57 protein-coding genes, 1 riboswitch and 4 other annotated features are annotated in these 48,499 nt (G+C 42.3%); of the genes, 42 read left to right on the forward strand and 15 right to left on the reverse strand.

Annotated features, from left to right (window positions below):
• From CHH91_RS04910 to CHH91_RS04920, 3 genes are all read right to left on the reverse strand, one after another.
• On the reverse strand, window positions 1–185 hold a 185-nt coding region (locus CHH91_RS04910; protein ID WP_141234127.1), incomplete at its 3' end, for an ATP-binding cassette domain-containing protein.
• 13 nt (window positions 186–198) lie between these two features.
• Complete coding sequence (locus CHH91_RS04915) at window positions 199–750, reverse strand: ABC transporter permease (protein WP_437112192.1); 552 nt, start codon at window positions 748–750, stop codon at window positions 199–201.
• A gap of 423 nt (window positions 751–1,173) precedes the next feature.
• On the reverse strand, window positions 1,174–1,674 hold the full coding sequence (locus CHH91_RS04920; RefSeq protein WP_176465678.1) for a CarD family transcriptional regulator: 501 nt from the start codon (window positions 1,672–1,674) through the stop codon (window positions 1,174–1,176).
• Between the two features lie 263 nt (window positions 1,675–1,937).
• Window positions 1,938–2,163 (forward strand) — a binding site (T-box leader).
• 44 nt (window positions 2,164–2,207) lie between these two features.
• Window positions 2,208–2,433 (forward strand) — a binding site (T-box leader).
• 40 nt (window positions 2,434–2,473) lie between these two features.
• Window positions 2,474–2,698: a binding site (T-box leader), on the forward strand.
• Window positions 2,699–2,821: 123 nt separating this feature from the next.
• Between CHH91_RS04920 and CHH91_RS04925 the strand changes: the two genes are divergently transcribed.
• Entirely contained in the window at window positions 2,822–4,186 is a 1,365-nt protein-coding gene (locus tag CHH91_RS04925) for an amino acid permease (protein ID WP_095222368.1), read from the forward strand.
• Between the two features lie 177 nt (window positions 4,187–4,363).
• Here CHH91_RS04925 and CHH91_RS04930 read toward each other — a convergent pair whose 3' ends face one another.
• On the reverse strand, window positions 4,364–5,281 hold the full coding sequence (locus CHH91_RS04930) for an AraC family transcriptional regulator (RefSeq protein ID WP_095222369.1): 918 nt from the start codon (window positions 5,279–5,281) through the stop codon (window positions 4,364–4,366).
• 104 nt (window positions 5,282–5,385) lie between these two features.
• Between CHH91_RS04930 and CHH91_RS04935 the strand changes: the two genes are divergently transcribed.
• Together CHH91_RS04935 and CHH91_RS04940 are read left to right on the forward strand one after the other, a co-directional pair.
• On the forward strand, window positions 5,386–6,285 hold the full coding sequence (locus tag CHH91_RS04935; protein ID WP_286160697.1) for a DMT family transporter: 900 nt from the start codon (window positions 5,386–5,388) through the stop codon (window positions 6,283–6,285).
• A gap of 242 nt (window positions 6,286–6,527) precedes the next feature.
• A complete protein-coding gene (locus CHH91_RS04940; RefSeq protein ID WP_176465679.1) occupies window positions 6,528–7,376 on the forward strand; it encodes an STAS domain-containing protein in 849 nt (282 codons plus the stop codon).
• Window positions 7,377–7,420: 44 nt separating this feature from the next.
• Here the strand turns inward: CHH91_RS04940 and CHH91_RS20230 are convergent, their stop codons facing one another.
• Together CHH91_RS20230 and CHH91_RS04945 are read right to left on the reverse strand one after the other, a co-directional pair.
• Window positions 7,421–7,606, reverse strand: a complete 186-nt coding sequence (locus tag CHH91_RS20230) for a hypothetical protein (protein ID WP_141234130.1) — start codon at window positions 7,604–7,606, stop codon at window positions 7,421–7,423.
• Between the two features lie 129 nt (window positions 7,607–7,735).
• Window positions 7,736–8,716, reverse strand: a complete 981-nt coding sequence (locus CHH91_RS04945; protein WP_095222371.1) for an aldo/keto reductase — start codon at window positions 8,714–8,716, stop codon at window positions 7,736–7,738.
• A gap of 180 nt (window positions 8,717–8,896) precedes the next feature.
• Between CHH91_RS04945 and CHH91_RS04950 the strand changes: the two genes are divergently transcribed.
• Window positions 8,897–9,805, forward strand: a complete 909-nt coding sequence (locus CHH91_RS04950; protein WP_095222372.1) for an AraC family transcriptional regulator — start codon at window positions 8,897–8,899, stop codon at window positions 9,803–9,805.
• Window positions 9,806–9,997: 192 nt separating this feature from the next.
• Here CHH91_RS04950 and CHH91_RS04955 read toward each other — a convergent pair whose 3' ends face one another.
• Window positions 9,998–10,414, reverse strand: coding sequence for a MerR family transcriptional regulator (locus CHH91_RS04955; protein WP_095222373.1), 417 nt, complete (start codon window positions 10,412–10,414; stop codon window positions 9,998–10,000).
• 241 nt (window positions 10,415–10,655) lie between these two features.
• Between CHH91_RS04955 and CHH91_RS04960 the strand changes: the two genes are divergently transcribed.
• The 3 genes from CHH91_RS04960 (at window position 10,656) to CHH91_RS04970 (ending at window position 12,464) form a co-directional block, all read left to right on the forward strand.
• Window positions 10,656–11,696, forward strand: coding sequence for an NAD(P)-dependent alcohol dehydrogenase (locus CHH91_RS04960; RefSeq protein ID WP_095222374.1), 1,041 nt, complete (start codon window positions 10,656–10,658; stop codon window positions 11,694–11,696).
• 121 nt (window positions 11,697–11,817) lie between these two features.
• Complete coding sequence (locus tag CHH91_RS04965) at window positions 11,818–12,072, forward strand: HPr family phosphocarrier protein (protein WP_095222375.1); 255 nt, start codon at window positions 11,818–11,820, stop codon at window positions 12,070–12,072.
• A 194-nt stretch (window positions 12,073–12,266) separates the two neighbouring features.
• Window positions 12,267–12,464 (forward strand): hypothetical protein, encoded by a 198-nt coding sequence (locus CHH91_RS04970; protein ID WP_095222376.1) that lies wholly within the window; start codon window positions 12,267–12,269, stop codon window positions 12,462–12,464.
• On the opposite strand, the gene CHH91_RS04975 is transcribed toward CHH91_RS04970, so the two are convergent.
• The gene (locus CHH91_RS04975; RefSeq protein ID WP_095222377.1) at window positions 12,459–13,094 is read right to left on the reverse strand and encodes a DUF1349 domain-containing protein; all 636 of its coding nucleotides are present in this window, start codon (window positions 13,092–13,094) and stop codon (window positions 12,459–12,461) included. The two genes, CHH91_RS04970 and CHH91_RS04975, sit on opposite strands and share 6 nt — an antisense overlap.
• 168 nt (window positions 13,095–13,262) lie before the next feature.
• Window positions 13,263–13,358, forward strand: a riboswitch (guanidine-I (ykkC/yxkD leader).
• Window positions 13,359–13,426: 68 nt separating this feature from the next.
• On the opposite strand from CHH91_RS04975, the gene CHH91_RS04980 reads away from it, so the two are divergent.
• From CHH91_RS04980 to CHH91_RS05010, 7 genes are all read left to right on the forward strand, one after another.
• Complete coding sequence (locus CHH91_RS04980) at window positions 13,427–13,768, forward strand: DMT family transporter (protein ID WP_095222378.1); 342 nt, start codon at window positions 13,427–13,429, stop codon at window positions 13,766–13,768.
• The gene (locus tag CHH91_RS04985; protein WP_095222379.1) at window positions 13,768–14,082 is read left to right on the forward strand and encodes a DMT family transporter; all 315 of its coding nucleotides are present in this window, start codon (window positions 13,768–13,770) and stop codon (window positions 14,080–14,082) included. The genes CHH91_RS04980 and CHH91_RS04985 overlap by 1 nt, the downstream gene beginning before the upstream one ends.
• 228 nt (window positions 14,083–14,310) lie before the next feature.
• Window positions 14,311–15,162 carry a MurR/RpiR family transcriptional regulator gene (locus CHH91_RS04990; RefSeq protein ID WP_095222380.1) on the forward strand — a complete coding sequence of 284 codons (852 nt, stop codon included), beginning with the start codon at window positions 14,311–14,313 and terminating at the stop codon, window positions 15,160–15,162.
• 147 nt (window positions 15,163–15,309) lie between these two features.
• Window positions 15,310–15,981 carry an RraA family protein gene (locus tag CHH91_RS04995; protein ID WP_095222381.1) on the forward strand — a complete coding sequence of 224 codons (672 nt, stop codon included), beginning with the start codon at window positions 15,310–15,312 and terminating at the stop codon, window positions 15,979–15,981.
• A gap of 12 nt (window positions 15,982–15,993) precedes the next feature.
• Window positions 15,994–16,887: a DUF1932 domain-containing protein gene (locus CHH91_RS05000; RefSeq protein WP_095222382.1), complete on the forward strand. Its 894-nt coding sequence runs from the start codon at window positions 15,994–15,996 to the stop codon at window positions 16,885–16,887.
• A 45-nt stretch (window positions 16,888–16,932) separates the two neighbouring features.
• The gene (locus tag CHH91_RS05005) at window positions 16,933–18,276 is read left to right on the forward strand and encodes a TRAP transporter large permease subunit (RefSeq protein WP_095222383.1); all 1,344 of its coding nucleotides are present in this window, start codon (window positions 16,933–16,935) and stop codon (window positions 18,274–18,276) included.
• A 21-nt stretch (window positions 18,277–18,297) separates the two neighbouring features.
• Window positions 18,298–18,549: a hypothetical protein gene (locus tag CHH91_RS05010; protein WP_095222384.1), complete on the forward strand. Its 252-nt coding sequence runs from the start codon at window positions 18,298–18,300 to the stop codon at window positions 18,547–18,549.
• Between the two features lie 103 nt (window positions 18,550–18,652).
• On the opposite strand, the gene clpP is transcribed toward CHH91_RS05010, so the two are convergent.
• Together clpP and CHH91_RS05020 are read right to left on the reverse strand one after the other, a co-directional pair.
• Window positions 18,653–19,234 carry an ATP-dependent Clp endopeptidase proteolytic subunit ClpP gene (gene clpP / locus CHH91_RS05015; RefSeq protein ID WP_095222385.1) on the reverse strand — a complete coding sequence of 194 codons (582 nt, stop codon included), beginning with the start codon at window positions 19,232–19,234 and terminating at the stop codon, window positions 18,653–18,655.
• An 82-nt stretch (window positions 19,235–19,316) separates the two neighbouring features.
• Window positions 19,317–19,955, reverse strand: coding sequence for an RNA polymerase sigma factor (locus tag CHH91_RS05020; protein WP_095222386.1), 639 nt, complete (start codon window positions 19,953–19,955; stop codon window positions 19,317–19,319).
• Between the two features lie 228 nt (window positions 19,956–20,183).
• On the opposite strand from CHH91_RS05020, the gene CHH91_RS05025 reads away from it, so the two are divergent.
• The 4 genes from CHH91_RS05025 to CHH91_RS05040 are packed head-to-tail and all read left to right on the forward strand — an operon-like array spanning window position 20,184 to window position 23,931.
• Window positions 20,184–21,449, forward strand: a complete 1,266-nt coding sequence (locus CHH91_RS05025; protein WP_095222387.1) for an MFS transporter — start codon at window positions 20,184–20,186, stop codon at window positions 21,447–21,449.
• Between the two features lie 14 nt (window positions 21,450–21,463).
• Window positions 21,464–22,240 carry a cell wall-active antibiotics response protein LiaF gene (gene liaF, locus CHH91_RS05030; protein WP_095222388.1) on the forward strand — a complete coding sequence of 259 codons (777 nt, stop codon included), beginning with the start codon at window positions 21,464–21,466 and terminating at the stop codon, window positions 22,238–22,240.
• A 10-nt stretch (window positions 22,241–22,250) separates the two neighbouring features.
• Window positions 22,251–23,291 (forward strand): sensor histidine kinase, encoded by a 1,041-nt coding sequence (locus CHH91_RS05035; RefSeq protein WP_095222389.1) that lies wholly within the window; start codon window positions 22,251–22,253, stop codon window positions 23,289–23,291.
• Window positions 23,292–23,304: 13 nt separating this feature from the next.
• Window positions 23,305–23,931: a response regulator gene (locus CHH91_RS05040; RefSeq protein ID WP_095222390.1), complete on the forward strand. Its 627-nt coding sequence runs from the start codon at window positions 23,305–23,307 to the stop codon at window positions 23,929–23,931.
• Between the two features lie 118 nt (window positions 23,932–24,049).
• Here the strand turns inward: CHH91_RS05040 and CHH91_RS05045 are convergent, their stop codons facing one another.
• From CHH91_RS05045 to CHH91_RS05065, 5 genes are all read right to left on the reverse strand, one after another.
• On the reverse strand, window positions 24,050–24,319 hold the full coding sequence (locus tag CHH91_RS05045; RefSeq protein ID WP_095222391.1) for a phospholipase: 270 nt from the start codon (window positions 24,317–24,319) through the stop codon (window positions 24,050–24,052).
• A 331-nt stretch (window positions 24,320–24,650) separates the two neighbouring features.
• Window positions 24,651–25,442, reverse strand: a complete 792-nt coding sequence (locus tag CHH91_RS05050; protein WP_095222392.1) for an ABC transporter ATP-binding protein — start codon at window positions 25,440–25,442, stop codon at window positions 24,651–24,653.
• 118 nt (window positions 25,443–25,560) lie between these two features.
• Window positions 25,561–26,073 carry a 2'-5' RNA ligase family protein gene (locus CHH91_RS05055; protein WP_176465680.1) on the reverse strand — a complete coding sequence of 171 codons (513 nt, stop codon included), beginning with the start codon at window positions 26,071–26,073 and terminating at the stop codon, window positions 25,561–25,563.
• 2 nt (window positions 26,074–26,075) lie between these two features.
• Complete coding sequence (locus CHH91_RS05060; protein ID WP_095222394.1) at window positions 26,076–26,924, reverse strand: ATP-grasp domain-containing protein; 849 nt, start codon at window positions 26,922–26,924, stop codon at window positions 26,076–26,078.
• Window positions 26,921–27,814, reverse strand: coding sequence for an ATP-grasp domain-containing protein (locus CHH91_RS05065; protein ID WP_095222395.1), 894 nt, complete (start codon window positions 27,812–27,814; stop codon window positions 26,921–26,923). Before CHH91_RS05065 ends, CHH91_RS05060 begins: the two co-directional genes overlap by 4 nt.
• Window positions 27,815–27,926: 112 nt before the next feature.
• On the opposite strand from CHH91_RS05065, the gene CHH91_RS05070 reads away from it, so the two are divergent.
• The 24 genes from CHH91_RS05070 to CHH91_RS05185 form a co-directional block, all read left to right on the forward strand.
• A complete protein-coding gene (locus CHH91_RS05070; RefSeq protein ID WP_095222396.1) occupies window positions 27,927–29,162 on the forward strand; it encodes a bifunctional folylpolyglutamate synthase/dihydrofolate synthase in 1,236 nt (411 codons plus the stop codon).
• A gap of 50 nt (window positions 29,163–29,212) precedes the next feature.
• Window positions 29,213–30,952: a sensor domain-containing diguanylate cyclase gene (locus CHH91_RS05075; protein WP_095222397.1), complete on the forward strand. Its 1,740-nt coding sequence runs from the start codon at window positions 29,213–29,215 to the stop codon at window positions 30,950–30,952.
• 106 nt (window positions 30,953–31,058) lie between these two features.
• Window positions 31,059–31,586, forward strand: a complete 528-nt coding sequence (locus CHH91_RS05080; RefSeq protein WP_095222398.1) for a YceI family protein — start codon at window positions 31,059–31,061, stop codon at window positions 31,584–31,586.
• A 278-nt stretch (window positions 31,587–31,864) separates the two neighbouring features.
• Window positions 31,865–32,635, forward strand: coding sequence for a prepilin peptidase (locus CHH91_RS05085; RefSeq protein WP_095222399.1), 771 nt, complete (start codon window positions 31,865–31,867; stop codon window positions 32,633–32,635).
• A gap of 216 nt (window positions 32,636–32,851) precedes the next feature.
• Window positions 32,852–33,679 carry an SPOR domain-containing protein gene (locus CHH91_RS05090; RefSeq protein ID WP_095222400.1) on the forward strand — a complete coding sequence of 276 codons (828 nt, stop codon included), beginning with the start codon at window positions 32,852–32,854 and terminating at the stop codon, window positions 33,677–33,679.
• A 165-nt stretch (window positions 33,680–33,844) separates the two neighbouring features.
• A complete protein-coding gene (gene radC / locus CHH91_RS05095) occupies window positions 33,845–34,519 on the forward strand; it encodes a RadC family protein (protein WP_095218269.1) in 675 nt (224 codons plus the stop codon).
• A gap of 246 nt (window positions 34,520–34,765) precedes the next feature.
• Window positions 34,766–35,806, forward strand: coding sequence for a rod shape-determining protein (locus CHH91_RS05100; RefSeq protein ID WP_095222401.1), 1,041 nt, complete (start codon window positions 34,766–34,768; stop codon window positions 35,804–35,806).
• Between the two features lie 12 nt (window positions 35,807–35,818).
• Entirely contained in the window at window positions 35,819–36,715 is an 897-nt protein-coding gene (gene mreC / locus CHH91_RS05105) for a rod shape-determining protein MreC (protein ID WP_095222402.1), read from the forward strand.
• Window positions 36,715–37,254: a rod shape-determining protein MreD gene (mreD, locus tag CHH91_RS05110; RefSeq protein WP_095222403.1), complete on the forward strand. Its 540-nt coding sequence runs from the start codon at window positions 36,715–36,717 to the stop codon at window positions 37,252–37,254. Before mreC ends, mreD begins: the two co-directional genes overlap by 1 nt.
• Window positions 37,255–37,289: 35 nt before the next feature.
• Window positions 37,290–37,976 (forward strand): septum site-determining protein MinC, encoded by a 687-nt coding sequence (gene minC, locus CHH91_RS05115; RefSeq protein WP_095222404.1) that lies wholly within the window; start codon window positions 37,290–37,292, stop codon window positions 37,974–37,976.
• Window positions 37,969–38,766 (forward strand): septum site-determining protein MinD, encoded by a 798-nt coding sequence (gene minD / locus CHH91_RS05120; protein WP_095222405.1) that lies wholly within the window; start codon window positions 37,969–37,971, stop codon window positions 38,764–38,766. Before minC ends, minD begins: the two co-directional genes overlap by 8 nt.
• A gap of 77 nt (window positions 38,767–38,843) precedes the next feature.
• On the forward strand, window positions 38,844–39,449 hold the full coding sequence (locus CHH91_RS05125; RefSeq protein ID WP_095222406.1) for a trimeric intracellular cation channel family protein: 606 nt from the start codon (window positions 38,844–38,846) through the stop codon (window positions 39,447–39,449).
• Window positions 39,450–39,603: 154 nt separating this feature from the next.
• Window positions 39,604–40,353: a methyltransferase domain-containing protein gene (locus tag CHH91_RS05130; protein ID WP_095222407.1), complete on the forward strand. Its 750-nt coding sequence runs from the start codon at window positions 39,604–39,606 to the stop codon at window positions 40,351–40,353.
• A 99-nt stretch (window positions 40,354–40,452) separates the two neighbouring features.
• On the forward strand, window positions 40,453–41,217 hold the full coding sequence (locus CHH91_RS05135; protein WP_095222408.1) for a M23 family metallopeptidase: 765 nt from the start codon (window positions 40,453–40,455) through the stop codon (window positions 41,215–41,217).
• A complete protein-coding gene (locus tag CHH91_RS05140) occupies window positions 41,204–42,058 on the forward strand; it encodes a M50 family metallopeptidase (protein ID WP_095222409.1) in 855 nt (284 codons plus the stop codon). The genes CHH91_RS05135 and CHH91_RS05140 overlap by 14 nt, the downstream gene beginning before the upstream one ends.
• An 8-nt stretch (window positions 42,059–42,066) precedes the next feature.
• The gene (locus CHH91_RS05145) at window positions 42,067–43,479 is read left to right on the forward strand and encodes a ribonuclease E/G (protein ID WP_095222410.1); all 1,413 of its coding nucleotides are present in this window, start codon (window positions 42,067–42,069) and stop codon (window positions 43,477–43,479) included.
• Between the two features lie 36 nt (window positions 43,480–43,515).
• Window positions 43,516–43,585: a sequence feature (ribosomal protein L21 leader region), on the forward strand.
• A gap of 13 nt (window positions 43,586–43,598) precedes the next feature.
• On the forward strand, window positions 43,599–43,907 hold the full coding sequence (gene rplU, locus CHH91_RS05150; RefSeq protein WP_038561656.1) for a 50S ribosomal protein L21: 309 nt from the start codon (window positions 43,599–43,601) through the stop codon (window positions 43,905–43,907).
• A gap of 8 nt (window positions 43,908–43,915) precedes the next feature.
• Window positions 43,916–44,245, forward strand: a complete 330-nt coding sequence (locus CHH91_RS05155) for a ribosomal-processing cysteine protease Prp (RefSeq protein WP_095222411.1) — start codon at window positions 43,916–43,918, stop codon at window positions 44,243–44,245.
• Between the two features lie 14 nt (window positions 44,246–44,259).
• Window positions 44,260–44,550, forward strand: coding sequence for a 50S ribosomal protein L27 (gene rpmA, locus CHH91_RS05160; RefSeq protein ID WP_038561650.1), 291 nt, complete (start codon window positions 44,260–44,262; stop codon window positions 44,548–44,550).
• Between the two features lie 129 nt (window positions 44,551–44,679).
• A complete protein-coding gene (locus CHH91_RS05165) occupies window positions 44,680–45,213 on the forward strand; it encodes a Spo0B domain-containing protein (RefSeq protein WP_176465681.1) in 534 nt (177 codons plus the stop codon).
• A 9-nt stretch (window positions 45,214–45,222) separates the two neighbouring features.
• Complete coding sequence (obgE, locus tag CHH91_RS05170; RefSeq protein WP_095222413.1) at window positions 45,223–46,503, forward strand: GTPase ObgE; 1,281 nt, start codon at window positions 45,223–45,225, stop codon at window positions 46,501–46,503.
• A gap of 27 nt (window positions 46,504–46,530) precedes the next feature.
• A complete protein-coding gene (locus CHH91_RS05175) occupies window positions 46,531–46,980 on the forward strand; it encodes an ACT domain-containing protein (RefSeq protein ID WP_038561641.1) in 450 nt (149 codons plus the stop codon).
• Between the two features lie 18 nt (window positions 46,981–46,998).
• The gene (pheA, locus tag CHH91_RS05180) at window positions 46,999–47,862 is read left to right on the forward strand and encodes a prephenate dehydratase (RefSeq protein ID WP_095222414.1); all 864 of its coding nucleotides are present in this window, start codon (window positions 46,999–47,001) and stop codon (window positions 47,860–47,862) included.
• An 89-nt stretch (window positions 47,863–47,951) separates the two neighbouring features.
• Window positions 47,952–48,499, forward strand: a 548-nt coding sequence (locus CHH91_RS05185; protein WP_141234132.1) for a LysM peptidoglycan-binding domain-containing protein, incomplete at its 3' end; no start/stop codon positions are given.

Consider the following 48,499-nt stretch of genomic DNA (forward strand, 5'->3'; position numbering starts at 1 on the left):
TTTAGCATGATATCACCATCTGTAATACTCTCCAGCTGGTTCACCATACGAAGTAAAGTTGTTTTACCGCAGCCGGAAGGACCCAGCATGATGACCAGTTCGCCTTGCTCAACTGTAAAATTCATATTTTCGATTGCTTTGACGTTGCCGTTGTATATTTTTGTCACGTCGTTGAAATGTATCATATTTTCACCCTTATTATTTTTTTACACCCTTTGGCGTAAATAGATTTTCGATCAAGCGCAAGAACAAATCAGCAATCAATGCCAAAACCGCAACCGCGATTGCACCTGCAAGGATCATCGTGTTATTGGTACGCAGAATCCCTTGATAGATGATGCCGCCAAGGCCTCCTGCGCCGATTAGCGTAGCAATAGCACCGACACCGATATTCAGTACTGTTGCAGTACGGATACCAGCCATGATCAAAGGCATGGCATTTGGGAGCTCGACTTTATAAAGGCGTTGAAAGGTTGTCAGACCAATCCCTTTTGCTGCATCGCGTATATCGGGATCGACATTGCTGATCGCCGTGTACGTATTCCGGATGATCGGCAGCTGTGAGTACAGTACAAGAGCGATAATAGCTGGCAACGTACCGATTCCTTCGTTGATGAGTGAAAGGACTGGAATCATGATTCCAAATAAAGCGAGACTTGGAATAGTCATCATGATAGAAGCAATTTGGAGAATGGTGGAGGCTGCGTATTTATTGACGGAACAATAAATACCTAATGGTACACCGATCACGATAGCGATGATAATTGCTAAACCAACAAGCTTGATGTGATCCCATGTGTATCCAAGTATAAATGTGAAATTACTGATGAAATATTCGATTAAAGCTGTAATGGGAGGGCACCTCCTGTTTTTTTGTCATGCAAAAGTTCTTGTCAGACTTTTGCTATCAACTTATACCCAAATATATGAGCATCCTAACATGAAAAATTAACCAGTTAAAGCTGGGATCAACGCATGGCACAAAGTATGGTGTAAAAAGGGGTGACTTTTGAGGATGGCTAGGCATCAGTTAAGAAGGCTGAAATTAAAAAATGCGCTAATACAAGGGTATTCCGTATATTCGTTGATTAAAAAAGGACCTCCACGCATTATCCGTGGAGGTCCTTTTTAGTGATTTTAATGTAATTGAGGGAATTACATTGATACAAGATGTCACCTAAAATTAGGTGCATCAATATTAAAACGTTCTTCAACTAAAGATTTTACATCAGAAGAGGCTTGATCATATGAAATATTCTTTATTTCTTGAATCTCTCCAATAAGAAACTCTTCTGCATTTTTATATACTTTTTTGTCTGATTGAGATAAACGACCATCCGTTGTATGGAAGTGCATTAGATCTCTTATTATCTGACTGATTTCTAACGTAGTACCTAATTTCATCTTACTGTCCAAGACTTTAGATCGTTCACTTACTGAAGAAGGCAAAGGAACACCATTGTCATAGAAATCTAATTTTACTTGCTCTAATTGTTCTAAAGAAATGATTGGGCGTAGACCATTCTGGTTTTCGCTTTGACTCGGTACAAACACATGTAACTTTTTATAAGGAAAGAATATCTTGAAATACTCTCTTTCCCTCATAATTTCTGTTGATTCTATGGTCCCTGTTCCGTGAAAAGGATAGAATACACTATCTCCGCCTTTAAGCAAATTAACAATCTCCCTTCAAAGATACTTCTATTATAACACAAACTGGTCCGGTGCATTTTTTGCTTGTAGGATTATTGTTTAGTGGGGTCATCTTCTCTATTCAAAATGTATGGGCAAGCTCAATGATTAAGCGGTTAAAATCATACAAGGTAGTTACTGCTAATGAGCATTGTCTTTGGATTATATGTGAGCTGAATGAAATAAAATAACAAAAAAATGTTGATTTTTTGTAATGTTTCCTGTAGGATACTCATTATATTAATAATTGAGCGTTGAACGGATTACAGTAATGTGTGTTCTCCCTGTTAAAGAGAGCTGACGGTTGGTGCAAGTCAGTACAAAGAACAGCATGAATTACAGTCCAGGAGCATCTTCTTCGAACCGGTTGGTGAGGGGAAGACGGTGAAGAGCCGTTATGATGAAATGAGAGATTGACATAATAGCCGTGTCAATAATTAGGGTGGTACCGCGTAAAATCACGTCCCTGCTGATACATTTCAGCAGGGATTTTTTGTTTTGAAAGCTAAATATAATGATAAGTGATGAATGGATTGAAGTAGTGTATGTTCTCCCTGATACAGAGAGCTGACGGATGGTGCGAGTCAGTGCAAAGAACAGCATGAATTACGATCCAGGAGCTTTCTTCTTCGAACCGGCTGGTGAGGGGAAGACGGTTTATAGCCGTTATGAGGAATGAGATATTGACATAGCTTATATGTCGATAATTAGGGTGGTACCGCGTAAAATCACGTCCCTGCTGATACACTTCAGCAGGGATTTTTTGTTTTAAATAGCTAAATAACAAGCATTGAATGGATTGAAGTAGTGTATGTTCTCCCTGATACAGAGAGCTGACGGATGGTGCGAGTCAGAACAAAGAACAGCATGAATTACGATCCAGGAGCTTTCTTCTTCGAACCGGCTGGTGAGGGGAAGACGGTTTATAGCCGTTATCTTAAATGAGAGATTGATATAGTTTATATGTCGATAATTAGGGTGGTACCGCGTAAATCACGTCCCTGCTGATACATTTCAGCAGGGATTTTTTGCTTGGTTGGACAGTTAAGGAGGTGGTTAACCATGGATGATGACTATTATTATACAAAATTAATCAGAACAGGATTTGATATAGAAAGAGGAGAAGAAGATGAGTCAGAATGGTTTGCGGAAAGAGCTTTTACCTAGGCACGTACAGTTTTTAGCATTAGCGGGTATGATCGGTACCGGTATTTTCAAAGGAAGTGGTGAGACATTAGGGATTGCAGGGCCTGGTGTAGTCGTTTCTTACTTATTGGGCGGGGCCCTGCTGCTGATAGTAATGGTTGCTTTAGCTGAAATGGCCGTCGTATATCCGAATCATAATGTCCAGCACTTAGTTCATAAGGCATTTGGCTTTCATATATCCTTCATTGTTGGATGGCTGTACTGGATTAACTGGACACTTGTTACCGTTGTAGAAATACTAGCTGCAGGCTCATTCTTGCAGTTTTGGTTTTCCAATACGCCGCTTTGGCTGTTAAGTGCAATTTGTGCAGCACTTATCATTGGAATAAACAGCCTACAAGTTAAATTCTACGGAGAAATGGAATTTTGGTTTGCTAGTATTAAGATTATTGCTCTTGTACTATTTATCCTATTAGGCGGTGCGGTGCTGCTAGGTTTGACGGATTTTGCCCCAGATACACCAACACAGCATCTATTCGGCCATGGCGGCTTCTTCCCGAATGGTATGCAAGGAGTATTTGCAGCATGCTTGATAGTCATGTTTTCCTTCGGGGGATCTGAGTTAATCGGGGTAGCGATTTCTGAAACAAAAGATGTGAAGAAGGTTTTGCCTAAAGTAATCAAAGGCGTCGTTTGGCGAGTATTGCTGTTTTACATTCTCCCAATCACAATCATTGCGGGACTGATTCCTTGGAACCAGGTCGCTGGAACAGAAAGTCCATTCATTCAAGTAATGGATGCTATCGGCATACCAGGCGTTGCGCACGTAATGAATTTCATACTTTTGACCGCAGTTCTATCTGCTGCTAACTCTGGTATGTTTGCCACTTCCAGAACGATGTTTTCACTGGCTGAAAAAGGTGAAGCACCAAAACTATTAACGAAGACTTCTAAATCAGGTGCACCGATCAACGCTATATCTTTAAATGGTGTGCTATTGTTGGTAGGTGCAGGACTTGCTTATTTTGCGCCTGAAAGTATCATTGGAACGATGATGACAATTCCTGGCTTCACTATGCTGCTGCTATGGCTTAGTATTTGTGCAGCGCAGCTGAAATTGCGTCCGGAATATGCAGATATGCCGCATTTCAGAATGAAGCTGTTTCCTGCGACGACAATTGTCGGGATTGCAGGGCTGGGAATCATTCTGGTAGGTTCGACATTCAGTAAAGGGATTTCAGTAGGAACGGTTGTATGTTTTACAGCTTTAGCAGTCCTGACCGTATTGGCAGTAATTATGGGTCGGAAAAGAAGAGAAAAAGAAACCAAATTAAAAAATGCTCAATGAAATTAAATAGACAAGGCCGAAAGAGTCACTACAAGTGGCTCTTTTTTCAATGAATGAAAGCGGAAATTTATCAAGGTGAAACACAATACGTCAATTTTTCTCCAAATAGTCTAAACAAAAAGGAGCACGCTATTACGCTGCTCCTTTCTTTGTGTGTTTTATTAGATTAACGAAGTATCAGAAGCTCGAATCAACATCCATTTTCCAGAATTTATCTTTGGTGATTTTTTTATATGCCAGTGGTGTCATACCAACAGACTCGCGAAATTTAGCAATAAAATAGCTAGTACTATTAAAGCCTACTTGATAACCCACATCCGTGACACTTGTATTTGGATCCTGCAGCAGGAGCAGGCTTCTTTTAATACGATAATCCATTACATAATTCAAAGGGGATTGTTTCACTATTCGCTGGAAATACCGACAGGTTTCGGAACGGCTTAATTGACCGGCTTTTGCGATATCAGATAAAGTTATTCTCTCATTAAAATGAGCATGAATATAAATAAGCATTTGTTTCATGCGCTGATTCTTTACTATTTCTGTTTCTTTGTGTTCCAATGGTATTCCGTTCATGATTAAGTTTTGCCATATGAAATTAAGGTGATGGAGGACACTTATCTCAAAATAAGGTGATTTTTGCTCGATTAATTGGTGAATTTCCATCACGGCCCTTAAAATGTTTTTCTCCCAATCTCCATCTGTTCCTATCTTTACATAAGCCAGATTTGTCGCTTGGATATAGGGATAAACATATTTAGCGTGCAGATCCTCTGTTAGAAGTGTGAGGGGCGAAGCATTTAAGCATATATAAACACAGTTCGATGCAGCTTGATCATCTGCTCTGTGCAGACAGTTGCTGTTAATAAAAATTCCTTCCCCTTTTTGAACGACCACTTCCTCTTCATTTATCTGAAATAAAGCCTTGCCGCTCGTAACTAGCACAAATTGAATCTCATTATGCCAATGAAGTGGAATATGTCCATGTACATTTTGTTTAATGGTTGTCTCATAACATGCTACAGGCAATTGAACTGTTTTGTGTTGAGTTAATTCTTCTAGTTGCGGAGTGATCAAGAAATCTCTAATTTGCATGCTGTTACCTCAATATAGTTATAATTTTATATACAAATTTAGTATTAAATTGCTGTTCTTTTATTTATGATGACACTATTGTAACAGAATGAGGAGGTTATCAGGTGAAAGATAGTCGTGTGTTAGGTATAGTCTTAGTGCTCACCGGAGCTACTTTATGGGGTGTTTCTGGAACAGTAGCTCAATTTCTATTCCAGGTGAAAGGATTCAGTACGGAGTGGCTTACAGTGGCAAGACTTCTTGTTGCAGGAGTCATCTTATTGACGATTTCTTATATAAAAGAAGGGGAAAAAGTATGGGGGGTCTGGACAAGTAAAAGTGGCGCGCTACGTATTATTTTATTTGGGATACTAGGAATGCTTGCAGTACAGTATACATATTTTGCTGCAATTGAACACGGTAACGCAGCGACCGCAACCATTCTTCAGTATTTAGCGCCAGCACTCATCACATGTTATTTGGCTTTGCGATCAAGACGTCTGCCATCATTTACAATTATTATATCTGTCGTAATAGCAATTATAGGTACATTTCTTTTAGTTACAGGAGCTAACCTTCAATCTCTTTCCGTGTCAGGGCGGGCCGTATTTTGGGGCGTTGCTTCAGCATTCGCTTTGAGTTTTTATACTTTACAGCCCTTAAGACTACTTGCGGACTGGGGATCGAAGATTGTTGTTGGTTGGGGCATGCTGATTGGTGGTGTTAGTTTCAGCTTCATACATCCACTATGGAAGGTACAAGGGGATTGGACATTATCTTCTCTAGCAGCTGTGCTATTTGTCATCATTTTCGGCACGATAATTGCTTTTTATTTTTACCTGGAAAGCACAACACATATTGCAGCTTCCAAAGTGAGTCTGCTGGCTTCTGTGGAACCATTGTCTGCAACATTTCTTTCTATCTTGTGGTTTCATATTCCATTTGGTTTAGCAGAGTGGATAGGTACGATGTTAATTTTAAGTACTATTACGATTTTATCGATAGTGAAGGATGACAGGAAGTAGCAAGCTTAAATTGCGTAAGCTAAAATCCGGAAAAGTAAGGAAATCACGTTGGAATAGTTTGGGTTATTTGGTTCTACACCATGAGATTAATGGATAGTTCGGCGTAATTTTGTGACGAAATTAAGAGTGGAGAATGGCTTTTGGTTATCTAACAAGTGTTATTCATTAGAGTATAATAGGCAATTGCTGTGACAAATGATAGAATGAGGTGTCGTACATATAAAAATCAGGGAGACGTTTCTATGGCAAATGAGAAAAAACTGGAAGTAGCAGCAGATAAAGAATTATATAATTTTCTTTGCGATAATATAGATAAATTGAATGATGCTTGGTTTGCAGGACTTAAAAAGACAGAAGGGGTTTATGGTTCTGATGATCAAGCAGTTATTGATGTATTAAAAGAACAAAATAAAGGTTTCCATACCCGTTTCTGTGAGTTATTTGATCCGGAAAATCCTCTATCTTACGAGCTATTCGAGGAATGGATAGTGGAGATATCAAAAGATGAGCAGCATTTAATTACACCGATAGATGATATTATTGATGAATTCAATAGAACGGAATCATTATATTTGGAGCTATTGGAAGACTTTGTGGCTGAACATGATTTATGCGGTAAGGAAACACTTAGTTATACGAGAAAGATTACTAGCGCTTTTAATCAGATCATTGTCTGGTTTACTAGAGAGAATAAAAAACAAGCAGAATTCAAGCTGGCTGCACAGCAAGCAATGATCCTGGAGCTTAGTACCCCAGTTATTTCATTGACTCCAGAAGTTGCACTGCTTCCCCTTGTAGGTGATATTGATACAAACAGGGCTAAGTATATGATGGATAATGTTCTTTCACAGTGTGCGAAATTGGGAGTGGATTACTTATTCATTGACATGTCAGGTGTGGTAATTATCGATACAATGGTTGCTCACCGTATATTTAATATAGTCAACTCTTTGAAGCTGCTGGGAGTAGAAACTATTTTATCTGGTATAAGACCTGAAATAGCGCAGACTGCAACGCAATTAGGAATTGGTTTTGATGTTAAAACTACGCATTCTTTAAAAGCTGCCGTAGACAGATATATATTGAACTAAGACAGAAAGAAACTCTCCATTTTTCGTTTAATATAAATGGAGAGTTATTTTTTTGCTTTATATTGAATTGCTTCTTTTAAAAGTGCTATGTCTTGGTTTATATGTTTTTTTATAGATTCATCTGGACATCTATCGAAATCATGCATTAGATTGGCAAGCTCTCTGTAGATTAATTTCTTTTCATTTAAGCGCATTTCTTGCCTTCCCCCCAACCTTAATACTTTGCCCAATATTTGATTACCTCAAACCTTTATTTCTAATTGAGGGAAACTTTACATATTCCATTCCCCATCTTTTATTAAAAATAAAAGCAACCCAATTCCTATTTTATAAGATTGGATTGCTGCTTTGATAAATATTTAGTTAGGTCCAACTATGGAATGTGGTACATAAGGTTCTTCGAGAAAGGCAATATCTGCAGCTGTTAGCTTAAGTGATAAAGAACCTACAGCATCTTCAAGATGGGATATTTTCGTAGCACCGATAATCGGGGCTGTAATGTTTTCTTTTGAAAGCAGCCAAGCCAGCGCAATGTGGATACGAGGAACACTATGTTTCTCTGCCAGTGAGGCTACTCGTTCTGCCACCAATCTGTCTGCATCAGCAGTTGCATCATATTTGGATTTTTGGATTTGGTCCGTTTTGGAGCGATATGTTGTTTCTGCCCAATCACGTATCAATCTTCCGGAGGCAAGCGGGCTGTAAGGAGTCACTCCTATTTTTTCTTCTTTGCAGAGAGGAAGCATTTCCCGTTCTTCTTCACGGTATAAGAGGTTGTAGTGATTCTGCATCGATACAAAGCGTGTCCAATTATTTTTCTCTGCTACATGTAATGCTTTCTGGAATTGCCAAGCGTACATGGCAGAAGCACCGATATATCTTGCTTTTCCAGCTTTCACGACATCGTGCAATGCTTCCATTGTTTCTTCGATAGGGGTATTGTAGTCCCAGCGATGGATGATATAAAGGTCTATATAATCTGTGCCGAGTCTTTTAAGGCTTTTATCAATTTCACTCAAGATGGCTTTTCGGGAAAGCCCTGCACCGTTTGGACCTTTATGCATACATCCGTGAACCTTTGTTGCTAACACAACTTCGTCGCGATTGGCATAATCCTTTAAAGCACGACCTAGGAATTCTTCACTGGTTCCCATCGAATACACATTAGCTGTATCAAAAAAATTGATTCCAAGATCAAGAGCTTTTTTTATGATAGTGCGACTTTGCTCCTCGTTAAGAACCCACTGATGAATCCACTTTTCTGCTTCACCAAAGCTCATACACCCGAGACAGAATCTAGAGACATCCAAACCCGTATTTCCTAGTTTTATATATTCCATTGATATAATCCTCCTTTTATATTTTGTTCATTACTGTCTCTTAGATTGTCTCATATAGACTAATTAAACATGAAACCCATTCATATCAAGTTTTTGCCTGATCCTCTCAAAAGCCTTTCAAAGTAAAAAAATATCAATTAAAATGAACACATCTAAAATAGAAGGGATGGCAAATAAGACATGAGTAAGGATTCTGAAAAGCAGCAAGTACTGAGCAGACTTATCAGCAGACAAACCACTCAAGATGGCGTTCATGCTACTTCTATCGAATCGTTATTTCTCATCCGCGAATCCTTGATCAGCGAACCTATAGCTAGAGTTAACGAGACTTCTTTTTGCATTATTGTCCAAGGAGAAAAAGAGGTGTGGCTGGGAGAAGAATGCTTTAGATATGGACCAGGCAATCATATCGTGGCATCTGTAGAGCTGCCAGTAACAGGGCAAGTCATTCATGCCTCAAATGATTATCCCTATTTGGCCCTCAAACTTGAATTTACACCAAAAGAAATCTTAGAGATCCTTAATGAAACAGACACAAAATCCGGGAAGAAACGTGATACAAAACGAGCCATGTTTATCGGTAACTCAGACTCCTCTTTGTTAGATGCGGTAATTAGGCTAGCTAGTTTGTTAGACAGCCCAAAGCATATCCCGATACTCGCTCCATTATGTAAGAAGGAAATACTGTACTGGGTTATGCAGGGACCAAATGGGGACGCACTTGAACAAATGGTATTAGAAGGCAGCAATGCTGTCCGAATTAGAAATGTAATTGAATATATCATTTCTGACTTTGATAAACCTTTCCGAATAGAGGATTTAGCGGAGATAGCGAATATGAGTATCTCTTCTCTGCATCGGCATTTTAAAGAAGTAACTTCATTGAGTCCGATTCAGTTTCAAAAGCAGTTGAGGTTGCAGGAAGCCAGGCGTTTGTTATTAGCTGAGTTACCGGATATAGCGGAAGCTGCTTTTCGAGTAGGTTATGAAAGTCAATCTCAATTCACCCGCGAATATGCCCGGATGTTTGGTTTTTCACCTAGAGAAGATATAAAGAGACTTAGGGTGGATTCGGCGGAAAAAGTTTGAGGGTTGAAAAGAAAAAACAAGTTGTCGAGGTCTTTCCGACAGCCTGTTTATCTAGTTAGGTCTAATCAATACCTTACCAAGGCTGTCTGGTTGGTCTTCTGTTTTGCTCCTGAGTTTTATGATGTCAGAAGGGATCATTAGTTATATAAAAAAGAGCCATCAGTACTTTTACAATACGGATGGCTCGTTCTATTAAGGGACAGCTGGAATTTCAATTTTGTCGTTTTTATGTATATCTTCCGTACCAGCTTCTAAGGCAGTTTTGTAATAAAAGCATTTATGCTCGATAAGTTTCATTGTTTCTTTTAATTCTTCCATTTGTTTTTCCACCACGGATTTTCGTTCCATAAACATGTCAAATCTCTGCTGCAACGTAACATCTCCATCTGTACACCAATCGATGAAGGTCTTTATTTCCTTTATCGGCATACCAGTTGATTTCAAGCATTCAATGATATTTAAAGCTGCAATATCGGATTCTTTAAATAAACGCTGGCCGCTTGCTGTACGTTCAACAAAAGGCATCAATCCTTCCTTGTCATAGTAACGCAAGGTGTACGCTGTAACATTTAATTCCTTTGCTGCTTCACTGATCGTATATGTCTTCATCGTAGCTCTCCTTTTCCATAAATATATAGACTTCGAGTCACTCTATGAATAGGAAGGATTCTATCATAGGATTTCATGAACGTCAAAGTGAAGGAGGGTTTAATACATAGTGATAAAAATATTTACTCAGATGCTTGACTTAGAGTTGACTCTAAAGTTTACAATTGTTTACAAGAGAAGAAAGGATAAAGTCTGTCCATGTTATTCTCTGAAACTATAAACTTTATTGGAGGATTTCTAAATGGTTATCGCTAAAGCACGCGCTGTTGACGGTCCAGACAAACCCTTTAGAGCTGCTGAAATTGAAAGACGTGATCTTGATTTACATGACGTTTTAATCGAAATCAAGTTTGCCGGAATTTGCCACTCTGACATACATACTGCTCATGGAGAGTGGGGACCAGTAAACTATCCGCTTGTACCTGGACATGAAATCGCAGGGATCGTGACAGATATCGGTTCAGAAGTTACTAAATATAAGATCGGTGACAGAGTAGGCGTCGGATGCATGGTTGACTCATGCGGAGAATGTGAAAATTGCGTAAAAGGGGAAGAGCAATATTGCCATAAAGGAAATATCCCAACTTACGCTGGCGTAGATAAATATGGCGAACCTACACAGGGAGGCTATTCTTCCCACATCGTTGTAACGGAAGAATTCGTTGTAAGTATCCCTGATAATATTGAACTTGATGCTGCAGCTCCGTTGCTTTGCGCTGGTATCACGACATTTTCTCCACTAAATCACTGGGGAGCTGGACCAGGTAAAAAAATTGCTGTTGTTGGTTTAGGTGGTCTAGGTCATATGGCTGTCAAAATTGCACATGCAATGGGTGCTGAAGTGACAGTTCTATCACAATCATTGAAGAAAAAAGAAGATGGCCTGCAATTTGGTGCGAGCAACTACTATGCCACAAGTGATCCAGAAACATTCGACAAACTTGCGGGATCCTTTGACTTAATCATTAACACAGTTAGTGCAAAGATCGATCTGAATGCATATCTCGCCTTACTAAATCTTGATGGCACTATGGTTAATGTCGGCGCTCCAGCTGATCCGTTGTCATTAAACGTACAGTCTCTCATCGGTCATCGTCGCTCGTTTGCAGGATCCTTGATCGGAGGAATCCGCGAGACACAAGAAATGTTAGATTTCTGTGCAGAACATAATATTGCTCCTGAAATTGAAGTGATAGCAGCTGACCAAATCGACGAAGCCTATCAACGTGTTCTGGCTTCAGATGTAAAGTATCGCTTTGTTATCGACAATAGTACGTTGTAACATTTGTAACTTTTAATCTTAAGGATGTCCCGTTGCTCTGACCTGGGACATCCTATTTTAATATGAAGCTAGTACAGGTAGTGATGAAACTTACGAAACGTTCCTGAGGAAGGTGTAACTTATGCTGGTCACTAAAATAACAGTAAATCTTCACCGAGGATTACAGGCAAGGAATACGGCAATATTTGTTGATAAAGCATGTTCCTTTACAAGTGATGTAATCCTTTCTAAAAACGGGATGTCCAGTGATGGAAAGAAGCTCATGAGAGTGATGGATTTGAATGTCAAGGATGGTGATGAAATCACGCTTATGGTGAATGGCTGTGATGAGCATGTTACTTTTGATACGTTGAAGAGTTTCCTTATAGATAAATAGAAATATAGGGCACGTAATCTTGGGCAGAATCAAAATGCAAATCAAACTGTGACCTCAATAGAGATTTTTAAGGTGAAAAAGCAAGACATCCGGATATAGCTTGCCTCAAACACAGCTGCAAGAGATGACAAGCTAATGAATGTATATAAAAGGAACGATTTGAAACTAAGAAGTATTCGAAGCGTTCTTTTTTTATGTCTTCATGGAAGGAAGTCTCAGCAGAAAGAATTGCTGCCAGCTGCCAAGAAATCATGGAAGAAGATAAGGAAGTTGTTTTAGCTGTCTCTCATGAAGCGGCTTCCTATTTAGGAAACGGCTTATTTAACATTCTCCGTGTGTATTCTCATTTAAAAAAGCTGCACTATGGCAGCATGGTTGAACATTTATTATAAGTAAGCTTCGTTTGGGTCAGAAAGCTCTTCTATAGCTAGAAAATCAAAACGCACAGTCTGATCCTTGCCTTGGGGACTGCATGCAAATAATCCAGCTGCAATAGGGGAGTCATCTGGAAGATCTAAAAAAGCGATGCGCATTTGCATCCATTCTTCGCCATCCCAGGAAAAGTCGACATAACAATTTTGATTGATCCTCGATAAACGTAAGTATAAGTCAATCTCTTTATCCTTGACATATTGTGTTGACCAATCGGAATACCCTCTATTTGTAACTACTGCGCCAAGCTTACTCAAATTAGGTGTTATATATTCTAAGGAGGATTTAACCCAGGTGTTTTTGGAGTGGCGAATCATTAATCCTGCATGGTCATATTTTGAATTTGGCATAGCTTTAACTTTTGTGGTCATTCTAAAGTTCTTATTTGTCTTTATATACAGAAAATGCCCGTTATCATTTTCAAAGCCATAATGTGTTTTTTGCCAGAAATCAGTTTCCTCATCGGTTTCTAAAACTAATTGGGAACTCGTCGTATCTATAGACCATTTACTCGGTTCATTATGCCATCGGAGTAAATTACTTAATTCTCTACTTTTGAATTTCTCATCTAAAAGAACTGATTTCACCATCTTGATTCCTCCAAATTTTTCATTTTTTAGCATTTCATTATGATTATACTTTCCCTGTCTCCACGTTAGAATAGGGTAATATACTCTATTAACTGACCTGTCCATTTGATTCAAATATGACTTGATTTCTTAAGTAAGACCTTATACAATGTAGTGAATTGAATATTGCTAAATGTTTTCTAGGGTTCCGCAGCTTGGCTGGTCTGGTCCGAGAGAAAACTCACAGTATTCACTGTGTCACGGAAGGATAAAAGCCTGGGAGAAACTGTTTAACAGTTACTCCCAGGCTTTTTATCTTTTCATGGACAAACTAAAATTCGGAGGTGGAAGAATTGAACAAACATTGGTTCATGGTAATCATTGCGGCAGTTTTTGAAGTCTTATGGGTTATTGGATTAAAGCATGCAAGTGGTGTCTTGGAATGGATTGGAACTATAATAGCGATCGCGATTAGCTTTTATCTGATGATTAGGGCTGGGCGCTATATACCTGTCGGGACGGTTTATGCTGTATTTGTAGGACTGGGAACAGCAGGTACCTTTTTCTCGGAAATTCTCTTCTTTGAGCAGCCATTCGTTCTTAATAAGTTCTTGCTTGTAGCTTTATTACTTGCAGGGGTCATTGGATTGAAACTAGTAACGAAGGATCATGAAGCAGAGGGGGCAGAACAGTAATGGCATGGACATTTTTAATTTTAGCAGGACTGTTTGAAATGTTTGGTGTAGCAATGATAAATAAACTGCATAAGGATAAAAGCTGGAAACCAGCAGTCTTCCTGATTCTTGGATTCGGCGCTAGCTTTCTCTTTCTCTCTATAGCGATGGAAAGCCTGCCTATGGGCACAGCCTATGCCGTGTGGACAGGAATTGGTGCTTCTGGTGGAGCGATTGTGGGGATGTTATTCTTTAATGAATCAAAGGATTGGAAAAGGATTTTGTTTATTGCTTTGGTACTGGGTGCAGCAGTAGGATTAAAACTGGTTTCTTAAAAAGTCAGCTCCAAATTGGCATCCTCCTAGTTTCAGTGGACTGCTTATTGTTGGGGATGTAATGAGGGAAGCCTGCGATGTACCGTTAACTTAGTATGAAATAAAACTACTCAAGCGGAATCCTGCTTTGGGAATATTTTTATAAGTGTTATCATACAGGTAGGATTCATAATTGACGGTTGACGTAGGAAGAACTCATGTCATATCTCATCAGGAGCAGGTGATACATTGGGAGACCTAATTCATAGATTGCAAACCAAAGCATTCGAACTAACAGAAGCCCAGCGGAGAATTGCTGATTATGTTGTACAGCATCCCATGGAAGTTGCATTTCTTACTGTTGACAAATTAGCTTCAACTGTAGGAACAAGTACAGCTACTATAATGAGATTTTCGGCAGCAGTTGGCTATTCCGGCTTTTCAGAACTACAGAGGGAACTTCAAGCAAACATGAAGCATAAAGCTGCTCCTCAAACTAGGTTAGAGGCCAATTTGAAGGATGCTGATAAAAGCGATCTTTTGCAGCAGCATGCTGAATTGCAATTAGAAAATATCCAATATTCCTTAGACAATATAGCTGAGAGTACTTTACAGGAAATAATAGAAAAGATAGCGGCATCAGATAATATTATATGTACAAGTGTGCGGAGCGGAAGACCAGTAGGAGAATACATATCATTTGGGATAAACAGGATTTTAGGGAATTGCAGGTATATTGATGCGGATAAAAGTGAATGGGTTGATGAATCCGTCAGTCTTACTTCGTCGGATTTAATAATAGCCGTGAGCTATCCGCGGTATGCTGAACGAATCGCAAATATGTTAGAAGTAGCTAAGTCCTGTGGTACTGAAATCATTTTGATTACCGATGGTTATTCTTCTCCAATGACAAAGTATGCTGATTTGATTTTACCTTGTTCTTCAGCGAGTGCAGCTTCTCATAATTCCATAGTGTCAGCCATTTTTATCGTTGACTACATTCTAAGTGCTTTAGCTATCAATTATCCTGAAAGAACCAAGCCTAGACTTGATAAAATCAATGAAATCCTTACAAAAATGAGTTACCACACAAAACGTTAATTGTGCGGTAACTCATTTTTATTTTGAATATTTTTCCGTGAAAGCGCTTTACCAAAATGAGATAGAATGGTATGATCGCGTTATCAAAGTAATATATATTACTCTAATTTTAATTTAAGTAATATTTGTTACGGGAGGAGCTTAGATATGGAAAGTGTATCGTTATTACCAAACGAACTAATCGAGCGAGCAAAAAAGTTGAATACAACACTTCTTGCCGATGTGATGGGCTGTACAGGTTCGATGGATTACCGCATCAAACCAGTAAGCACTGGTATGGAATTTGTGGGAACAGCTATGACAGTGAGCTTAAGACCCGGAGATAATTTATTTCTTCATGAAGCTATCTATTCGGCAAGGAAGGGACTTGTACTGGTAGTCGATGGAAAAGGACACACAAATAATGCTTACTTAGGAGAACTTATGGCTAGTTCAGCCCAAGCCATCGGAGTAGAAGGTATAGTCATTGATGGACTTGTAAGAGATAAAAAAGCACTGGAAGAGCTGAAATTTCCTATATACAGTAAGGGGTTTAATCCGAATGGTCCTTTCAAAGATGGTCCAGGAGAGATAAATGAAGTCATCTCTTGCGGGGGTGTCCGTGTTGCGCCAGGTGATTTAGTTGTAGCGGATGATGATGGTGTAGTTATCGTACCAGTCGATAAAATTGACGAAGTACTTATGAAGGCGTCAGAAAAATTGTCTTATGAAAAAAAACGCCTGGAAGCAATTGCCCAGTATTCTCATCAGGAACATCCTGATCCAAAGTCTTTAGCACCGAAATGGCTGGAAAGTAAAATGAAACAATACCAAGAATAGGGGTTGAGAGATATGAAGTTAGGTTTTGTCGGGTTTGGAGAAGCTGCTTATGAAATGGCATCCGGACTGCATAGTGAAGGCATTGATAGATTCTATGCATTTGATCCACTTTTAGATGATGTGAATCTTTCCGAACGTATAAGAGACAGAGCTTCCAAAGCAAATGTAGAGCTGCTGGCAAGTGCTAATGAAGTATTGGAGATATGTACAATTGTTATTGCTGCAGTACCTGCCAACAAGACGTTAGAAGCAGCACAATCACTAACCGATAGCTTTAAGGATGATTTGATTTATGTCGATGTATCTGCTGCCACACCAGAAATCAAGAAACAGGTAGCCAGTGTAGTAGAGGATGGAGGCTCTTTGTTTGTAGATGCAGCGATGCTAGGGCCACTACCTGTTTATAAACATAAGGTACCAATCTCGGCAAGTGGAAACGGGACAGATTCCTTTATAAAAAAATTAGCGGGATACGGCATGCAAATCACTAAAATAAGTGATAATCCTGGGGATGCTTCAGCTCTTAAACTTATAAGAAGCATCTATATGAAAGGCGTCGTTGGTTTGATGGTTGAATTTTTAGAAGCAGCTAAGACATATGGAGTTGAAGAACCGGCCATTCGTTCTATTAACGAAACAATGAATGCCAAGACTTTTGTTGAAACAATGAACCGGCTTGTAACAGGAAGTGCACTTCACGCGCAAAGACGGGCAGTGGAATTGAGTGGTTCAATCGAGATGCTGCAGGAATCGAATTTAGATGCGAGTATGTCGATTGCTGCACAGAAGAAATTGGAACGTCTAGCTGATTTAAATATTTCCGAAAAATATAAAGGAAAAAAGCCAGACACTTGGGAAGAAGTCCTTGCGTTGCTAATGAACGAAAACGAAGTATATCACACTTAGAATGTAAGCGTTTTAAAATACAGAGACCAAGGGGAGGGAGACCAAATGACGGGTTTTATCGCACTGGTTGTGTTTATAGCAGTTATTATCATCTGGAATGTAATAGTAAAGCGCAACATGGGTGAAGCGATGTTTCTAGGATTCGTTGCCACTGTTTTGTTTGGAGGAACTGAGGCTCCAAGATTATTTTGGGAAGGATTAGTATTTGCCTCTACTTATGAAGTATTATACGCTGCTGTTGCCTTTGTTTTCATGGCTTACTTAGTTGATCAGCTCAACTTGATTCAAGCTCTTTTACGTATATTCAACTCACTCATAGGCAAGCTGCCAGGTGGTGCAGCCTACATGAGTACGGTAGGTTCTGCCATTCTTGGCGCTCTTTCAGGATCCAATTCAGCCAATACAGCAACAACTGGATCAATTACTGCACAATGGATGATTAGATCCGGATGGAGCCGTGAGACGACAGCGACTATCCTGGCTGGTAATGGCGGTTTAGGCGCTGCATTGCCACCGAATTCTTCCATGTTCATCATGCTTGGATTTGCACCGATAGGAGCAGTGGTTACAGAGGGTGACTTGTATATTGCTCTTTTGATCGGAGGTGCTTACCAAGTTATTTACCGAATGATTTTAGTATTCTTGCTCGTTAAGAAAAATGGTATCAAGGCTCTTCCATCAGAGGATATCGTTGGTTTCAGGGAAGCTCTTAAACAAGGATGGAAATCCATTTTTATATTCCTCGGTGCGTTGATTCCTATACTTGTCACTGTCGGTCCGCTTGCGGAAGCGCTGGAAAACAACCCTGATATTGGACCAGAGGCAATGGATCAGATTTCATTGATTACTTGGATACCTATACTTATCATGATTATAAGTTTGATCATCGGCTGGAACAAAACACCTGGTTCACTTGTGAATTGGTCACGGATGTTATCATCTGCTATACCGCAATTTACGACGATTGGCGCGCTCATGTTATTCGCAGTAGCAGCCAGTGAAGTCCTCTCACAATTAGGACTTGCGAATGATCTTAGTCAAATTACTTCTTCTCTTGATATACCAAAATGGCTGATGGTCCTTATGGTAGGTATATTGGTTACTTTAGTAGCGGGACCGCTATCCTCTACAGCTACGCTTACAGCAGTTGGTTTAGTATCATTTTCTGCTTTAACTTCTGCCGGAGTAGACCCATTGGTGGCAGTAGTAGCTATACTGGCCTTCTCTTCAACTGAAGGGGCCTCACCTCCAGCTTCAGGATCGATATTCATTGCCTCCGGACTAGCAGGAGCAAGACCGGAAAAAACTTTCATACCATTAATCGTATATTACATGCTGCCAATAGTAGGAATCGGGTGGCTGATCGGCATGGAGATATTACCAGTATAAAAGGGATAGGAGTTGGTATAGATGCGTAAGCTTGCAGAACTGTTGTTTAAACTATTTCTTATAGCATTCCTGGCATGCGGTACACTGCTGGTGTTTGGGCAGATTCTGGGCTTGATCCTGCAAAATGGAGACCTGATCATCCAGAGCGCAGAATGGTTTAAGAATCCAACCATTATTTTGAGTGCCATATTCAGCCTTGTCGGCTTCACTTTGAACTACTTGCCGAAAGAGAAAAATAGTGATGACCAAGATAAAAGTATGTCTGGCAGTTGATCCATGATACAGCAAAAAAGACCTGAGCTATAATGACTCAGGTCTTATTATTATTTGATGTGTATACCTGGGGAAGAATGGAAGCCTTCTTTCCCATTGATCTTTACTTCCGCAGTAACACCTGGTCAATGATCCCATAATCCTTCGCTTCCTCTGCACTCATAAAATAATCCCTGTCGGTATCGGCAGCTACCTTCTCAATCGGCTGGCCGGTAAAGTCTGCAATCATCTGGTTGATATGCTGTCTTTGTTTGATTATCCTCTTGGCAGTGATTTCAATATCAGCTGCTTGACCTCTGGCTCCACCAAGCGGCTGATGAATCATGATCTCACTATTTGGCAGTGCATATCTTTTCCCAGGAGTGCCTGCAAGCAGCAACATTGCACCAAAAGAAGCAGCCATGCCTGTGCAAATCGTTTGCACTTCCGGTTTGATAAACTGCATTGTATCCAGAATAGAAAAACCTGCGGATATCGAACCACCAGGACTGTTGATGTACAGCGAAATGTCTTTCTCTGGATCATCAGCAGCTAAGAATAACAGCTGTGCCACAATGGCATTAGCCATACTATCATTAATTTCCTCACTGACCATAATGATCCGATCCTTTAACAGCCTGGAATAAATATCATAGGATCGTTCTCCCATATTCGATTGCTCCACTACATAAGGTATTGCAGTCATTGCTTACACTCTCCTTTCGTTCTTCATAATTAGAACGAATCCAGAATGACATACGATACGGGCAAAAAAAATAACTGCATCCTCAGGCTGCAGCCATGTATGGATTCGAATTTTTTTGAAGGTAGGGCTTGGGGATATGAAACAACCTAGGAAGAATTCGAATAATACCTGCTGGATCACCTTTGTTGAGAGACAATTCTACCAGCTCAAAAAACTCTTCCTGTTTTACATTATCCCACGAGCTCTGGACGAGGGGGTGCATCCTCTCCGTTTGAATATTCATGCGTCCTCGATGCAGGAGCGCTTTTACAGCTGATTCTTTTAGTTCAAGCAGATCTGCAATTTCGGCAGATTGAAAATGAAAAGCTTCCTTTAAGACAAACACAATCAACTGCTTTGGAGTGAGTTTTCGCAATTGCTCCATCTGCTGTTCATTGTCCTGTCTTACAGCTGGCGTTTCATCCTGAATTTCAGGCACAAGTTCTTCTTTCTTTTGTTTACGTATTCTGTCTATCCAGGCGTGATAAGCAATCTTTTTCAACAGACTGACCGGGGGTGGAAACGTTTCTTCAGGATAGTTCGTCAGCGTCTTTAAGACTGCCTCTTGCGTTATTTCTTCGCTATCCCATTTATTCTTCGTTAGATACAAACAGTAATGCGTTAACTTCTCCATAGTTTCCTCTATCTGTGATTGACGATCCATTTGCTTGGGCTGCGCCATATATTCACCCCTTTATTGCTTATACGTTTTCAACTTCTACAAAGATATGGGTATTCATTTATTTTACTATAAAAGATTTCTTACAGGAGGCAACACTTATATCCACATTGGAACTTGACGGAAAAAGGACTCCGTCTTAAGGCGGATACAAGTCCATTCCTCAGGATGTTTTCTTGTTATTTCCAGTCGTTTATGCTTAGGGTAACAAATGGAAAGAAGGTTGGGAGAATGGTAGAAGAAGCAAGAGTAAGCAAATGGCAGCTGTTTCGGAATCGCAATTTTAGACTCGTTTTTATTAGTATGTTATTTTCTGCTCCAGGTTATTATGTGTACTTAATGGGAGCGGAGTGGCTGATGCTGTCCATCACGGAAAATCGCTTTTATTTTGGAATGCTCTTTTTTGCAGCATCGGTGCCTCGGCTATTATTCATTGTTATTGGCGGTATAACAGCCGATCGTTTTTCAAAGAAGATAATCCTGCTGCTATCAGACGGCTCCAGGGCAGTGCTGGTAGGTATTGTCATCGGACTGTTGCTGACAGATGTACTGCAGCCTTGGCACTTACTTGTACTCTCTGCCCTTTTCGGTGTTTCGGATGCTTTTTCTTACCCAGCGGCAGGATCGTTATTACCGGAAGTACTTAAATCGGAAAACTTGCAGCAAGGGAATGCCATGGTACAGATGACGAATATGATCAGTCCTATTCTGGGTCCGGCAATTGGTGGAAGTCTCATTGTGTTAGGTGGCTTTTCAGCAGTATTCACTCTTGCTGTTGTCATGTTATGTGCCGCCACGTTATCTATATCCTTGCTGCGGATCTCTTCTAAGGACGAGACAACTGCAGAAGTGAAAAAATCCCCATTAGAAGACGTAAAAGCAGGTTTTCACTATGTTAAACATCATCCACTGATCCGTACAATTATGACAGTAAGTTTCTTTATCAATTTTTTCCTGACAGGTCCTGTCTCTTTATCTGTAGCTTTGCTGGCAAAGGACGTTTTCCAGACAAATGCGCTAGGTCTGACTATTTTGGAAGGTGCTATGGGAATTGGATCTCTTACTGCTGCTCTTAGTCTTGTATTATCGAAAAATCTTAAAAGTCCAGGTTATACAGTGATATTCAGTTTGATCATCATGAGTGCATTTTTCATCCTATACGGTTCTGCGCTTCATTTCTGGTCTTCGGCTGCAGCTATATTCGTTATTGGTGTATGTTTGCAATTTACCAATATCCCGATTTCAACTATGCTGCAGCAAACAACTGATCGGCGGATGATCGGCAGGGTGATGAGCATTATGGCACTTGCTTCGACTGGCTTGATACCAGTGTCTTATATGGTTACATCAACACTGCTTGGAATGGGAATCAGTATTCAATTTCTTTGTGTAACCGGAGGAATACTCGTGATGGTTACTGGGATTTTATGTTTGCGAAATAAACAACTTACTTCATTTAACAGTTATAATAAGGTAGAACAACAAGAAACGGTATAAGCAGGTGGGTTATTATGAAACGTTTATGGAGCAATCTTTTTGCAATCGCAATAATAGTGATCGGTCTGGTGCTGATTTTGTCTAACATTGGTGCAATTGACTGGAGCTACAGCCAAAGCTGGCATTATCTATACCCCGTATTCATCCTGTTACTAGGGCTGAAATTATTGATTGATTTCTTAAGGGGCGAAGTGGGATTCTGGTTTGGTATATTCTGCATGCTGTTTGGCGGACTGCTGATCCTTGATCGGTTTGAAGTCCTTACATTTGAATTTAATGATATTTTAAAGCTTTGGCCGCTTCTTATCATTTACTTTGGATTCAGTCTGCTTCGCTCAGGCAAGAAGGGGAAGAGGCGTCAAGCTGGAGTGAATATGGAATGGGAAACTGGAAGTCAAAAGAAGAAGGGCAAAAGAGCTTATAAAAACTATCATAATTATGCAGTGGGAGAGCACAGGTTTGATAGTGAGGGCTGGACAGTTGAACCCACCCAGGTGAAGAATGCGGTAGGCGAGTATTATGTGGACTTTACAAAAGCCTTTATACCGAACGACGAAATACCATTTCATCTTAAAGGCTGGGCAGGGGAAGTACGAATCATTCTCCCCGATAATGTGGAATTCCGCTTGGAAGCTTTGATTAAGGCTGGAGAGATAAATGTTTTTGGAGAACTTTCAGAAGGCATAAATCGACGAACGTATTACGAAACCCCCGGATATGCAGATGCAACCCGCAAGCTGGATATTTTTATTGATTATAAGGCTGGACAAATAAGAGTGGACCGGATATGAGGTGGCAGTGATGCTGAAAAAACTTAATAGTATTCGATACTCGTATATCAAAACAAACTTACGCACAATGTTCCTGAATGCAATTCTGCTTCTTGGCGTCCTGCTGTCCATCCACGTTTTGCTGGAGCCGATATGGCTTAGTGTACAAGCAATCTTTACATTTTTGCTCCTATATATCATGCTTCATTCCCTTACATCCATATTTGTTGGATTTCAAGACAGCAAAGAAATAAAGGATCGAATGGATCATATATCTTTGTTTATTACAATGGTTGCCAATGGCAATTATCAGGCGAAGATTGTAGACAACAGCCATGATGAAATTGCTCGGATAGGTAAGGATTTAAATGAGTTGACAGATAAGATGCATTCGCAGGTCAAATCACTTCAACGTTTGGCTGATGAAAAGGCAGAGCTTGCCGAGGGTGCACATCGAGCAGCTGCAATGGAAGAGCGGCAACGACTTGCAAGGGATTTACATGATGCGGTCAGCCAGCAATTATTTGCGCTTACGATGATGTCAAAAGCGGGCATGAAGCTATTTGATAAAAATTCGGAAGCTGCAAGGGACAAATTCGCAGAAGTTTCACAAATTGCGCAGCAGGCTCAGACAGAAATGCGTGCATTGCTTTTGCATTTGCGACCTGTTCATCTTTCTGGTGACTCTTTAAGCAGCGGGGTGAGGAAGCTGATCGATGAGTTGAAACAACGTACCCAACTTGTTTTTCATATACATATAGAAGATACGATGCAGTTGTCGAAATCGGTGGAAGAGCATCTGTTTCGTATAATTCAGGAAGCTTTGTCGAATACACTGCGTCATGCTGAAGCGAGTGAAGTGACGGTCGAGTTGCTGACAAGAGGAATGGATGTGGCAGTTACTATCCAGGATAATGGCAAAGGCTTCGATACAGCAGCTATGCAACAGCGTAAAACATCGCTTGGGTTAAGGTCCATGCAAGAACGCTGCGAAGAATTAGGAGGGACATTTATGCTGCGGGCGAGCGTAGGTGTTGGTACACAAATAGGTCTCCGAATACCAACTAAGTGAAGGAGTAGGCAGGATGATAAGAATAGCAGTCATAGATGATCATGATATCGTAAGAAAAGGACTGATAGCGTACTTAGAAACAGAAGATGGTTTCACTATCATTGGCCAAGCGAGCAGCGGCCGGGAAGGCATCCGCTTGGTTCTGACGGAGAAGCCAGATGTCGTACTCATGGATTTGATCATGGAAGATGGTACAGGGATAGAGGCCACTAAAGAAATAATGGCAGCGGGATCTGCTGCTAAAATTATCATTCTCACTAGCTTCTATGATGATGAACAGGTATTTCCAGCCTTGGAGGCAGGTGCTTTCAGTTATATGCTGAAAACTTCAACAGCTGAACAAATTGCTGAAGCCATCAGGAAAGCAGCCATCGGTGAAACGGTAATGGAAGCAGCTGTTGCAGCGAAAGTAATGCACAGCTTTCGCCAAAAAAAACAGCTCCTGCATAATCAATTGACCGAAAGAGAATTCGAAGTATTATGCTGTATCGGCCATGGAATGACGAACCAGGAAATTGCAGATAAGCTTTACATAGGCATCAAAACAGTTAAAACACATGTGAGTAATACACTGGCAAAACTGCAAGTGAATGATCGCACGCAGGCAGCGGTGTATGTGCATCAGAATAAATTGCTTTAGCATGCTGATATGTTTGGGTTTACCTCAATAAATAGAAACTATACTTTTGTGCTAATGGAGAATGCTATATGCAGCATTCTTTTTTCTAATTTGCTACTGACTCCTTTTCAAATAGATGTTACTTTCTATATCTCCTGCACGTTATTGCTGTTTGAAGCTTCATATAGTTATAGATAGTTTGTGCATGTCGTCCTTCTTGTGTACGGGAATTGATTAAAGGGCGCAGCCGTTTCAAAAACATCTGATCGCATTCACATCGATTACCATGTTTTTGATAGCATATATCATGCTGTTTACATGCAGCATCTACCCTATTTACGGGAGCACCAGGGCCGCTGCAACCGGGACCGCACCAATTATATCCCGGGAAAATACAGAAACGTGGCATTATTATTCCTCCTTATAAGAAACTCTATAGTCCAACCTATTCATCATGCATATAAAATGTATATGCGATTATCATTTTAAGATAAAAAAAGGGGCAGCTCTTTGTTGGAAGAGAAGGGAATAAAGGAAATGCAATTATATTTTTGGGTGTGACTAGTGTTAGTACTACGTAGATTGGATGGATATCTCAACTGCAATTACATGCATAAAAAAAACTGCGTATCAGCAGCTTTTTTACTAGTCGAATATTTAGTCATTGAAGTATCTTAAGGCACTATCAAAGATTACCGGATATAGAAAGAGCATATTTTCACTCTAATGATTAGCCAACTCTACTTATTTGCCATATACGCCCTAGAAAGGACTGGACGGCTCTGGTCCCACATGACGTTGACTGGAATCCCGAAGAAATCTGAAAGCCGTTCACTGGAAATCATGTTAGATGTACATCCAGAGGCAAATACTTTCCCGTCCTTAAGCAGAAGTGTTTGATGAAATATAGGCAATATCTCTTCAATATGATGCGTTACATAGATGATAGTAGGTGCATCAGGTTTCTTACTGATTCTTTCAATGGATTCCAATAATGATTCGCGTGCTAAAAAGTCCAATCCATTGGCAGGTTCATCTAATATGAGCAGAGGCGGGTCTGCCATTAAGGCTCGTGCAATTAAAACGCGCTGTTTTTCTCCGAGCGAGAGCGTTTCGTAGCGGCGATTTGCATAAACAAAACAGCCAAGATCATGCAATAGCTGTGCGGCTCTAGTTCTCATCTCATCGGTAGGTGTTTCGAACAGCCCGATGGATGCAAAAGCACCGCTAAGTACAACTTCAAAAGCATTATCACTAGAGTCGAATCTTTGCTGGAGCGAAGAGGAAACAAAGCCAATTTGTATCCGCAGTTTTTCGGCAAGATAAGTCTTTCCAAATTCCATCCCCAAAACACGCATATTCCCGGTAGTGGGGAAGGTGTAGGCATTCAGTAAACTCAACAGAGATGTTTTGCCGGAGCCATTCAGCCCTAATAATACCCAATTTTGTCCCTTTTCCACCTTCCAGTTCAAATCCTTTAAAATCCAGTTACCGCCTCTTTTAAGAGAAACATCCTTCAATTCAACTATCACATCCATTACCTCCTGCAGGCTGTTATCTATTAGGCTAATTAAATCAGATTGAGTAATCATTATCGAAACATTAAGATAATTTAGCGCATGGGGAACTGCTTTACTAGCAAGCAGCTTCCTATAATGAAATGATCTGTAATGCAATTACTTCACGTTCAGTAATTTGTATAAGTGCTAATTTGGTCAAGATCCCTGAAAAAGGATATATCCTTTGCTGTGCCAGCTGCTGAACAGCTGACTGTTGATCTGGGTTAAGGTGGTTGGCAATTGTCATATGCGGAATCCAATTTTCCGGTGTGTAAAGAGAAGATACAGCTTGCAAGTTAAAGATTTCCCGGTGTAATTCAGTTAATGCTCTGCTCGGATCGGGAAGCAGCAGAAACGAATCACTTCTCATAAAGCTGCCAAATAGTCTAAAACGTAAGGTGAGGGCTTCATAGGAATTCGTTAACCGCACAATCTTTTGTGACAAACCTGGGCTAAATTCAGTGAAGGATGAGAAGGTAAGGTGGGGGAAGTGTCCCTTACGACGAAAAGGATAATCAGTGATTTCTTTTTCACGCAATTCTTCCCACAACTTCACTATTTTATTTTCGGTTACGCCGTCAAAATAACCTATTATCGCATACAACGTCATCCCTCCATAAGCTGCTGTATATATTCCAAATAAAGCCGGACGATATTCACATCGCTTACTGCACTCAATGTTCTGCTTCCGACAACATCCTCAATCTCATTGAACAATAAGCCACCATTTTCATCAATTAGAAAGTCGATGCCGACAAAGCCAAAGTCGTAATGATCGACAATGCGTTGGACAAGCTTTTGCTCTGATGTATTCAATGTATAAAGGGAAGCGCTTCCTCCCAGAGTATAGTTTGCTCGGAAATCCTGCTCACTGCTGCGGAGCACAGCTGCTATGATTTCCTTTCCGATCACAAAAACACGTACGTCTTTTCCAGGTCTTGGTGCTAACTGCTGCATGAGGACAGACTGATCTGTATATTGCATCTGTAAATCGTTATACTGTGCTTCATTTTCAACTAAATGAACTTCTTTTCCGCCACGGCCACTGGCTGTTTTCCATACAAAAGGAAAGTCTAGCGGCGGCTGAGGTAGAGGGGCATTAGTCTGAAAGTGCATGTCCACCATCGGGATATCCAGTTTTGCAAGTTCGAGATGGGTTTTAATTTTGTCGTTAGTAAGAGCTGCAATCTCGGCATTATTAAAGCAGGCAATACCCGCTTGCTGCAGCTGTGTGGTCAACAACGGATCGATAGTCCGCACGATACTGAAGTCTGGGGGCTCCTGTGTTTCTTTTGTATGTACAACTACTTTTCCATTTTGGAGTACCACATGAATGTCGTCTGTGTAGATGACCTGTAAATCTATGTTTAGCAAATCACTTTCCTCAAGGAACCAATCAATAAAAGCCGAATTACGTTCTGCATTCACTCGATCGTATATCAGCCAGCCTCTCATGATAGCACCTCTTTAATGTAAGAGATGATTGATTCCGTTACATCTACACCTGTACAGTCGTAGATTGAACGAATATGCGCATTGGAATTCACTTCACATACAAGCGGTTCTCCTCCGGGACCAAATAGCAAATCTACCCCGGCGAAATCAGTTCCAACGGCTGTGGCAGCTGCAATAGCAAGCTCGGACTCTTTTTCTGTTGGTGTATACTGCTGCATACTGCCTCCGCGTGAAACATTGGCTCTAAAATCCGTCTCTGATGTACGGATCATGGAAGCGACAATCTTGCCGCCGACGATATTGATTCGTATATCTCTGCCGTGGCTTGTTTGGATATATTCCTGTAAGACGAATGGGTTAGTGCCAATTTCGGTGATTTTCTGATGTAATGCCTCTTTATTATGAACCAGATATACTTGTTCTCCGAAGGACCCGAAAGCCTCCTTAACGACCATTGGAAAGCCAAGTTCCTTCATTGCGGGTTCAAAAGAATCCAATTGTATTGGCATTGTACCAGGGAAAATTTTCGGTGCGATAATCGTTTTTGGTATTCTAATGCTTGCTTCAGCTAATGCTTGATACATAAGGATCTTATTGTCACATACGGCGATCGATTTGCTGGAATTATATAGTGGAATTCCCATTGCTTCGAGCTGCTGGGCAAGCGGAATATCCTTATCGCTGAAAACGACAAAGTCCGGCAGCTGCTGTTCTTCCTTAAGCAGGCTTTTGTCTGCTCCAACCATACCCAGCAACGCATTATTTTTAATGATTTTCATGTCAATATTCTGGGCATTGGCAGCGCGCTGTATCCATTCCGCAAAATCGAGAAACTTCTTACCGCCAAGATGGCCGTTATAAATGACCCAGCCAAGTTTCGGTGTAGCCATAACTGTAGTTCCTTTCTTTAGGTGATGCCCAACAAATGAAGAAATTATTTCTATAGTGGCAGCACAAACTAGTTTGATATAATAGTCAATTATACATGGAAGGAGATGCTTTATGTTTGCAAACCTAGCACAAGCGGAAGCTTTTTTAGCCAGCCGCAGGCATCTTGGCATCAAACCGGGACTGCATCGGGTGCAGCAGCTGCTGCAGGCATCAGGCAATCCCGAACGTCGAATGAAAAGTATACATATAGCTGGAACGAATGGCAAAGGATCTACTTCGGCTTATCTAGCCAAAGCAATTACATATAACGGATATAAAGCAGGCAGTTTCATTTCCCCAACCCCCGGCGGATTCCTGGAGAGCATTCAAGTAGATGGCCAATGGATAAGTGAGAAGGAGTTCATCGCGGAATGTAATGCACTACTTTCTACTATAGAAGATATGGACCAGCAGGACAATCATCCGAGTGAATTCGAAATTCACGTGTGTATCGCTTTTTCCTACCTTGCAATGCATGCTGATATTAGTGTGATAGAAGCAGGTATGGGCGGACGTGGTGACGCGACGAATGTGCTGCGTCAGCCTTTACTCAGCATTATTACCAATGTCGGCCTGGACCATCAACGTTTCCTTGGGGATACGATTGAAAAGATTGCTGAGGAAAAGGCAGGTATTATAAAAGCGGGAGCTCCGGTCGTCAGTGCAGTAACACAAGTTGAGGCAAGAGCAGTTATAGAGAACCAGGCGAATAGAGCAGGTGTAACGATTACTTGGATAGACGCCAAGGATGCTGATCGACTTCATATAGATCCACAGATGAAGGGCGCTCATCAACGAGTGAATGCTGCGCTTGCAACCGAGGCATGTCGTTTGCTGCAGGAGAAGGGAATCTCGCTAGGTTCGGGTAAAGTGAATGAAGCTATAAGCCAGGTGCAGCTTCCAGGTCGATTTGAACGTGTGGAAAACGCACCTGCAATCATCCTGGACGGGGCTCACAATGCAGAAGGAATGGCTGCTTTCATTGAAACGGTCAAGGAAAATCACTCAAATAACAGGATAGTAATTTTGTTCAGTGCTTTTCAGGACAAGCCATTTGCCCAGATGATTCAGCAGCTACAAGAAATTACACCAAACATAGCTTTGACTACTTTCGATCATCCACGTGCAGCAAATTTGGAGACTTTGTCAGAAGCATTTCCGGCAGTGGAAGTTGTTGCCGATTGGCAGGAGTGGGTAAAGCAGATTTATGGAGACTACCAAACAGACACAATCTATTTTGTCACAGGTTCCCTGCATTTTATATACCAAGTCAGAAACTATATTGTTCAAATTAGAAAAATGTGGTAGTTTAAATTATCTGAATATTTTTGTGCGGGTAATAGGAAGGAAGAAGCTAGATGGTTAATAGCAGCAAGAAACGATGGATCTGGGCAGCTTGGGCTATCATTTGGCCGGCTTCCCTTTTTCTAATCTATCGACAGACAAATTTGGATGATTTGAATTGGCTTGATTTAGGAGCATTCACCGCATTGGCGATTATTGTGGCGCTTTTTCCGATCATGATAAACCAAATTCCAGTCTTTTTCCTCAACGGTATTACGCTTGTCATTTATTTGAATTTTGGTTTGTTCGTGGAACTGATCATTACCACCATCAGTGTCACAATTGTGCTGCTGCAAGTGCGGATGACTAAACAAGACCTATTTCGCATACCACTGAATTACCTAATGTTTTTCCTTATGAGTGTATCTGCGGCGGGAGTATATCGTTTATTCGACCTCCCGGGAGACGCTGCTCAAGCATTGGAAACACCATTGCATATCATTGGTATTCTTGCATACTCCATGACACTGTTCATGATGAACCATATCCTGATTACGCTGACAAGAAGATATATCTACGGAAAGAAAGATAAGTTTTTTGAACGCAGTTTTTTCTGGGAGTTCATGACGACTATCTACATCCTGCCGGCTGCATTGCTTCTGCACGTTCTTTATCATCAGATTGGTGGAGTCGCGGTTGTCTTTATTGGTTTTTCAATTGTGAGTACATCCTATATATTGCGTCTCTATTACAGAAGCAGCAGTATGAATGAGCATCTTCGCAATGTCAGTGAAGTGGGGCACGAATTAACCGCTCAACTAAATGTGAAAGAGACATTGGATCTGTTTATGGAACGGATAGTATCGCTCGTGCCGGCTGATCAAGCCTATCTGTATGATGTAACAGATGGCGAGGAGCTGAAATTAATCCGATTGTATGATCCGAAAAAGCGCTCCTTCTACAACCAAGGTGATTGGAAGAAAGAAGGCGAAGGAATAGCTGGTTTCGTATGGAAAAAAGGCGCCGGTGTCCGCTATGGGAAACGAAAACAATGGGCTGACAAATGGAAAGTTACAGCACCAATCGATAGCGAAAGTCTTATGTGTTTGCCGATAGAACGTGATAATGAAATAATAGGTATCCTTGTTCTTTTGTCTGAACAACGGAACATCTATGAGAAGTATCAATTCATGCTGATTGAACTGCTGGCGAATTTCATGGCTGTAAGTCTGCTCAATGCACAGCATTATGAACAAACAAAGCAGATCAGTGAACGATGTGCATTAACCGGTTTATATAACTACCGTTACTTCGATGATGCACTCAAGGGACTATTTCAGGAGGGTGCTCCTGAAAGTCCTGTATCGTTGATCATGATGGATTTGGATCATTTCAAACAAGTGAATGATACGTATGGACATGAAGCTGGAAATGATATTCTTCGAGAGGTTGCTGACAGATTAGAAAAAGCTGTGGAAGAGGAAGCAGTGCTGGCACGGTATGGCGGAGAAGAATTTGCAGTCATTTTACCAGGAAGCAGTTCCGCTCAAGCAGCTGAGGTAGCAGATACACTATGGCGCTGTATCACTGCCCAGCCTTTCCAAACAAAAAATACATTAGATTCTGGTCAGACAGTTACACTGAATATGACAGTCAGTGTTGGTGTAGCATCTTATCCGGAGAATAGTGAAGATGACTTGGAATTGGTCCGGCATGCAGATCGCGCGATGTACGTCGGTGCCAAACAAAAAGGGCGGAATCGAGTAAGCATCTACCATGAACTGAATCAAAAGCCTGAAAACATTCCTTCGTAAAAGGAATGTTTTTTTATAAAGTAATGCTTGACGTAATGAAGTGATTAATATATAGTTACTTACATAAAGTAACTTAATAAAGAAATACCACTGAGGAGGAACAAACATGGCAGTTTTGAAATTGGATAAAGCACACAGCAGCATCTCATTTACGGTGAAACATATGATGGTTTCGAAAGCAAAGGGGAAATTCGAAGACTTCGACGTACAATTCAGCGGAGACTTGAATGATATGGATAACTCATCCGTTACGGCAACAATCCAAGCAGCTACAATCAACACAGGCAACGCGGACCGCGACGGCCACTTGCAATCCGGGGACTTCTTCGACGCAGCGAATTATCCTGCCATGACTTTCAAAAGTAAATCCGTGAAGAAAATATCCGATGATGAATTCGAAATCACTGGAGACTTCACAATTAAAGACGTAACGAACGAAGAAACATTCAAAGTAGAATATAACGGTACTTCCAAAAACCCAATGGACGGCAGCACAATCGCCGGCTTCGAAGTGGAAGGGAAAATCAACCGTGAAGCATACGGCCTGACTTACAACGCAGCACTTGAAACAGGCGGCGTATTGATCGGTAAAGATGTGAAGTTCACTGCTGACTTTGAGTTTGTAGTGGAGTAAGAAGGATATAGAGAGACCTATCCCTGGGGGATAGATCTCTCTATTTGATAAGAATGCAAGCGATTTACTGATGTAGGGTTTATGTTCTCTGTTACTAAGATTGACTCTACGTAAGTTGTGTAATTAATGTTAAATTTGAGCTTAATCAAAAAACCTTTAAATAGAGTTTGGTACAATTTATTGGAAGTTATATGCGAGCAGTCTAATGAATTATTAAAGGAGGCACAGAAATAATTAGAAAATGATTTATCGTGTAATCTCTGTAAAGGAGTGGATCTATGTCAGTTTTTTTCTTGATTTATTTCGTTGTTCTAGGAGCTTTATTCGGGTCATTCTACAATGTTGTGGGCATGAGAATACTTGAGGAGAGAATGTTCAAGGCAGAACGTTCAATTTGTCCGGACTGTAAGCAGCAAATTAAACCCTATGATCTGATACCTATCATTTCCTATCTGATATTACGTGGTAAATGTCGAAACTGTAAACAGAATATTTCACTTATCTATCCTTTGAATGAGCTTGCAACCGGTCTGCTTTTTGGTTACAGCTATTATTTGTTCGATATAGGATGGGATCTCGGTTTGGCTCTTCTATTGGTATCAATCGGGGCAATTTTATTTGTGACGGATATACGATTTCTACTCATTCCAAATAAAGTCCTTCTATTTTTCCTCCCTCTATTCATCGTTCTTCGATTTATTACTCCATTGGATCCATGGTGGGACTCCATAATCGGATCAGTCTTTGCGTTTATCCTGCTTTTCCTTGTCATTCTATTAAGCCGTGGTGGTATGGGTGGTGGAGACTTAAAATTATTTGTACTGCTAGGCTATATACTTGGCTGGAAGGGCATTTTGCTTACTTTTGCATTTGCATCAATATTAGGTGCGATAATTAGTATTTTCCTTCTTTATATAAATGTTATTAAGAGGAACCAATTAATTCCTTTTGGTCCATATATTTTAGCTGCAGCACTATTTTCATATTTTCACGGTGATACATTTATGTGTTGGTATAGTCAATTAACCTTCACATCAGTTTGTGAATAAAATAGAACAAATCGACGTGACAAATGCTTCGGAAAACAGCTATATTGCAACGATATCTTTACGGGTATTTTATAATCCTGCATCTTAATTCGTAGAAAAGCGTGTTTGATAGGTTCATCCTGTCGAACACTCTTTTTTTGTCTCGACAGCATTTCTCTTACTTCTATTATTAGCTGTGCTAGAGTTGAGCCAATCAATCATAAAAGAGGTGCCAGGATGGAAGAGAAAAAGGGGTTTTCCGTCAAGATTGGCGGTAAGAAGCCGAAGAAACAACAGCAGCAGTCAAAAGAAGAGATGATCGGTGAGGGAAGCTACACACTTTATGACGAAGAAGCGGCGGCAACGGTCGAAAAGGATGTTCCTGTATTGGATCAGCTGAATAAGAAGAAATCAGAGAAAAATGCAGTATCTTTGTCTCCTTTTGCGAAGAAGCTGGCTGCAGCTGCACTTGGTGCTGCGCTCATAGGAGTTGTGTTAGGATTCCTGCTGCTGCGTTATACAGCAGGTATTGAATCGGAGACAAGCGGTGTGGCGGCCCCGATCGCGACAAAGGAAGCCGCTGCTAATGCGGGAGCGTTTGGTGATCTGACAGCTTACGTTGTCCAGGGCGGCGTCTATAATCAAGAAGATATCGGGCAGGATGTTGTACAAAAGTATGCTGATGCAGGGATCCCGGCAGTGTTATGGGAAAAGAACGGCCAGTTCTTCTTGTTGACAGGGATGGCAGGTTCGCAGGAAGAAGCTGACACACTTGGCTCCCAGCTGCAGGCGCAGGGATATGAAAGCTATGTGAAGCAATGGGATCCTGGAGTCGAGGCTGCCAGCAGTGCTTGGCTGGACGAGCTGGCTGTTTTGCTTGCAGCAGGGGATAACCAGGATGCGGCTCTTTGGAAAGCTTGGCAGGAGAAAATCCCAGAAGAAGCGAAGAGTGTCAAAGCAGTATCTGATGAAGCAGTCAGCGCTATGGAGCAAGGGACATTTACAGCTAGTATGCTGCTGCCGGTATGGCATGAAGCTGCCACTCTAGTTGCTGAAGATCAATGAACTTGATTTTCTTGATCTAATTACTTCATTATCTTATAGAGAAACTTATTAAAATTTCTATTTAGTAATTTGAATAGTGAGCCGTCTTCCGATAAGCTTCTCGTAACCTGTCAGCCACACAGGAATCCGAGTCAGAAGGAAGGCGGTTTTTTGCTGCATACTAAAATGGCTATAAAATCGGTACCAAAGGAGGATCGTCCGCGGGAAAGGCTGCTGGAGCTAGGACCTGCGCATTTGTCCAATGCAGAATTATTCGCCATCCTATTAGGAAGCGGAACGAAGGACGAGTCTGTCACATTGCTTGCGCAGCGGCTTTTGATGCATTTTGAAGGTTTGCAGCTCCTGCGTGATGCTACCATTGAGGAGCTGACAGCTATCAAAGGAATCGGTACTGCAAAAGGAGTGCTTATTTTGGCTGCAATCGAACTCGGGCAAAGACTGTATCGATACAAGCCGGCAGAACGTTACACGATCCGAAGCCCAAAGGACGGGGCAGATTATGTAATGGAAGAAATGCGCAATCTAAGCCAGGAGCATTTTGTCGTCTTATTTCTCAATACGAAGAATCATATCATCCATCGTCAGACAATCTTCATTGGCAGCCTCAACGCCTCCATCGTCCATCCCCGCGAGATATTCCGCGAAGCTGTCCGTCGTTCTGCTGCCAGCATCATATGTGCTCATAATCATCCCTCTGGTGATCCTTCACCCTCACAGGAGGATATCCATGTGACAAAGCGATTGCTGGAGTGCGGGAAGATGATTGGGATCGAGCTTTTGGATCATCTTGTCATTGGTGACCGAAAGTTTATTTCATTGAAGGAAAAAGGATACCTGTAATTACTATCTATTTTTTTGGTTTTCTCGTATAATTGGAACTAGCTTTGTAGAGAAGCGCCTAGCATGGTACACCTTACTAGCTGGCGCTTCTTCTGATGGTATGCTTTATTACCTTGCAACGATGTCTATTGGATATAATATCTGATATGATAAAGTACAACATAATGAGACAATATATGAAAAGTATGCACTGCTGCGTAACAGCTTTGCTGAAACACGAACGGACTCGGAAAAGGAGAATTAATTGTGGCGAAATTCAGTTTTTCACAAGACCTGGGCATCGACTTGGGCACAGCAAATACATTGGTTTTTGTAAAAGGAAAAGGCGTAGTCGTCCGTGAGCCTTCTGTCGTGGCGACAAATGTAGAAACAGGCCAGGTAGAGGCAGTTGGCGGCGACGCTCGTAATATGATTGGCAGAACACCAGGAAATATCCGTGTCATCCGTCCGATGAAGGATGGCGTCATCGCGGATTACGATACAACAGCGACAATGATGAAGTATTACATCAAACAGGCACAGCGTAATCGTTCTTCATTCGCTAAGAAGCCTAACGTAATGGTTTGTGTGCCATCTGGTATCACAATGGTTGAGGAACGTGCGGTTATCGACGCAACCAAACAAGCAGGTGCAAAGGATGCTTTCCCAATTGCTGAGCCTTTCGCTGCTGCAATCGGTGCTGGTCTCCCTGTATGGGAACCGACTGGAAGTATGATCGTCGATATCGGCGGCGGTACGACTGAAGTTGCAATCATCAGCTTAGGTGGTATTGTTACAAGCCAATCGATCCGTACAGCCGGAGACGATATGGATGAAGCAATCATCCATTACATCCGCAAAACGTACAACTTGATGATCGGGGAACGTTCTGCAGAGCAATTGAAGATGGATCTTGGTCATGCTGGTGTACCGGAGGGAGATGAAGAAACAGAAATTCGCGGACGCGATTTGCTGACAGGTCTTCCGAAAACAATCAGTGTGAGCGCGAAGGAAATCTCAGGAGCTTTAGCCGACACAGTCAGTGCGATTGTGGATGCTGTGAAACTCACATTGGAAAAAACACCGCCTGAATTGGCTGCTGATATCATGGATCGCGGTATTGTTCTTTCTGGTGGCGGCGCATTGCTTCGCAATTTGGACAGCGTCATCAGCGAAGAAACTAAAATGCCGGTGTTCGTTGCGGAAAATCCGCTTGACAGTGTAGCTATCGGTACAGGTAAATCACTTGAATTCATCGAGCATTTCCGTTCGCATCCACATGTGTTTTCCAAAGCTACTAAAAATTAAGTTGGGTGAATTATGAATTTCTTTAAGAAAAAAAGGATGTTCTTATTCCTGATTGCGATCATCATCCTAGTCGGGTTGATTGGTTTTTCAACCAGGGATCGGAGCAGCCAGACATTACCAGAACAAATAATCAGTGATACCGTAGGGTTTGTGCAGAATATCTTCTCCAAACCTGCACAGTTCACCTCTACGGTAGTGACGAATATTAAAGATCTTAAGAACACCTACGAAGAAAATCAGGTGCTTAAATCGAAAGTAGACGATTACAAAGGCTTGCAATTCCGCTATCAGGAATTGGAAAAGCAGTACGACGACCTGAAAGCAACCAATGATTCTTTCAATCAGTACACGTCGATGGATTACAGTCCTATTCCAGCTGATGTCATCGTACGCAGTCCAGAAGGCTGGTTTGACCAGCTGACGATTGATAAGGGATCTGACGATGGCATCGAGACGAATATGGCTGTGATGACAGCCAGTGGCATGATTGGGAAAATCGAGGATGTCAGCCGCAGTACTTCTTCCGTGCAATTGTTGAGTGGGTTCAACGAGACTAATCGTATTTCTGCTCAGATATCTGGTGGAAAGAACGAAGACGGTGAAGAGCAGGACACAATCTTCGGCTTGATCGAAGGCTATGATGAGAAAGATGGGATGTTGCTGTTTACAGGTGTGAAACCTGAACTGGAAGTGAAGAAAGGTTCTACAGTTTTATCCTCTGGCCTGGGTGGTGTATTCCCGGAAGGGCTTCCGATTGGGGAAGTTGATTCTGTTGAATTGGACCAATATGGTTTGTCTCAAACTGTCCATGTCAAACCAACAGCTGACTTGTATGACATCGAAAAGGTGATCGTGGTAGATGCTGCATCTGAAGACGCCTCGTCAAGTAACGGAGATGAGGGTCTGTGATGAAAAAGCTATACTTGCCCCTGATTATGCTTTTGATCGTTTGTTTGGAAGGAGTTGCCACCGCCATGCTGCCAGAGCAGTTCATTGGCGGTGACACTTGGCTGATTCCGCATTGGAGTCTTTTGTTCCTTGTACTGATCGCAATGCTTTATGACTTGGATAATTCGTATTACAGTCTGTTATATGCACTTGTTTTCGGGCTTCTGAAAGATATTGTCTATACAGATATGCTTGGTGTTTATATGTTCACATATGGATTCAGCATCTACTTGATCCTGGAACTGCGCAGAGTGCTGCATGGGAATATCCTTGTAGCTGCAGTGCTGGGGATGCTGTCGATTGTTTTCGCCGATATAATCGGCTATTTTATCTATCATTTAATTGGCATCACGCCGCTGGGATTCGGTACATATTTATTGCACCGCCTCTTGCCGACGCTTGGCGCCAACCTTATCATGCTTGTAATCTTGTATCTGATTTTCCACAAGCCTCTGCAGAAATGGTCCGATTCGCAGCTTAGAAGAACGACTAGCTTATAGAGAAGAAAATCAGACGAGGAACGGAGGTGACCATCTTGATTGGAAACAAACAGATTATCACGATAAAAGGTACCCGGGAAGGGTTGTCCTTGCATATGGATGATGCCTGCTCTTTCGAGGAATTGCTGAAGGAATTGGAGGAGAAGCTTGCTGCTAATCGTATTGATTCGGCTGATCACCTTGTTGGTGTACATATTCAATTAGGTAACAGGTATTTGTACAAGGAGCAGGAGGAAACCCTCCGTAAGATGATTACGAGTAAACAGCGATTAAAAATAGAATCCATCCATTCTGATGTCATTACGAAACAAGCGGCGACTGAGTGGAAGGAAGAAGCGGAAGTGAAGGCTGTCAGCCGCGTCGTCCGTTCTGGTCAGGTACTGGAAGTAAAGGGTGACTTACTGCTGCTTGGTGATGTGAATCCCGGAGGCTGTGTGACAGCTACCGGAAATATTTTCGTCATGGGGAATCTGCTCGGGATAGCGCATGCGGGCAAGGAAGGCAATGCTGATGCTGTCATCGCTGCTTCCTATATGAATCCGACTCAGCTTCGGATAGCGGATTATATCAGCCGCGCGCCCGATCATGAGACAGATGGTGTTTATATGGAATGCGGACATATCGATGATGAACAGGAAAAGATTATCATTGACCGTTTGCAGGCAGTAATTCGCAAACGTCCGGGCATCAGCAGTTTCGAGAGGAGAATGTTAAATGGGTGAAGCAATCGTTATTACATCCGGTAAGGGAGGAGTAGGTAAGACGACTACTTCTGCCAATCTGGGAACAGCGCTTGCACTGATGGAGAAAAAAGTATGTTTGATTGATACGGATATCGGTCTGCGGAATCTTGATGTTGTGATGGGTCTTGAAAATAGAATCATCTATGACATCATCGATGTAATTGTCGGCAGATGTGCGCTGAAACAGGCGTTGATCAAAGACAAGCGTTTCGATCATCTTTACTTACTGCCAGCTGCCCAAACAAGCGATAAAACGGACTTGACACCCGATGGGATGGAAAAAATCGTAGCCGAGCTGAAGCCGGAATTCGATTACATCATCATTGATTGTCCGGCCGGTATCGAACAGGGCTATAAAAATGCTGTAGCAGGAGCGGATAAAGCGATTGTCGTCACCACACCGGAAAAACCTAGTGTACGTGATGCGGACCGCATTATCGGCTTGCTGGAGCAGGAGGATATCGAACCTCCTAAATTGATCGTCAACCGGATCCGCAATCATATGGTGCAAGAAGGCGACATGCTGGAAGTGGATGAAATTGTCCAAGTACTGTCGATCGACTTGCTCGGTATTGTTGCAGACGATGAAGAAGTTATCAAAGCTGCCAATCATGGGGAGCCGGTTGCTTTTCAACCGAATACGAAAGCGAGTATTGCTTATCGCAATATCGCACGACGCATTCTTGGTGAGTCAGTGCCGCTTATGAGCTTTGAGAGTGAAAAAGGCATGTTCAGCCGGTTGAAAAAACTTTTTTCCAAAAGTAAATGAACTTATGGTAAACTCGTAGCTCTGGTAAGAGTTACGAGTTTTTTTTATTTCCATTACAAACAAGGGGAATGTACAACATGACATGGGATATTTTCAGTATTATCGGTACTGCTGCTTTCGCAATAAGTGGTGCCCTCGTCGCCATGGACGAGAAGTATGATGTGTTCGGCGTTTATATATTAGGTTTTGTGACTGCATTTGGCGGAGGAGCGATTCGTAATTTATTAATCGGATTGCCAGTCTCTTATTTATGGTCCCAAACGACTTTATTTTATATTTCACTTATTTCCATTACCATCATTTTGATTTTCCCAAAGCTTATGAGCTATTCATGGAAAAAGGCAGGTTTGTATGCTGATGCAATAGGTTTGGCGGCATTTGCCATTCAGGGAGCGCTGCATGCTGCCAGTCTTGATCATAGTCTGCTAGCCATAATGGTTGCTGCATTCCTGACAGGAAGCGGAGGCGGCATACTTCGAGATGTGCTGGCCGGCAGGAAGCCGTATGTCTTCAAAGCAGAAATCTACGGAACATGGGCTGCATTGGCGGGACTTGTCATTGGGCTTGGAGCTTCTGATCATCCCGTTTTGCTTTATGCTTTGTTTGCAGTCATCATTTTCCTGCGTATTTTTTCCTTCCATCGGAAATGGCAGCTGCCTGTTCCGAAAATGCATTATCAATGAAGATCAGCAAATTGCTGGTCTTTTTTTGTTATAATTAGGAAAAAAGAGGATGACTATGGACAAGGAGCATCATCCATAACAACGGGGCAGCCATAATATACGCTCTCCTCCCTGATTTACTTGAACACTAGCCCACAAGTAAAGGAGGAGAACGATGGGGTTATTTAATTTGTTATTGGAAGACAGCGTCAAAGCCTTCACAGGATGGGATTTTTCTTATGTCGAGGATACAGGCCGAGTTCAATATGAACCTTTGCCATGGTCCTATGGCAGTAAAGCACGGAAATATCTTTTCGGTGCCGGGAGTGCACTTGATATGGGAACCGGCGGAGGAGAGTTTTTGTCTAAGCTGCTGCCGCTTCCGGAGTATACCGTGGCGACAGAGAGCTATCTGCCGAATGTGCCAATCGCCAGAAACAGACTTTCACCATTAGGAGTAGATGTCGTCCAAATTAAGGAAGACGACCAATTGCCATTCTTGGATGAATCATTTGAGGTTATACTGAACAAACATGAATCTTACGATGTAAGCGAAGTATGGAGAGTGGTGAAACAAAACGCCATTTTCCTTACGCAACAAGTAGGAGGTACTGATTCTAAAGAACTCAATCAACTCCTGGGAGCGCCGCTCAACCCGGATTTCGAAAATTGGAGTCGGCAGACAGCTGTCGAGGAACTGGAAGATCGGTTTACCATACTAGAGTCGGCAGAAGCATTTCCGTCCATGCGTTTTTATGACATAGGAGCAGTCATCTACTATTTGAAGGCTATTCCTTGGCAAGTGCCGCAATTCACAGTGGATGCTTATCGGGATGCTCTGTTCGAGATGCATCTTTTTATAGAGAAAAATGGTTATTTAAACGTTCGGCAGCATCGTTTCCTTTTAGCCGCTAGATCGAAGTGATGTATCGCCTCCCTTATTGGGAGGCTTTTTTCGCTTGTTTTAATAACTCGTCCTCTTACTTCATAGACTTGTACAAAGAAGGGGAGAGGGGTTCTTATTATGGGCAAGAATCTGCATTCGGTACGGAAAGGAATTGCTGAACGTAAACGTATGAAAGGGGAACAAATTCAGAAAGGCATGGCAAATACAGTTAGATCATTTCCAGTGGATGAAGAAGAATCTCATGGGTTCCCGCCGCATCCAAAATATGATCCGCCGAATTCGAAGGATAATTCGAAATTTGCTTCTCGATTCATGTTGCGGCTGATCGTATCTGCCAGTCTGTTCTTTGGGACGGCCATCTACCTGCAAGCTGACCATCCGATTATCGAAAAAACAAAGGCAACAGTACTGACAGCATTGACGGAAGAGTTTCCTTTCGCTACTGTGAATAGCTGGTATCAGGAAAGATTCGGTGATCCAGTGGCGCTAAGCCCTGGTGGTGATAGTACTGATACTGTAGAAGCACAGGCGATGCCGGTGAATGGAACCGTCGTGCAGCCATTTGAAGAATCAAAAGAGGGGATTCTAATCGAATCATCGCAGCAATCCGACGTGGTAGCAGTTGACGAAGGGATCGTCATTTTCGCAGGGAATGATCAAGATACAGGTAAGACCATCATTCTCCAGCATGCAGATAAAAGCAAAAGTATCTATGGCCATTTGCATGCTATTGAGGTGAATCAATACCAGAGAATCGGGGCCAATGAAAAAATAGGTGAATTTGTACCGAATGCAGAAAATGCCCAGTCTGTCTATTTTGCCTTGCAGCAGGGGAATAAGTATTTGAATCCAATCCAGGAGGCAGAAGTTGACGCGCCATGATTGGCTGCCGCCGATTCACTTACATCCGGTATTCTGGGGTTTCCTGCTGCTTGCTGTATTGACCGGGATGCTTATGGAAGTACTTATTCTATTCATCATAGTACTGCTGCATGAAATGGGACATTATTTGGCGGCACGTCATTTTCGCTGGCGTATCCGCCGTATCATGCTATGGGTTTTCGGCGGTGTGATGGAAACCGATGAACAAGGAAATCGAAGGGCTCTGGAAGAAGCAATCGTGATTCTTTCAGGACCAGCTGTCCACCTAATTCTGTATGCGGCGCTATACAGCCTTTCTGCTATATCTATACCGCAATCCGTACTGGAGACAGCTTATATGTATAATACGACCATTCTTCTTTTTAACCTGCTGCCTATTTGGCCGCTTGATGGCGGTAAATTGATTGGATTATTACTGTCCTTGCAAATGCCCTACCGGAAGGCTCATACCACCCTTATCCTTGTCAGCTGGATGATTGGTACAGCTGTTCTTCTGTATGTGTGCATGGCCATGCCATTTACATTGAGTACAGTCAGCCTTCTCTGTTTTCTATTGTGGGAAAATCGGCTAGAATGGAAACGACGCTATTATGTCTTTCTGCGTTTCCTGCTGCAGCGTGCTACATACGGGACGAATGCTGGAATCAGCACGCCGATTTTTGCTACATCGGAAACGGCTCTCCTGGATGTACTGTCACAATACAGGAGAAACAGGCGGCATATAATTGTAGTGAAGGGGAAAAATGCATTACTGGACGAACAGCAATGCAGTGATATGTACTTCAAGCGGAAACAGGCACATTGTACAGTGGCGGATATTCTGCAACAAAACAGACAGTGAGGAAAGCAATGCTATCATTATATATGTTTTTCAAAGGAACAGAAAAAGCAGCTTTAACAGTGAATCGCGGCCAAGTGCAGGAAGTGTTCTTGGATCGGCCGGGTATGGGCTCGAAAGTTGGAAGCATTTATAAAGGAATTATACGGCATGTGGATCACGGCCTGCAGGCGGCCTTCGTCGATTATGGAGAAGACCGGCAAGGATTTTTGCAGCGTGAGGAAGTTCCAGCATGCAAACAAGATCAATCGCTCCGTATCGAGCAGGTAATACAGGAGAGACAGGCTCTTTACGTTCAAGTACAAAAAGACGCCTATGGTACAAAAGGGGCGAAGCTTTCCGCTATTATCACTATTCCGGGGACCGGCCTCGTTTATTTGCCGGATGGGAACTACGTAGCTGTATCTAAGAAATTGCCGGAAGAGAGAGCAGCTAAATGGAAAGCACAGATGACGAATCTCCTGACACCAGGAGAAGGCGTCATTGTACGTACAGAAGCAGATAGATTATCAGAAGAAGTTTTGTTGGAAGAACTGGAGCGTCTCCGAGATAAGTGGCGTGCTTTGTCAGCGCAGAAAGTTAATCCGCCTGCGGTTGTTTTCCGAGATGCTCTTATTCCAGATCAGCTGCTCCGTCGCTTTCCAGCAGGAACTTTAGGTGAGGTCGTGGTAGATGATGGGTTCGAAGCGAGACAGCTTCGCCAGCAATATCCAGAGCTTAGCGAGAAGATCAGGTGGGAACGAGAGGCAGAAACACTCCTGCCTCAGCCGCTGTCTGTACTTTGGGACCGTCTGGTTTCGCCGATTACGAGTATTGACAGAGGCATCACCTTGCATATCGATCAAACAGAAGCAATGACGGTCATTGATGTAAACAGTGGCGGCTACACAGGTCATTCGGATAAAAATCAGACAGCTGTCATGGTCAATCAGCTGGCGGCAAAGGCAATTGCCCGGGAAATTCAACTGCGCAATCTGTCAGGGATCATACTGATAGATTTTGTATCCATGAAACGGCCGGATCAACAGCGCGCTGTTTTGCAAACTTTTCGGCAAGCACTCCAGCAGGATACACGGCGGACGGAAGTCTATGGATTTACGAAGCTTGGCCTTTTGGAAATGTCGAGGAAACGAGAACGGCCGTCCTTAATGGAACAGCTGCAAGCTCCGATCCTCAGAGGTTTATCCTTTGAGACGAAATGTTTTCTGCTTGAACGGGAAATCATTAGTCTGTCAGCAGACAAGATATATCTTCTCTCAGGCAGAAAGGAACAGATCAATCATTTTCTTAAGCTGACAGGCAGCAATCCTGCCTATGAAGCCGTATTTGTGAATTTCCAGGATACAAATGAACTCAAACTGACGGAGACAGATATGGAAACTGTAAGAAGAGATGGGTTAGATAGTCTTGACAATCTTTTTTGAAGTGTGATAACATCAGTATGTTACACGAGGTTAGCACCCGTGCTACAACCGCGCAGATCAGGTTTCAAGCTTACGAGCGCCTGTGATGGCGAGTCTGAGTTTAAGAGGAGGTGCGTTACATGTACGCAATTATTGAAACTGGTGGAAAACAAGTTAAAGTAACAGAAGGACAAACTATCTACGTTGAGAAATTGGACGGAGAGAACGGTGCGGAAGTTACTTTTGACAAAGTATTGGTAGTTGGTGGCGACGATGTTAAAATCGGTGCTCCATTCGTTGAAGGTGCGACGGTTACTGCAACTGTTGAGAAGCAAGGCCGCGCTAAAAAGATCAACGTGATCAAGTTTAAAGCGAAGAAAAACTACAAACGCAAACAAGGCCATCGTCAACCTTACACTAAATTGACAATCGGCAAAATCAACGCGTAAGGCGAACCATGATAACTGTTACAATAAACCGTGTCGATGAAGATATTCACAGCTTTGAGCTTAGCGGACATGCGGAGAGCGGCCCTTATGGCTATGATCTTGTGTGTGCAGCTGTTTCGGCAGTAAGCTTTGGAGCAGTGAACAGCCTTTTCGTTCTCGGTGAGTTTGAGCCAGAGGTAGAGCAGGGCGGCGACGGTGGGTATCTACATGTAGTACTTCCCGATCAATTGTCTGAGGAGCAGCTAGATAAAGCGTCTCTTCTGCTGGAAGGCATGCTCGTCTCGCTCCAAACGATTGAACAGGACTATGGCAAGCATATAAGAATCATCGAACAATAAGGAGGTGCACCACTATGCTACGTTTAGATTTGCAGTTTTTCGCATCCAAAAAGGGTGTTGGTAGCTCCAAAAACGGACGTGACTCTGAATCCAAACGCCTAGGCGCAAAACGCGCTGATGGTCAGTTTGTAACTGGCGGATCCATTCTTTACCGTCAACGCGGTACGAAAATCTACCCAGGAACAAACGTTGGAAAAGGAGGAGACGACACATTGTTCTCTAAGATCGATGGTGTTGTTAAATTCGAACGCTATGGCCGTAACCGTAAAAAGGTCAGCGTATATCCGGTAGCTCAAGAAGCTTAATGTTTGAAGAGAGACTCTAGCCTTCGGGTTAGAGTCTTTTTTTCTAATCCACATCTATTGCACCACATATTGTTGAGTATGAAAAAGGAGTTGCCCTCTCCACTTCTTTTTCGTAAAGGAGGAATACGGTTGGAATATCATGAAGTGATGACGCTGTTAGGATTTACACGCCATGAATGGATGAATCGGCTCCAACTCCTACATAGCTATTCTAAATTAGGTAAGGATGAAAAGGTACAGGAAAAAATCGAGGAAGCCATTCACTTGGCAGATGAGGAGCGAAAGCTCTCCAATCTGAACATTCCAGAGACTTTCGTCTGGATTCTCTCTTTCAACTGGACCTACTCTCAGTTTCGGATTAAATTCCAAGTGGACGAGCCTATACCGAAGATTTGGGAATATGACAAGAGGATTCGAGAAAACTTAGAAACAGTAGTGGATGCATTAAGTGAAAGTGCACAAGAGATGGAATTGTATGAAGGCTTGCTCCATGTAAAGACGCGGCAGGAAGAGCCGGTCATAGAAATGTCGTTTGTCGGGACGTTTACTGGCTGGGATAATTTACAATTGATCGGCCAGAAGGAATGTGTCCGGGAAGTGAAAATCGAATCATTGCCAGAGAAGAAATCACGCTGTACCATCGTACTGGCGTGCAATATATGAGGTGAAACCATGTTTGTAGATCAGGTCAAAGTATTTGTAAAAGCAGGCGATGGCGGTAACGGTTTAGTTGCTTACCGCAGAGAGAAATATGTTCCGCTTGGAGGTCCGGCAGGTGGAGACGGTGGAAATGGCGGAGATGTCATTTTCAAGGTTGACGAAGGTTTGAACACATTAATGGATTTCCGTTATCAGCGCCATTTCAAAGCAAAACGCGGTGAAAATGGTATGAGTAAAGGGCAGCACGGAAAAAATTCAGAGCCGCTCATCTTGCCAGTACCACCAGGTACGCTTGTTCGTGACGAAGATACGGGAGAAGTAATTGCGGATTTGACGAAACATGAACAAGAAGCAGTTATAGCGAAAGGCGGCCGCGGCGGTCGCGGAAATTCACGATTTGCTACACCGCGCAACCCTGCTCCTGACTTTGCCGAAAATGGTGAACCAGGTGTGGAGCGTAATCTGCAGATTGAGCTGAAGTTGATCGCGGATGTCGGTCTAGTCGGCTTCCCGAGTGTGGGTAAATCCACATTCATATCTGTCGTTAGTGCAGCAAAACCGAAAATTGCGGATTATCATTTTACGACGCTTGCTCCTAACCTGGGCGTTGTGGAAACACAAGACCAGCGCAGCTTCGTACTTGCTGACTTGCCAGGATTGATTGAAGGAGCGCATGAAGGGATTGGACTGGGACATCAGTTTCTGCGACATGTAGAGCGTACTCGTGTTATTGTCCACGTAATCGACATGGCTTCGACTGAAGGTCGTGATCCGTACGATGACTATGTGACGATAAATGAGGAACTCAAGAAATATAATGAGGACCTGACAACTCGACCGCAAATCATCATCGCAAACAAGATGGATATTCCGGAAGCAGAAGAAAACCTGGTCGTTTTCAAAGAGAAGGTACCAGCAGACATTGACGTATTCCCGATTTCAGCGATTACTCGAGATGGTCTTCAGGATGTGCTGTACGCTATTGCAGACAAACTGGATCAGATTCCGAAAACCGAAAAGCCAGTCGAGGAACAGACAGAGCGTGTTGTGTATCGTTTCGAGGAATCCGAGAAACCATTCGAAATCACTCGCGATCCGGATGGAGCATTCGTCTTGTATGGAGAACCGATCGAGAAGCTGTTCAAGATGACGGACTTCAATCGAGATGAAGCTGCAAGACGTTTTTCTAGACAGATGCGCGCGATGGGCGTAGATGAAGCATTACGCAAGCGAGGAGCTAAAGACGGCGATATAATCCGTCTATTGGAACTTGAGTTTGAATTTATAGATTGATTCTGTGTGAGCCAAGGTGGGGATAGCATGGCAGAGAAGGAAGAACAATTTTACCTCGTACGCAGTGATGTACTGCCGGAATCGATGAAAAAAACATTACAGGCAAAGGAACTGCTGGAGCGGAAAAAAGTTGCTTCTGTTTTCGATGCAGTGCAGCAGGTTGACCTTTCCCGCAGTGTGTTTTATAAATATCGGGATGCGGTATTCCCGTTCCGCGCCATGGTGAAGCAGCGGATGATTACCCTATTCTTCCACTTAGAGGATCGGACTGGTACGCTGTCTGAGCTATTGGCTATCGTAGCTAGGTCAGGTGGAAACATCCTGACAATTCACCAGACGATACCCCTGCAAGGAAGAGCCAACGTAACCATATCATTGAATACGGCTGGTATGCATACCGATATCCAGTCGCTGCTTGATGAACTGAGAGCTTTAGCATATGTAGATAAAGTAGAGATTTTGAGTTCGGAAGCTTAGGCAAGGGAGCAGAGGAATATGAAGATCAGTTATCTAGGACCAAAGGGAACATTCACGAAAATGGCAGTAGATGCGTTATTCCCTGGGGAAGAAGCATACAGCTATGCGACGATTCCGCAATGTATGGATGCTGTCACAAACGGGGAAATGGATTATTGTGTCGTTCCAGTCGAGAATACGATTGAAGGTACGGTGCCAATAACGATGGATTATCTGATCCATCAAGCAAAACTGCCGATTGTCGGAGAGATTGTCATACCGATAAGACAGCATTTACTGACAAAGGATGTCATGGAGTTAAGTGAAATTGAAGCGGTATACTCCCATAGTCATGCGATTGCACAATGTCATCAGTTTTTGCATACGAAGCTCCCGCAAGCAGTTACCCATGCTACTTCCTCCACTGGTACAGCGGCTGAGATGGTTGCTGGAATGGAGGAGGCTGCCGCTGCGATCGGCAATGAACTGGCTGCGAAAGAATTCGGTCTGACGATTTTACAAGAAGATATCCATGACTATGCAAATAATCACACACGCTTCTTTATCTTGGCCGACCCTGCAGCGAAGGTTCCTGATACAATCGTTTCAGGAAGTAACAGAAAAACGTCTTTGTACGTAACGCTTCCTAGTGACTACGCAGGTGCACTGCATCAAGTATTGGCAGCATTTGCTTGGCGGAAGATCAATATGTCGAAGATTGAATCCAGACCGATGAAAACTGGACTGGGAAATTACTTTTTCATCATGGATGTTACATGTGAAGCGGAGGATATACTCTTTCAAGGTGTCCAGCAGGAACTTACAGCATTAGGCTGCAGTCTGACGGTACTTGGAAGCTACCCGATTCATCAATATGAGAAAAAAGCCGGAGCGAATTTATAGCGTGCCGGCTTTTTCTATTTCAACCTTTTTGAATTTGATGCATAAGATGGTGAAGTAGTGCGTGAGTTCATGAAAGGGGAGTTTCAGTTTTGAAGATTCATATTGTACAGAAAGGCGATACCATGTGGAGTATCGCAAGAAAATACGGTGTAAGCTTTGATGAATTACGACAATTGAATGGGCATATCCGTGAACCGGAGCTTGCGGTGCCAGGAATGAAGCTCAAAATACCGTCAACAGCAAAAGCAGTAGCTACGGAAGCGGTCTTGCGCTCTGAAGCGGAAGGAGGTACTCCTCCTGTAAATGCAGGACAACAAACACCAGCTCCGACGTTCCATAATACACCGCCTATCCAAGAGGATGACATGTCTGCTACTCCATATCCTATTATGCCGCAGATGCCGCAAATCTCTATGCCAGGTCAAGGTGGAGGTTCCATTCCTAATCTGCCGCAGCAGCAAGCGTACATGGGGGCTCTTCCTACGCAGCCGATTACACAAATGCCGCCAGGCCAGCAGATGCATGGCTTTCCATCTTATCAACCCCATCAAGGTGCCTGGCAGCAGGCGCCGCAGCACGGTAGCTGGCTGATACAGCAGCCAGGATACGGCGGTACGCCGATGCCTGGAGGGTGGAA

Source organism: Virgibacillus sp. 7505 (assembly GCF_002272135.1).
Taxonomy (GTDB): Bacteria; Bacillota; Bacilli; order Bacillales; family Amphibacillaceae; genus Terribacillus.

Coding starts and splice junctions, on each gene's coding strand:
- CHH91_RS04925 (WP_095222368.1), top strand. CDS start 2,822: ATGAGTCAGAATGGTTTGCGGAAAGAGCTTTTACCTAGGCACGTACAG.
- CHH91_RS04930 (WP_095222369.1), bottom strand. CDS start 5,281: ATGCAAATTAGAGATTTCTTGATCACTCCGCAACTAGAAGAATTAACT.
- CHH91_RS04940 (WP_176465679.1), top strand. CDS start 6,528: ATGGCAAATGAGAAAAAACTGGAAGTAGCAGCAGATAAAGAATTATAT.
- CHH91_RS04945 (WP_095222371.1), bottom strand. CDS start 8,716: ATGGAATATATAAAACTAGGAAATACGGGTTTGGATGTCTCTAGATTC.
- CHH91_RS04950 (WP_095222372.1), top strand. CDS start 8,897: ATGAGTAAGGATTCTGAAAAGCAGCAAGTACTGAGCAGACTTATCAGC.
- CHH91_RS04955 (WP_095222373.1), bottom strand. CDS start 10,414: ATGAAGACATATACGATCAGTGAAGCAGCAAAGGAATTAAATGTTACA.
- CHH91_RS04960 (WP_095222374.1), top strand. CDS start 10,656: ATGGTTATCGCTAAAGCACGCGCTGTTGACGGTCCAGACAAACCCTTT.
- CHH91_RS04965 (WP_095222375.1), top strand. CDS start 11,818: ATGCTGGTCACTAAAATAACAGTAAATCTTCACCGAGGATTACAGGCA.
- CHH91_RS04970 (WP_095222376.1), top strand. CDS start 12,267: ATGTCTTCATGGAAGGAAGTCTCAGCAGAAAGAATTGCTGCCAGCTGC.
- CHH91_RS04975 (WP_095222377.1), bottom strand. CDS start 13,094: ATGGTGAAATCAGTTCTTTTAGATGAGAAATTCAAAAGTAGAGAATTA.
- CHH91_RS04985 (WP_095222379.1), top strand. CDS start 13,768: ATGGCATGGACATTTTTAATTTTAGCAGGACTGTTTGAAATGTTTGGT.
- CHH91_RS04995 (WP_095222381.1), top strand. CDS start 15,310: ATGGAAAGTGTATCGTTATTACCAAACGAACTAATCGAGCGAGCAAAA.
- CHH91_RS05000 (WP_095222382.1), top strand. CDS start 15,994: ATGAAGTTAGGTTTTGTCGGGTTTGGAGAAGCTGCTTATGAAATGGCA.
- CHH91_RS05005 (WP_095222383.1), top strand. CDS start 16,933: ATGACGGGTTTTATCGCACTGGTTGTGTTTATAGCAGTTATTATCATC.
- CHH91_RS05010 (WP_095222384.1), top strand. CDS start 18,298: ATGCGTAAGCTTGCAGAACTGTTGTTTAAACTATTTCTTATAGCATTC.
- clpP (WP_095222385.1), bottom strand. CDS start 19,234: ATGACTGCAATACCTTATGTAGTGGAGCAATCGAATATGGGAGAACGA.
- CHH91_RS05020 (WP_095222386.1), bottom strand. CDS start 19,955: ATGGCGCAGCCCAAGCAAATGGATCGTCAATCACAGATAGAGGAAACT.
- CHH91_RS05025 (WP_095222387.1), top strand. CDS start 20,184: ATGGTAGAAGAAGCAAGAGTAAGCAAATGGCAGCTGTTTCGGAATCGC.
- liaF (WP_095222388.1), top strand. CDS start 21,464: ATGAAACGTTTATGGAGCAATCTTTTTGCAATCGCAATAATAGTGATC.
- CHH91_RS05035 (WP_095222389.1), top strand. CDS start 22,251: ATGCTGAAAAAACTTAATAGTATTCGATACTCGTATATCAAAACAAAC.
- CHH91_RS05040 (WP_095222390.1), top strand. CDS start 23,305: ATGATAAGAATAGCAGTCATAGATGATCATGATATCGTAAGAAAAGGA.
- CHH91_RS05045 (WP_095222391.1), bottom strand. CDS start 24,319: ATGCCACGTTTCTGTATTTTCCCGGGATATAATTGGTGCGGTCCCGGT.
- CHH91_RS05060 (WP_095222394.1), bottom strand. CDS start 26,924: ATGAGAGGCTGGCTGATATACGATCGAGTGAATGCAGAACGTAATTCG.
- CHH91_RS05065 (WP_095222395.1), bottom strand. CDS start 27,814: ATGGCTACACCGAAACTTGGCTGGGTCATTTATAACGGCCATCTTGGC.
- CHH91_RS05070 (WP_095222396.1), top strand. CDS start 27,927: ATGTTTGCAAACCTAGCACAAGCGGAAGCTTTTTTAGCCAGCCGCAGG.
- CHH91_RS05075 (WP_095222397.1), top strand. CDS start 29,213: ATGGTTAATAGCAGCAAGAAACGATGGATCTGGGCAGCTTGGGCTATC.
- CHH91_RS05080 (WP_095222398.1), top strand. CDS start 31,059: ATGGCAGTTTTGAAATTGGATAAAGCACACAGCAGCATCTCATTTACG.
- CHH91_RS05085 (WP_095222399.1), top strand. CDS start 31,865: ATGTCAGTTTTTTTCTTGATTTATTTCGTTGTTCTAGGAGCTTTATTC.
- CHH91_RS05090 (WP_095222400.1), top strand. CDS start 32,852: ATGGAAGAGAAAAAGGGGTTTTCCGTCAAGATTGGCGGTAAGAAGCCG.
- radC (WP_095218269.1), top strand. CDS start 33,845: ATGGCTATAAAATCGGTACCAAAGGAGGATCGTCCGCGGGAAAGGCTG.
- mreC (WP_095222402.1), top strand. CDS start 35,819: ATGAATTTCTTTAAGAAAAAAAGGATGTTCTTATTCCTGATTGCGATC.
- mreD (WP_095222403.1), top strand. CDS start 36,715: ATGAAAAAGCTATACTTGCCCCTGATTATGCTTTTGATCGTTTGTTTG.
- minD (WP_095222405.1), top strand. CDS start 37,969: ATGGGTGAAGCAATCGTTATTACATCCGGTAAGGGAGGAGTAGGTAAG.
- CHH91_RS05125 (WP_095222406.1), top strand. CDS start 38,844: ATGACATGGGATATTTTCAGTATTATCGGTACTGCTGCTTTCGCAATA.
- CHH91_RS05130 (WP_095222407.1), top strand. CDS start 39,604: ATGGGGTTATTTAATTTGTTATTGGAAGACAGCGTCAAAGCCTTCACA.
- CHH91_RS05135 (WP_095222408.1), top strand. CDS start 40,453: ATGGGCAAGAATCTGCATTCGGTACGGAAAGGAATTGCTGAACGTAAA.
- CHH91_RS05145 (WP_095222410.1), top strand. CDS start 42,067: ATGCTATCATTATATATGTTTTTCAAAGGAACAGAAAAAGCAGCTTTA.
- rplU (WP_038561656.1), top strand. CDS start 43,599: ATGTACGCAATTATTGAAACTGGTGGAAAACAAGTTAAAGTAACAGAA.
- CHH91_RS05155 (WP_095222411.1), top strand. CDS start 43,916: ATGATAACTGTTACAATAAACCGTGTCGATGAAGATATTCACAGCTTT.
- rpmA (WP_038561650.1), top strand. CDS start 44,260: ATGCTACGTTTAGATTTGCAGTTTTTCGCATCCAAAAAGGGTGTTGGT.
- obgE (WP_095222413.1), top strand. CDS start 45,223: ATGTTTGTAGATCAGGTCAAAGTATTTGTAAAAGCAGGCGATGGCGGT.
- CHH91_RS05175 (WP_038561641.1), top strand. CDS start 46,531: ATGGCAGAGAAGGAAGAACAATTTTACCTCGTACGCAGTGATGTACTG.
- pheA (WP_095222414.1), top strand. CDS start 46,999: ATGAAGATCAGTTATCTAGGACCAAAGGGAACATTCACGAAAATGGCA.